The sequence below is a fragment of the Dehalococcoidia bacterium genome (assembly GCA_040902535.1).
Classification (GTDB): domain Bacteria; phylum Chloroflexota; class Dehalococcoidia; order DSTF01; family JACRBR01; genus JBBDXD01.
Map to the genome: position 1 here is coordinate 1 of JBBDXD010000024.1, position 56775 is coordinate 56775.

General features: G+C 66.6%; 56 protein-coding genes (1 of these 56 only partly in view). 40 read left to right on the forward strand and 16 right to left on the reverse strand.

Annotation, left to right across the window (positions count from 1 at the left end; translation table 11 throughout):
* Positions 1-456 precede the first annotated feature (456 nt).
* From lipB to WEB52_13700, 7 genes are all read left to right on the forward strand, one after another.
* Positions 457-1365: a lipoyl(octanoyl) transferase LipB gene (gene lipB, locus WEB52_13670; protein MEX2227486.1), complete on the forward strand. Its 909-nt coding sequence runs from the start codon at positions 457-459 to the stop codon at positions 1363-1365.
* The gene (gene lipA, locus WEB52_13675; GenBank protein ID MEX2227487.1) at positions 1358-2392 is read left to right on the forward strand and encodes a lipoyl synthase; all 1035 of its coding nucleotides are present in this window, start codon (positions 1358-1360) and stop codon (positions 2390-2392) included. The genes lipB and lipA overlap by 8 nt, the downstream gene beginning before the upstream one ends.
* Positions 2385-3776 carry a dihydrolipoyl dehydrogenase gene (gene lpdA, locus WEB52_13680; protein MEX2227488.1) on the forward strand — a complete coding sequence of 464 codons (1392 nt, stop codon included), beginning with the start codon at positions 2385-2387 and terminating at the stop codon, positions 3774-3776. The genes lipA and lpdA overlap by 8 nt, the downstream gene beginning before the upstream one ends.
* A 44-nt stretch (positions 3777-3820) precedes the next feature.
* Positions 3821-4780, forward strand: coding sequence for a pyruvate dehydrogenase (acetyl-transferring) E1 component subunit alpha (gene pdhA, locus WEB52_13685; protein ID MEX2227489.1), 960 nt, complete (start codon positions 3821-3823; stop codon positions 4778-4780).
* On the forward strand, positions 4780-5751 hold the full coding sequence (locus tag WEB52_13690; GenBank protein MEX2227490.1) for an alpha-ketoacid dehydrogenase subunit beta: 972 nt from the start codon (positions 4780-4782) through the stop codon (positions 5749-5751). Before pdhA ends, WEB52_13690 begins: the two co-directional genes overlap by 1 nt.
* 10 nt (positions 5752-5761) lie before the next feature.
* Positions 5762-7126, forward strand: coding sequence for a dihydrolipoamide acetyltransferase family protein (locus WEB52_13695; GenBank protein MEX2227491.1), 1365 nt, complete (start codon positions 5762-5764; stop codon positions 7124-7126).
* Positions 7127-7262: 136 nt separating this feature from the next.
* Positions 7263-8216, forward strand: coding sequence for a hypothetical protein (locus tag WEB52_13700; GenBank protein ID MEX2227492.1), 954 nt, complete (start codon positions 7263-7265; stop codon positions 8214-8216).
* A 175-nt stretch (positions 8217-8391) separates the two neighbouring features.
* Here the strand turns inward: WEB52_13700 and WEB52_13705 are convergent, their stop codons facing one another.
* Both WEB52_13705 and WEB52_13710 read right to left on the reverse strand, forming a co-directional pair.
* Positions 8392-8748 carry a VOC family protein gene (locus tag WEB52_13705; GenBank protein ID MEX2227493.1) on the reverse strand — a complete coding sequence of 119 codons (357 nt, stop codon included), beginning with the start codon at positions 8746-8748 and terminating at the stop codon, positions 8392-8394.
* A gap of 282 nt (positions 8749-9030) precedes the next feature.
* Entirely contained in the window at positions 9031-9462 is a 432-nt protein-coding gene (locus WEB52_13710; protein MEX2227494.1) for a cyclic nucleotide-binding domain-containing protein, read from the reverse strand.
* 359 nt (positions 9463-9821) lie between these two features.
* Here WEB52_13710 and WEB52_13715 point away from each other — a divergent pair, with 359 nt between their 5' ends.
* The 4 genes from WEB52_13715 (at position 9822) to WEB52_13730 (ending at position 14157) form a co-directional block, all read left to right on the forward strand.
* Positions 9822-10298 (forward strand): hypothetical protein, encoded by a 477-nt coding sequence (locus WEB52_13715; GenBank protein ID MEX2227495.1) that lies wholly within the window; start codon positions 9822-9824, stop codon positions 10296-10298.
* Between the two features lie 60 nt (positions 10299-10358).
* Complete coding sequence (locus WEB52_13720) at positions 10359-10868, forward strand: hypothetical protein (protein MEX2227496.1); 510 nt, start codon at positions 10359-10361, stop codon at positions 10866-10868.
* A complete protein-coding gene (locus tag WEB52_13725) occupies positions 10865-11518 on the forward strand; it encodes a copper resistance CopC family protein (GenBank protein ID MEX2227497.1) in 654 nt (217 codons plus the stop codon). The genes WEB52_13720 and WEB52_13725 overlap by 4 nt, the downstream gene beginning before the upstream one ends.
* Positions 11519-11778: 260 nt before the next feature.
* Positions 11779-14157 (forward strand): CopD family protein, encoded by a 2379-nt coding sequence (locus WEB52_13730; protein ID MEX2227498.1) that lies wholly within the window; start codon positions 11779-11781, stop codon positions 14155-14157.
* 93 nt (positions 14158-14250) lie between these two features.
* On the opposite strand, the gene WEB52_13735 is transcribed toward WEB52_13730, so the two are convergent.
* Entirely contained in the window at positions 14251-14463 is a 213-nt protein-coding gene (locus tag WEB52_13735) for a hypothetical protein (protein ID MEX2227499.1), read from the reverse strand.
* A 455-nt stretch (positions 14464-14918) separates the two neighbouring features.
* Here WEB52_13735 and gltA point away from each other — a divergent pair, with 455 nt between their 5' ends.
* A complete protein-coding gene (gene gltA, locus WEB52_13740) occupies positions 14919-16379 on the forward strand; it encodes an NADPH-dependent glutamate synthase (GenBank protein MEX2227500.1) in 1461 nt (486 codons plus the stop codon).
* Between the two features lie 216 nt (positions 16380-16595).
* Positions 16596-17420, forward strand: coding sequence for a hypothetical protein (locus WEB52_13745; protein ID MEX2227501.1), 825 nt, complete (start codon positions 16596-16598; stop codon positions 17418-17420).
* A gap of 416 nt (positions 17421-17836) precedes the next feature.
* On the opposite strand, the gene WEB52_13750 is transcribed toward WEB52_13745, so the two are convergent.
* Genes WEB52_13750 through WEB52_13760 form a run of 3 tightly spaced genes read right to left on the reverse strand, consistent with a single transcriptional unit; the run spans position 17837 to position 21608 of the window.
* A complete protein-coding gene (locus WEB52_13750; protein MEX2227502.1) occupies positions 17837-18610 on the reverse strand; it encodes a phosphatase PAP2 family protein in 774 nt (257 codons plus the stop codon).
* Between the two features lie 56 nt (positions 18611-18666).
* Complete coding sequence (locus WEB52_13755) at positions 18667-20031, reverse strand: aspartate aminotransferase family protein (protein ID MEX2227503.1); 1365 nt, start codon at positions 20029-20031, stop codon at positions 18667-18669.
* Between the two features lie 41 nt (positions 20032-20072).
* Complete coding sequence (locus WEB52_13760; protein ID MEX2227504.1) at positions 20073-21608, reverse strand: UDP-N-acetylmuramoyl-L-alanyl-D-glutamate--2,6-diaminopimelate ligase; 1536 nt, start codon at positions 21606-21608, stop codon at positions 20073-20075.
* 110 nt (positions 21609-21718) lie between these two features.
* Here WEB52_13760 and WEB52_13765 point away from each other — a divergent pair, with 110 nt between their 5' ends.
* The 7 genes from WEB52_13765 (at position 21719) to WEB52_13795 (ending at position 27322) form a co-directional block, all read left to right on the forward strand.
* A complete protein-coding gene (locus WEB52_13765) occupies positions 21719-22249 on the forward strand; it encodes a hypothetical protein (GenBank protein MEX2227505.1) in 531 nt (176 codons plus the stop codon).
* An 834-nt stretch (positions 22250-23083) separates the two neighbouring features.
* A complete protein-coding gene (locus WEB52_13770) occupies positions 23084-24025 on the forward strand; it encodes a malate dehydrogenase (GenBank protein MEX2227506.1) in 942 nt (313 codons plus the stop codon).
* A gap of 20 nt (positions 24026-24045) precedes the next feature.
* The gene (locus WEB52_13775) at positions 24046-24915 is read left to right on the forward strand and encodes a fumarate hydratase (protein ID MEX2227507.1); all 870 of its coding nucleotides are present in this window, start codon (positions 24046-24048) and stop codon (positions 24913-24915) included.
* Positions 24916-25009: 94 nt separating this feature from the next.
* On the forward strand, positions 25010-25549 hold the full coding sequence (locus WEB52_13780; protein MEX2227508.1) for a GNAT family N-acetyltransferase: 540 nt from the start codon (positions 25010-25012) through the stop codon (positions 25547-25549).
* Between the two features lie 91 nt (positions 25550-25640).
* The gene (locus tag WEB52_13785) at positions 25641-26030 is read left to right on the forward strand and encodes a cupin domain-containing protein (GenBank protein ID MEX2227509.1); all 390 of its coding nucleotides are present in this window, start codon (positions 25641-25643) and stop codon (positions 26028-26030) included.
* A gap of 52 nt (positions 26031-26082) precedes the next feature.
* On the forward strand, positions 26083-26703 hold the full coding sequence (locus WEB52_13790; GenBank protein MEX2227510.1) for a Fe-S-containing hydro-lyase: 621 nt from the start codon (positions 26083-26085) through the stop codon (positions 26701-26703).
* A 91-nt stretch (positions 26704-26794) separates the two neighbouring features.
* On the forward strand, positions 26795-27322 hold the full coding sequence (locus WEB52_13795) for a DinB family protein (GenBank protein ID MEX2227511.1): 528 nt from the start codon (positions 26795-26797) through the stop codon (positions 27320-27322).
* 61 nt (positions 27323-27383) lie between these two features.
* Here the strand turns inward: WEB52_13795 and WEB52_13800 are convergent, their stop codons facing one another.
* Positions 27384-27683, reverse strand: coding sequence for a hypothetical protein (locus tag WEB52_13800; protein MEX2227512.1), 300 nt, complete (start codon positions 27681-27683; stop codon positions 27384-27386).
* 80 nt (positions 27684-27763) lie between these two features.
* Here WEB52_13800 and WEB52_13805 point away from each other — a divergent pair, with 80 nt between their 5' ends.
* Positions 27764-30085 (forward strand): diguanylate cyclase, encoded by a 2322-nt coding sequence (locus WEB52_13805; GenBank protein ID MEX2227513.1) that lies wholly within the window; start codon positions 27764-27766, stop codon positions 30083-30085.
* Between the two features lie 54 nt (positions 30086-30139).
* Here WEB52_13805 and WEB52_13810 read toward each other — a convergent pair whose 3' ends face one another.
* Entirely contained in the window at positions 30140-30376 is a 237-nt protein-coding gene (locus WEB52_13810) for a hypothetical protein (GenBank protein MEX2227514.1), read from the reverse strand.
* A gap of 295 nt (positions 30377-30671) precedes the next feature.
* Between WEB52_13810 and WEB52_13815 the strand changes: the two genes are divergently transcribed.
* Genes WEB52_13815 through WEB52_13830 form a run of 4 tightly spaced genes read left to right on the forward strand, consistent with a single transcriptional unit; the run spans position 30672 to position 35053 of the window.
* Positions 30672-32003: an ABC transporter substrate-binding protein gene (locus tag WEB52_13815; protein MEX2227515.1), complete on the forward strand. Its 1332-nt coding sequence runs from the start codon at positions 30672-30674 to the stop codon at positions 32001-32003.
* 60 nt (positions 32004-32063) lie between these two features.
* Positions 32064-32993, forward strand: coding sequence for a sugar ABC transporter permease (locus WEB52_13820; protein MEX2227516.1), 930 nt, complete (start codon positions 32064-32066; stop codon positions 32991-32993).
* Positions 32993-33934 (forward strand): carbohydrate ABC transporter permease, encoded by a 942-nt coding sequence (locus WEB52_13825; GenBank protein MEX2227517.1) that lies wholly within the window; start codon positions 32993-32995, stop codon positions 33932-33934. Before WEB52_13820 ends, WEB52_13825 begins: the two co-directional genes overlap by 1 nt.
* A 9-nt stretch (positions 33935-33943) precedes the next feature.
* Positions 33944-35053, forward strand: a complete 1110-nt coding sequence (locus WEB52_13830) for an ABC transporter ATP-binding protein (GenBank protein MEX2227518.1) — start codon at positions 33944-33946, stop codon at positions 35051-35053.
* Here the strand turns inward: WEB52_13830 and WEB52_13835 are convergent.
* Genes WEB52_13835 through WEB52_13845 form a run of 3 tightly spaced genes read right to left on the reverse strand, consistent with a single transcriptional unit; the run spans position 35050 to position 36550 of the window.
* Positions 35050-35499 carry a type II toxin-antitoxin system HicB family antitoxin gene (locus tag WEB52_13835; GenBank protein MEX2227519.1) on the reverse strand — a complete coding sequence of 150 codons (450 nt, stop codon included), beginning with the start codon at positions 35497-35499 and terminating at the stop codon, positions 35050-35052. The genes WEB52_13830 and WEB52_13835 overlap by 4 nt on opposite strands.
* Before the next feature lie 3 nt (positions 35500-35502).
* A complete protein-coding gene (locus WEB52_13840) occupies positions 35503-35736 on the reverse strand; it encodes a type II toxin-antitoxin system HicA family toxin (GenBank protein ID MEX2227520.1) in 234 nt (77 codons plus the stop codon).
* Positions 35737-35785: 49 nt separating this feature from the next.
* A complete protein-coding gene (locus tag WEB52_13845; protein MEX2227521.1) occupies positions 35786-36550 on the reverse strand; it encodes an SDR family oxidoreductase in 765 nt (254 codons plus the stop codon).
* Between the two features lie 168 nt (positions 36551-36718).
* Between WEB52_13845 and WEB52_13850 the strand changes: the two genes are divergently transcribed.
* Positions 36719-37789: a glucose-1-phosphate thymidylyltransferase gene (locus tag WEB52_13850; protein ID MEX2227522.1), complete on the forward strand. Its 1071-nt coding sequence runs from the start codon at positions 36719-36721 to the stop codon at positions 37787-37789.
* Entirely contained in the window at positions 37789-38829 is a 1041-nt protein-coding gene (gene rfbB, locus WEB52_13855) for a dTDP-glucose 4,6-dehydratase (GenBank protein MEX2227523.1), read from the forward strand. Before WEB52_13850 ends, rfbB begins: the two co-directional genes overlap by 1 nt.
* Before the next feature lie 81 nt (positions 38830-38910).
* Here the strand turns inward: rfbB and WEB52_13860 are convergent, their stop codons facing one another.
* Entirely contained in the window at positions 38911-39762 is an 852-nt protein-coding gene (locus tag WEB52_13860) for a class I SAM-dependent methyltransferase (protein MEX2227524.1), read from the reverse strand.
* Between the two features lie 103 nt (positions 39763-39865).
* Between WEB52_13860 and rfbD the strand changes: the two genes are divergently transcribed.
* Genes rfbD through WEB52_13880 form a run of 4 tightly spaced genes read left to right on the forward strand, consistent with a single transcriptional unit; the run spans position 39866 to position 43644 of the window.
* A complete protein-coding gene (gene rfbD / locus WEB52_13865; protein MEX2227525.1) occupies positions 39866-40732 on the forward strand; it encodes a dTDP-4-dehydrorhamnose reductase in 867 nt (288 codons plus the stop codon).
* Entirely contained in the window at positions 40725-41645 is a 921-nt protein-coding gene (locus WEB52_13870) for a glycosyltransferase family 2 protein (protein MEX2227526.1), read from the forward strand. Before rfbD ends, WEB52_13870 begins: the two co-directional genes overlap by 8 nt.
* Entirely contained in the window at positions 41642-42769 is a 1128-nt protein-coding gene (locus WEB52_13875; protein ID MEX2227527.1) for a glycosyltransferase family 1 protein, read from the forward strand. The genes WEB52_13870 and WEB52_13875 overlap by 4 nt, the downstream gene beginning before the upstream one ends.
* Positions 42766-43644 carry a glycosyltransferase family 2 protein gene (locus WEB52_13880; protein MEX2227528.1) on the forward strand — a complete coding sequence of 293 codons (879 nt, stop codon included), beginning with the start codon at positions 42766-42768 and terminating at the stop codon, positions 43642-43644. The genes WEB52_13875 and WEB52_13880 overlap by 4 nt, the downstream gene beginning before the upstream one ends.
* A gap of 3 nt (positions 43645-43647) precedes the next feature.
* Here WEB52_13880 and WEB52_13885 read toward each other — a convergent pair whose 3' ends face one another.
* Positions 43648-44760 carry an MraY family glycosyltransferase gene (locus tag WEB52_13885; protein ID MEX2227529.1) on the reverse strand — a complete coding sequence of 371 codons (1113 nt, stop codon included), beginning with the start codon at positions 44758-44760 and terminating at the stop codon, positions 43648-43650.
* A gap of 144 nt (positions 44761-44904) precedes the next feature.
* Entirely contained in the window at positions 44905-47148 is a 2244-nt protein-coding gene (locus WEB52_13890) for a hypothetical protein (protein ID MEX2227530.1), read from the reverse strand.
* Positions 47149-47472: 324 nt separating this feature from the next.
* On the opposite strand from WEB52_13890, the gene WEB52_13895 reads away from it, so the two are divergent.
* The 7 genes from WEB52_13895 (at position 47473) to WEB52_13925 (ending at position 53300) form a co-directional block, all read left to right on the forward strand.
* The gene (locus WEB52_13895) at positions 47473-48399 is read left to right on the forward strand and encodes an ROK family protein (protein ID MEX2227531.1); all 927 of its coding nucleotides are present in this window, start codon (positions 47473-47475) and stop codon (positions 48397-48399) included.
* Entirely contained in the window at positions 48396-48815 is a 420-nt protein-coding gene (locus tag WEB52_13900) for a hypothetical protein (protein MEX2227532.1), read from the forward strand. The genes WEB52_13895 and WEB52_13900 overlap by 4 nt, the downstream gene beginning before the upstream one ends.
* Positions 48805-49356: a dCMP deaminase family protein gene (locus WEB52_13905; GenBank protein ID MEX2227533.1), complete on the forward strand. Its 552-nt coding sequence runs from the start codon at positions 48805-48807 to the stop codon at positions 49354-49356. The genes WEB52_13900 and WEB52_13905 overlap by 11 nt, the downstream gene beginning before the upstream one ends.
* Positions 49353-50690 (forward strand): neutral/alkaline non-lysosomal ceramidase N-terminal domain-containing protein, encoded by a 1338-nt coding sequence (locus WEB52_13910; GenBank protein ID MEX2227534.1) that lies wholly within the window; start codon positions 49353-49355, stop codon positions 50688-50690. Before WEB52_13905 ends, WEB52_13910 begins: the two co-directional genes overlap by 4 nt.
* Positions 50691-50790: 100 nt before the next feature.
* Positions 50791-51606: a PIG-L deacetylase family protein gene (locus WEB52_13915; GenBank protein MEX2227535.1), complete on the forward strand. Its 816-nt coding sequence runs from the start codon at positions 50791-50793 to the stop codon at positions 51604-51606.
* Complete coding sequence (locus tag WEB52_13920; protein MEX2227536.1) at positions 51607-52554, forward strand: sugar phosphate isomerase/epimerase family protein; 948 nt, start codon at positions 51607-51609, stop codon at positions 52552-52554.
* A complete protein-coding gene (locus WEB52_13925) occupies positions 52551-53300 on the forward strand; it encodes an HAD family hydrolase (GenBank protein MEX2227537.1) in 750 nt (249 codons plus the stop codon). The genes WEB52_13920 and WEB52_13925 overlap by 4 nt, the downstream gene beginning before the upstream one ends.
* A gap of 34 nt (positions 53301-53334) precedes the next feature.
* On the opposite strand, the gene WEB52_13930 is transcribed toward WEB52_13925, so the two are convergent.
* Positions 53335-54522, reverse strand: a complete 1188-nt coding sequence (locus WEB52_13930; protein MEX2227538.1) for a sensor domain-containing diguanylate cyclase — start codon at positions 54520-54522, stop codon at positions 53335-53337.
* 7 nt (positions 54523-54529) lie between these two features.
* A complete protein-coding gene (locus tag WEB52_13935; GenBank protein ID MEX2227539.1) occupies positions 54530-55765 on the reverse strand; it encodes a hypothetical protein in 1236 nt (411 codons plus the stop codon).
* A 131-nt stretch (positions 55766-55896) separates the two neighbouring features.
* On the opposite strand from WEB52_13935, the gene aroQ reads away from it, so the two are divergent.
* Both aroQ and WEB52_13945 read left to right on the forward strand, forming a co-directional pair.
* Positions 55897-56346: a type II 3-dehydroquinate dehydratase gene (gene aroQ, locus WEB52_13940; GenBank protein MEX2227540.1), complete on the forward strand. Its 450-nt coding sequence runs from the start codon at positions 55897-55899 to the stop codon at positions 56344-56346.
* A 148-nt stretch (positions 56347-56494) separates the two neighbouring features.
* On the forward strand, positions 56495-56775 hold the beginning of the coding sequence (locus tag WEB52_13945) for a Xaa-Pro peptidase family protein (protein MEX2227541.1). Its footprint extends 805 nt past the window's final position; the window shows 281 of its 1086 coding nt (coding positions 1-281); the start codon lies at positions 56495-56497; its stop codon lies off the right edge, out of view.

The window sequence follows — 56775 nt, forward strand, 5'->3', positions numbered from 1 at the left end:
CGTCCCTACGATCCGGTGGTGGCGTTCGGTAGTGTTTGCGATCAGCGTCGCTGGCACGACGTTGCGCGCGGGCGGCCGCGCGCGGACGCGGCTGAAGCTACGTCCCTACGATCCGGTGGTGGCGTTCGGTAGTGTTTGCGATCAGCGTCGCTGGCGCGACGTTGCGCGCGGGCAGCGGCGCGCGGACGCAGCTGAAGCTACGTCCCTACGATCCGGTTGTGACGCTCGGTCGTGTTTGCGATCAGCGTCGCTGGCGCGTCGGGTGGACAGGCGAGGGCGCCTATCCTCCACCTGCGGTGCGCAGACCTCGGTGCGGGTTAACCCTGATCTTCGGGGGTGGGGGAGGAGTGGGGATGCGGCATGTCGCTGTTGCGTGTCCGATATGTCGATGATTCCGGAGGGGCGGAGGGCTTGTGATAAGCTCAATTAACGTCGCCGCTCCGGAAAGATTGGCCGTTGGGAACCCGCTGCACCCTGCTCCGGCCCGGAATCGTCGAGTACCAGGCCGCTTGGCGGCTTCAGCAGCGCATCGTCGACGACGTGCGCGGCGGCGCTGATTCCACTCTCATCCTTCTCGAACATCCACCGACGTACACGCTCGGCGCGCGCGGTAATACGGAGCATCTGCTGCTCGCGCGCGAGGCGTACGCGCGTCGTGGCGCGGCCGTCGTGCAGAGCGACCGCGGCGGCGACGTGACGTTTCACGGACCGGGGCAGATGGTCGGGTACCCGATCATCGATTTGCGGGCTCGGGGCGACGGGCCGCTGCGGTACGTGCAGATGCTGGAAGCGACGCTGATCGACGCGCTGCGCGGCTATGGCATCGACGCGGGACGTCGCGAGGGGGCGCGCGGTGTGTGGGCGGGCGCGTCGAAGATCGCGGCGATCGGCGTGCGGGTGTCGCGCGGCGTGACGATGCACGGGTTCGCGCTGAACGTGAACACGGACCTTTCGTATTTCGCGGACATCGTGCCGTGCGGGATCCGCGATGGCGGCGTGACGTCGATGCGGGAGATCACGGGCGAGACGTTTCACGTCGGCGACGTGATGCGTGATGTGGCGTCGGCGTTCTCGCGGGTGTTTGGGGTCGACTTCGTCGAACAACAGAGAACAGAGAACAGACAACAGAGGGTGGGGAGCGGACAACAGACGACAGAGAACAACAGACAACAGAGGGTGGGGAGCGGACAACAGACGACAGAGAACAACAGACAACAGAGGATCGTTGGCGCGCCTGCGGCGCTTGCGGACGCAGCTGAAGCTACGTCCCTACGATCGGGGGGTGGCGCGCCGGTGCGCGGCGGTGCATTGAGGTCGCGGGCTGAAAGCCCGCGCCACATTCGGGGGGCGGGCGTTGGTGGTTGAGGCGCGGGCGATCGAGCCAAAGCCTTCGTGGTTGAAGGTGCGGTTTCCTGCGGGGGAGCGGTATCAGCATCTGAAGTCGCTGATGCGCGAGCAGAATCTGCACACGGTGTGCGAAGAAGCGAAGTGCCCGAACGTTGGGGAGTGCTGGAACGCGGGCACGGCGACGTTCATGATCCTGGGCGACGTGTGCACGCGATCGTGTGGTTTTTGCGCCGTGACGACGGGGCGGCCGGGCGTCATCGATGCGATGGAGCCGTTCCGGTTGGCGCACACGGTGAAGACGCTCGGCCTGGACTACGTGGTGATCACGTCGGTGAACCGGGACGACATCGAAAACGGCGGCGCCGATATGTTCGCGGCGTGCATCCGGGCGATCCGGCAGAACGATGCGTCGGTGCGCGTCGAGGTGCTGATCCCGGACTTCAAGGGGAACTGGGATGCGCTGGCGACGGTCGTCGAGGCGCGACCGTTCGTGCTGAACCACAACATCGAAACGGCGCCGCGGTTGTATCGATGGGTGCGGCCGCAGGCGCGGTACGAGCGCTCGCTGGAGTTGATCCGGCGCGCGAAGGGCGCAGCTCCGGACATGCTGACGAAGTCAGGCTTCATGGTGGGGCTCGGCGAGAGCGTCGACGAGCTGTTTTGCGTGATGCGGGACTTGCGCGCGCACGGCTGCGACATCGTGACGATCGGGCAGTATCTGCGGCCGACGAAGCAGCATCTGCCGGTCGAGCGGTACTACGACCCGAGCGAGTACGCGCAGTTCGTGGCGTACGGTCGCGAGATCGGGCTGCGGCACGTCGAGGCGGGGCCGCTGGTGCGGTCGTCGTATCACGCGGAGAAGCAGTCGATGGAACCTCACCCCCTGGCCCCCTCTCCGTCAAGCGGAGACGGGGGACGTGGTGTGGTGGGTAGGCACGCGGTTGATGCGCGGTCTCCCGAAGAACGTGGTCCCGGGGGTTATCCGCAGATGGGGCAGATGGGACAGATAGATTTCATTCCGTTGGAGTCGGTTGATCGTGAGTAAGTACGACATCGCGATCATTGGCGGGGGGCCGGGCGGGTACGTCGCGGCGATACGGGCGGCGCAGCTTGGCAAGAAGGTCGTGCTGGTCGAGCGGGAGCGCGTCGGCGGGCTGTGCCTTAACTGGGGCTGCATTCCGAGCAAGGCGCTGTTGTGGAACGCCGAGGTTGTGAACCTTGTGCGCGACGCCGAGACATACGGCATCGCGTTTGAGAACGTGACGTTCGACATGGGCAAGGCGATCGACCGCAGCCGGCAGATCGTCGAGCAGATGGTGAAGGGCGTGGAGTTTTTGCTGGGCAAGAACGGCGTGACGACGATCACGGGCGATGCGTCGTTCGCGGGCGCGAAGCAACTGCGCGTGCGCGGGATGGACGAAGCGATCGATGCTGAGGCCGCGATCATCGCGACGGGGGCGCGGCCGCGGATGCTGCCGGGGCTGGCGACGGACGGCGAGACGATCATCGGCAGCCGCGAGGCGCTGGCGCTGAAGGAACGTCCGGAGAGCGTGGTGATCGTCGGGGGCGGGCCGATCGGGGTGGAGTTCGCGCAGTTCTGGCGCGCGTATGGCGTCGACATCACGATCCTGGAGGCGCTCGACCATCTGCTGCCGCTCGAAGACGAGGAGATCAGCGTGCAACTCGAGCGCGCGTACAAGAAGCAGGGCATCAAGTTCGTGACGGGCGCGCAGGTCGCGGGGGCGACGGCTTCGAACGGGCGCGCGACGGTGCGGTTCACGGCAAAGGGCAAGGAGCAAGAGCTGGACGCGGACAAGGTGCTCGTCGGCATCGGGTTTGAGGCGAACGTCGAGACGCTGGCGCTGGAGCGCGCGGGCGTCGAGACGGAGCGCTCGTGGGTAAAGACGGACGACCGGTTGCAGACGACGGCGGACGGTGTGTACGCGATCGGCGACGTGACGGGCATCATGAACATGGCGCACGTGGCGTCGGCGCAGGGGGTGATGGTCGTCGAGCGGCTGGCGGGCGTCGAGTCGCCGGCGCTGGAGTACCGGAAGCTGCCGCGCGCGACGTTTTCGCAGCCGGAGGTGGGGAGCGCGGGGCTGACGGAGCAGCAGGCGCGCGACGAGGGGTTCGAGATCAAGGTAGGGAAGTTTCCGATGCGCGCGAATGGCCGTGCGAAGGCGATCAACATGCAGGACGGCCTCGTGAAGATCGTCGCGGACGCGCGGACGGGCGAGACGCTGGGCATCCACATCATCGGGCCGCTGGCGTCGGAGATGCTGGGCGAAGCTACGCTGGGCATGACGCTGGAAGCGACGCCGAAAGAACTGGGGTGGACGGTGGCGCAACACCCGACACTTGCCGAAACAGTGAAGGAAGCAGCGCTCGCCGTCGATGGCGAGGCGATCCACTTCTGGACGGAATAGATATGGTACGAACGTCGAACCTGAGGACGATCGAGAGAGCAGGCGTGAAGACCGATCGCGCGAAGCTGCTGCAGACGATGCTGACGATCCGTCGCTTCGAAGAGAAGGCGGCGGAGATGTACGCGCGCGGCAAGATCCACGGATTCCTGCACCTGTACATCGGGCAGGAGGCGGTGGCGACGGGCGCGATCGCGGCGCTGCATGACGACGACTACCTGGTCACGCACTATCGCGAGCACGGACATGCGCTGGCGCGCGGGCTCGACCCGAACCGCGTCATGGCGGAACTGTTCGGGAAGGCGACGGGCGTGACGGGGGGCCGGGGCGGTTCGATGCATCTCTTCGACGTGGCGAAGTCGTTCATGGGCGGCTACGCGATCGTGGCGGGGCACATGCCGCTAGCGTGCGGGCTGGCGCTCGCGGAGCAGTACAAGGGTACGGACCGGATCGCCGTAAACTTCATCGGGGACGGTGCTGTAAACGAAGGCGAGTTCCACGAAGCGCTGAACCTGGCATCGGTATGGAAGTTGCCGGTGCTGTTCATCGTCGAGAACAACCTGTACGGCATGGGCACGGACATACGTCGCGTGTCGGCGGTGACGGAGATCTACAAGCGCGCGGAGGCCTACGCGATGCACGCGGTGCAGGTCGACGGCATGGACGTGAACGCGATGTTTGATGCGACGGCGCGGATCGCGGAGCGCGTGCGGTCGGGCGGCGGACCGGCGTTCCTGGAGGCGATCTGCTATCGCTTCCGCGGCCACTCTATGTCCGACCCCGAGTTCTACCGTCACAAGGATGAAGTGGAGCATTGGCGGCGCCTGGACCCGATCGCGCGGCTGAAGAGCCAGATGCTCTCCGACGGCGCGCTTTCGGACGAGGAGTTCGACCGGATGCAGCAGACCGCGGAGGAGATCGCGAGCGAGGCAGCGCGCTTCGCGGAGGAAAGCCCGGAGCCAGCGCTCGAGACGTTGCACGACCACGTCTACAAGGAGCGCGCGTAATGGCCGTCGTGACGTATCGCGAGGCACTGCGACAGGCGCTGCGCTATCAGCTCCAGAACGACGAGCGCGTGTTCCTGATGGGCGAAGACATCGGCGCGTACGGGGGATCGTATGCCGTCACTAAGGGGTTCTTGGAAGAGTTCGGCGACAAGCGCGTGAAGGACACGCCGATCGCGGAGTCGGTGGTCGTCGGGGCGGGGATCGGCGCGGCGATGGCCGGCCTGAAGCCGATGGTCGAGCTGATGACGATCAACTTCAGCCTGTTGGCGATCGACCAGATCGTGAACAACGCATCGAAGCTGCATTACATGTCGAACGGGCAGGTCAACGTGCCGATCGTGATCCGGATGGCGGGCGGCGCGGGGAGTCAGCTCGGCGCGCAGCACTCGCACAGCCTGGAAAGTTGGTTCGCACACGTGCCGGGGATCAAAGTCGTCGTGCCGGCGACGCCGTACGACGCGAAGGGGCTGCTGATGACGGCGTTCGACGACGAGAATCCCGTCATCTTCATCGAGCATACGGCGCTGTACGCGTCGAAGGGTGAAGTGCCGGAGGAGGCGTACCGCGTGCCGTTCGGGAAGGCGGAGCTGCACCGCGAAGGGCGCGACGTGACGCTGATCGGATATTCGGGAAGCGTACACCAGGCGTCGCGGGCGGCGGAGGACCTGGCGAAGGAGGGCATCGAAGCAGAGGTGTTGAATCTTCGGACGCTGCGCCCGCTCGACGTCGACGGCATTTTGGCGTCGGTGCGGAAGACGCACCGGGCGATCATCGTAGAAGACGACTGGAAATTCGGCGGCTTCGCGGGGGAGATCGCGGCGATCGTGCAGGAGCAGGCGTTCGACGACCTGGACGCGCCAGTGATGCGCTGCTCGGGGCATGACATCCCGATGCCGTACTCAGGGAAGTTGGAGCAGGCGGCGTTGCCGCAGGAACACGAGATCGTCGAGTTGGCGAAGAGCCTGGTGTAGGAGGCCAAGGATGGTTTCCGAAGTCGTCATGCCGCAGATGGGCGCCGATATGACCGAGGGCACGCTGCTGCGCTGGCTCAAGGAAGAGGGCGACAGCGTCGAACGCGGCGAAGTGATCGCCGAGATCGAGACGGACAAGGCAAACATCGAGATCGAGGCGTTCGAGAGCGGCGTCTTCCGCAAGGCGCTCGCGTCCGAAGGCGACGTGGTGCAGGTAGGCGAAGTGATCGCCGTCGTCGCCGGATCAGATGACGACATCTCGAAGTACGACGGCGCAGCGGCGGGCGCGATCAAGCAGCCGATCGCGACGGCATCGGCGGCGGCGGAGCGGCGGCCCGACGGGGCGCTGGCTGCCCCTTCGGAGGCGGCGACGACTTCCGCAGAGATGCCGGAGCGGGCGCCGGAGCCTGCACCGCCGGCAGAGGTACAGCAGCCGCAGCCTTCGGTCAGCGAAGCGGCGCCGCGACCGACGAACGGGCGCGTGAAAGCGTCGCCGCTGGCGAAGCGGATCGCCGACGAGCGGGGCGTGGACCTAGGGAGCGTGCGCGGCACCGGGCCCGGCGGGCGCATCGTGAAGAAGGACGTCGAGCAGGCAACGACCGGCGCGCCGGCACCGGCTCCGCAACCGGCGGCTGCGCAGCCCGCAGCGCGTGCCGTCGAGCGTCCGGCTGCCGCGGCGGCGTCACCCGCAGCGGCGGCGCCCATCGAAATGTCGAAGATGCGGCAGACGATCGCGCGGCGGATGTCGCAGAGCAAGCGGGAAGCGCCGCACTACTACCTGCTCGTCGACATCGACATGACGGACGCGATGGCGCTGCGGAAGCAGATCAACGAATCGACGACCGAAGACGAGCGCGTGAGCGTCAACGACCTGATCGTGCGGGCGTGCGGCATCGCGTTGCAGCGCCATCCGGCGTTCAACGTGACCGTCGACGGCGAGCAATATGTGCGACAACCTCTGCAAAACGTGTGCATCGCGATCGCCCTGGACGACGGGCTGATCGCGCCGGCGATCATCGATGCAGGCAACAAGCGGCTGCCGGCGATCGCGCGCGAGTCGAAGGACCTGGTCGAGCGGACGAAGGGCGGCGCGCTGAAGGTCGAAGAAGTGACGCAGGGGACGTTTTCGATCACGAACCTCGGCGCGTACGGCATCGAGACGCTGGTCGGCATCATTCAGCCGCCGCAGACGGCGATCCTGGGCGTGGGGACGGTGATGGAGCAGCCAGCGGTGCGCGGCGCGCAGGTCGTCGTGCGGCAGATGATGAAGGTGGCGCTGGCGGCGGACCATCGCGTGACGGACGGCGCGCAGGGGGCGCGGTTCCTGGGGGAGATCAAGGGGCTGTTGGAGAAGCCGGTTTCGCTTATCGTCTGACGGTTAGGTGCGAGTGTTCAGTTCGGGGTCGCTGCCCAGCTAGAGCAGTGGTTTCCTAAGGGGCACGGGCAATGCGTTGTGCGCCTGACTCGCGCCTGGCACCGTACTCGCACAAGTTATCCTGTCGACACGTACCATGGACATTGTTAACCCCGGCGAGAACAGGCTACCCGAGGGGATGACCGAGGCCGACCTCCGCGATGCGGTGGTCCGTTCCGGGTTTCCATTGCAGTCTCGTCTCGCGAATGCGCTTCGAACGTCGACAGAGAACTTTTTCGTGCAAGACGAATACGGTTACATCGATGCCGATCTCGGCGCACCAACCATACGCACGATCGATTTACTGGTCGACCTCGACCTCCACCCCGGCAGCCACGGGCCCGAAGTGCACCCGGAACTCGCTATGCTCATTGAATGTAAGCGCTCCACCCTGCCGTTCGTCTTTTTCGCGGCAGATGAGAAACTCTGGATTCCCAACTTTCCTATCATCGCGGGCCTTCCGTATCCCTTCTTCGACCTACGGACGCCCGAGGGCCACACGCCTGTGCGGCCTGCACAAGCATTGCGCATAGACCAGCACCCATTTGCCGGCCATGTGCCAGCCAACGCTTACTCTTTCAGTCGCGCGGCGCGATCATCGAAACTTGAACTCACCGGTGCGGATGCGTACCAATCAGTCACGCTTCCACTCCTCAAGGCGGCGGACTACTTCGTTACGTGCGAGCGACCTAATCGGCCCCCCTACACGCTAACCATAGTTCTCCCCGTGGCCGTGCTGGACGCACCGATGCTTGTTTTCCAGTCCACAAACGACGAAGAGCGCCTCTTCGCGTGCCCATGGGTCCGAGTCGCGCGTCACTCTCCCGCAGCGCCGAACGTACTCCATAGGTCGCAACTGTATGCCATTGACGTTGTTCACTATGCGTTCTTCGACACCTACCTTTACCGTCATGTGCTCCCATTCGCGCGCCACGCGGCAGATCTCACTCTGCAACATCAAGCTGAGTTGCTCGCCGGGCGTGGCGCGATCGACGTGCCCATCGATCGTGGTCACATTGCCGCGCACGCCAAGCTACGACCAGTGCCCTAGAGGCCTGCGCTCGCCGCTGGGCAAGAAGGTCGCTGATCCTCTTCGAGTCCATCGACCTTTCGGTCGTCGAGCTTGAGCGCGAGTACCCGCGTGTCAAGGGGCAATCGCAACGGCACGACGTGCGCCCGCGGTGGCGGAGCTAAAGCTACGCAGCTACACCCCTACTCGCCACCACTCACTGCTGCACGAGCGTAACGGGGTTGCCTTCGGGATCGGTGATGCCGGCGATCGTGGGGCCGCCGGGGACGTCGAAGGGTTCCTGGGTGACAGCGCCGCCGAGTTCCTTCGCGCGATCCATCGATGCGCGGAGGTCGAGCACCTGGATGTAGAGCGAGAACCCGGATGTTTCGCGCGCCATGATGTGGCCGGTGAATCCTTCAGGGTCGGGGGCGCCGACGCCGGCGGGGATGCTCATGATCGGGCCGTCGCCGATGTTCCAGTTGAACATTTTCGCGTAGAAGTCGCGTTGCTGGTCGGGGTTCTTCGCGCGGATCTCCCAGTGAACGACGGGTCGCGCCCAGTCTTCTGCCATGTGGTCGCTCCTCTCTTGTCTCGTTGTTCATGGTACGGCACGCACGGGTGGGGCGGGTGGTCAGCGGTCAGCGGTCAGCGGTCAGCGGTCAGCGGTCAGCGGTCAGCGGCGAGAGTATCGCGCCGGTACGCGTGCCTGTTCGAGCGGCTAGTGCGCGGCGCCGCGCGGGCTTTCAGCCCGCGCTCGATCATGGGAAACCTCCTCGGTCGAGGGAGTCGCGCTCCGCGGTGCGTTGCTCGGCGGGATGCTTCGCTGCGGTCAGAATGACGTGATGCGCGAAGGTTACATGCTTTCGAGCTTGGCGTTGGCCTGGCGGAGGCGGCGGCTGAGGATCGGCAGCATGGCGACGGCGATGTGGGGGTTGGTGCGCAACTCGGCGACGAAGTCCCAGCGCGACAGCACGAGACATTCGGTGTCGTCGATGGCTTTGACGGTGGCATCGCGCGGGAGGCCATCGAGGAGCGCCATTTCGCCGAAGACGTTGCCGGCGCCGAACTCCGCAAGCGCCTTGCCGTTTTTGCTCTTGCCGGCGCGAGAGACGGCGACGCGGCCCTTGCTGATCATGAAGAACGCGACGGCCTGCTCACCCTCCTTGACGATGGTTTCGCCCTTCTTGTACTTCCGCTCGACGACGGCGCGGCCGAGGCGGGCGAGATCCTTGCGGCTCAGGGTTTCAAACAGCGGCACCTTGCCGAGCGCATCTTCGTGAGGCATGTAATCACTCCTCCTCATGAGGGCGACTTCCGACCGGGGCGGAAGGATGGGCCAATTCTACGTTTGAGGCTCCCCGGCGGCAAGATGGCTGACGCTTCCGTGCTTCTCGTAGTGCCTCATCCAGCGCAACCGCTGTTTCGCCTTCTTGCCCAGCTCCGGGCTAAGCCGGCTCGGGGCCGTCGTCCCGCGGGCCCAGTTCGTGGCACCGTTTCGCATGCCCACCATGACCACCTCCCGGGGGCGTTGTACGCCACCGCTCGGTGTAACGCAGGTATCTGAACTTCTTCAGATGGGGACCATTCGGCTGGTAAGCCGCGCGGCGCCCGGCGGATATACTCGGGGCGAGGAGATGGCGTCTTATGCCGGCCTACCTGCCGCTGCTGCACGTCGCGGAGACCGTCGTACGGGTGACGGTGCTGGATGGACGCTTCCTCGCGGCGGGCGCGCTGATGCTGGCGCTGGCGATCGCGCTGATCTGGTCACCGCGGCGTGGGGACCACATCTCGCTACGGCGCCGCGATGCCCGCGCGGCAGGGCGGGCGGCGATCGTGGTGCTCGTGTTCCTGGCCGTATTGCCATCGGTCGTGCCGTACGACCACCTGCTGGTGCCGGCGAACGCAGGCCATGAAGACGTACACGCGACGCATTGCCACGGCGCTCCGGGTGAATGCGCGGACGCGCCGATCCCGGCGGGCCCGGGGCAGATGTTCGGGAGCGTGCCGCTAATCGCCGTGCCGGCGATGTTGTCGCTGCTGCTGTTGATCGCCGTCGTACCGCTCGTCGGGACCACGCGACGGCCGGAACTACGCCCGCCTCTTCGCGTCGCATCGATCTAGCCCAACGATCGACAGATTTGCGATGCGCGGGAGGACCTCACTTTGTCACGGATAAGGAACGTGCTGCTTGCGGCCGCGCTGATCGGCGCGCTCGGCCTGTTCGCGGCGGCATGCGACGATGACGCAGAGACGCAGAACAACGCACAGCAGTCAGACGTAGATACGCTGACAGCGCGCATCCAGCGCAACGAGATGCGGGAGGCGGTGCTCACGCTGGGGACGTTGAACCTGCACGGCATGGACACGGCACTCAACGAGACCAGCAAGATCGACGCGTCGTATTCGCGGAATACGACGACGGCGCTGCGCGTGCTCGCGACGACCTATTGGGGCCCGCACCAGGAGGATGCCGAGGCGGTGCGCGAGGCGGGCATCGACCTGCTGGCGGCGCTGCACGATGAGGACGCCGACGCGGCGAAGCCGGCAGCGACGGCGTTGCACGATACGGAGCACGATCTGAGTACGGCGGTATGGGCCGAACTCCTCGGCGACTTGCCGCCGGAAGAAGGCGGCGTCGAAGAGCACAGTGACGAGGGCGGCGAAACGCCGGCAGCCGGAGCGACGCCGTGAGGACGCCTCTCGCGATCGCGGCTGTTGTGCTCGCAGTTGTTGCCGTGCTGTCGCATGGCGGCGGTGTCGCGGGTGCGCATGCGCGGCTCGATGAGTCAACGCCGGCGGTGGGCGAGGTCGTAGAGACGTCTCCGTCCAGCGTTTCGATCACGTTCACGCAGGATGTACAGAAGATCGGCGGCACGTATGGCATCGACGTATCCGATGGCGGGGGTGCCGAGGTGACGGTCGCGGACGCGTTGCTGAGCGACGACGACCGCCGGATCTTGACGGTCGAATTGCCGGCGAGCCTGCCGGTCGGGCGCTACGTCGTCGAGTACAAGAACGTTTCGGACGCCGACGGCGATCCGTGGGACGGCGCGTACGCGTTTTACGTCGGGCGGGAGCCGACGGCGGAGGAGCTGGCGGCGGACGAGGCGCTGATCGGCGAGGAAGAGAATGCGACGGCGACCGCCGAGGCGGCGAGCACGCCGGACGTGGACGGGACGGCGACGCGCGAGGCTGACCCGACGACGGGCGTCCCGATCGACCAAGATTTCGACGATGACAACGGCGGCGCGATCACGCTGGTGCTGGTGATCGGGGCGATCGTGCTGATCGCGGTGCTGGTGACGGTTGGGTTTTTCGTGTACTCGCGGCGGACGACGTAGGGCTGGTGGTTGGTTGCTGGTCGTTGGTTACTGGTGGGTGGTTGTCGGTGTTCGTAGTGCGGGCGTGTTAATGACGGGATTCTTCGCTGCGCTCAGCGTGACGGGTGGCGTTGCATGACTCGGGTGCGTTGCACGGCGAGATTCTTCGCTGCGCTCAGAATGACGCGTTTGCGCGGCGTGACGGGGCGGTTGTGCGGTTTATGACGGGATTCTTCGCTTTGCTCAGAATGACGCGTTTGCGGCCGCTCGGGATGACGCGTATGCGCGGGCTGACGCGCGTCACGGCGATTACGCTTGCCGGGATGGTCGTGGCGGCGGCGTTTTTGCCGTTGCTGGCGCGGGAAGCATCGGCGCATGCGGCGCTGGTGCGGGCGAACCCGGCGAATAACGAGAGTGTGCGGCGGGCGCCGACGCGCGTCGTGCTGAACTTCAGTGAGCCACTCGAGCGCGAACTGACGGAGATCAAGGTCTTCAGCCAGGACGGCGAGCAGGTCGACGACGGCGAGACCGCGTTCGACGACAACGATCGAGCGTTCGCATCGGTCGGGTTGGAACCGCTGGATCCGGGGTTGTACTCGGTGGAGTGGAGCAACGTCTCGACCGTCGACGGGCACAACCTGACGGGGCGGTACCCGTTCATCGTGCTCAATCCGGACGGCAGCACGCCGGAGGGGGCGTCGTTCGACGATTACCAGGGCGGGACGACGGGCGGCGAGCTGCTGCCGAAGAACATCGATTCCGCGCTGAAGTGGATCGCGATGTTGTCGCTGGCGGTGGTGGCGGGCGCGGCGTTTTTCCTCGTCGCCGTGCTGCGGCCGGCGGCGTCGTTTCTGGAGAGTGACGCCTACGAGCGCCTGAACGACGCGGGTGAGCGCTGGGTCGTGACGCTCGCGCACGTGCTGTTGCCGGCGTCGTTCATCGCGTCGGCGTTCCTGGTGTTGCTGACGTGGAACCGGCTGAACACCGATACGGGCCTGTGGACGTACCTGACGAGCGTGCGCACGGGCGAGTACCGGCTTGCGGGGTTGGTCCTGGTGCTGGTGGCGCTTGCGGGCGCGGACCTGCTGTACCTGGGCGGATCGACGAAGAAGCGGCTGGCCGGCGTCGGCGTGCTGGTCGTCGCGTGTTTGTGCGCGATGCTGACGTACTCGATGGTGAGCCACAGCGCGACGGGCACGGGGAAGTTCTGGTCGGCGTCGTCGGACTTCGTACACTTTGCGGCATCGGCAGCGTGGTTGGGCGCGCTGGTGATGCTGCCGCCGTTGCTGCGCTGGCGCCGGCGCCAGATGCCGGAGCAAGAAGGCTTTCTGTACCTGGCGAACGCGTTCGACCGCTTCTCCGTGGTGGCGGGGCTGAGCGTGGCGGCGGTGCTTTCGACGGGGCTGTTCAACGGCCTGACGGAACTGCCGCGATGGAGCGCATTCGTCGATACGACGTACGGGCGCGTGCTGCTCGCGAAGCTGATCCTTGTCGCGCCGGTGCTGGCGATCGCCGGGCTGAACGCGTACGTGCTGAAGCCGCGGCTCGTCGCGACGATCGACGGGTTGTACCAGCAGGGCGGCGAGCGCGCGGACGACGACCGTTCGACGTGGCGGCGACATCTATCGTGGCTGCAGCGCTGGCTGCCGCGCACGATCGCCGTCGAGATCGCGCTGATCGTGGCGGTGTTCGCTTCGGTGGCGGTGCTGACGCAGACATCGACGGCGCGCGGCCAGTTGGCGGCGGAGGCGGCGGCCGATGCGACGAGCCAGGCGTTCGAGCAGACATCGAACGTCGCGGACGGGCTGCAGATGACGCTCGAGGTGACGCCGAACCGCGTCGGGCTGAACGAATACACGCTGACGGTCAGCGACGAGCAGGGGACGCCCGTCGACACGATCACGCAGGCGCGGCTGCGCTTCCAGTACGAAGATCTGCCGGACGCGATCGCGCCATCGGAGTTGGCGCTCACCGAGTTCGCGCCGGGGAGCTTCCAGGGCAATGGCGCGTACTTCACGCAGCCGGGCAATTGGCGCGTCGAAGCGGGGCTGCGGCGCAGCGACGGCGACGACATCGCGCGGAGTTACGTGCTGCCGGTGCTGCGCGCGGACGCGCTGCCGAACGTGGACGATGGCGGGGCGTTCGACCTGCCGTTCACGTCGTTCACGTGGAACGAGGTGGGCGGCGCGTTCCTCATCCTGTTCGGGCTGCTGGTGTTCATGTATCGCAAGCAATTGCAGATGCTGGCGCAGCCGGCGTACCGAGCGAGCCTGACGCTCGGCGCGGTGATGCTCGTCGCGGGCGGCGTGCTGGCGTTCGGGGTACACACGCATTCGGAGGCGCAGGACGCGCGCGCGGGGAATCCGATCGCGCCGACGGAGGAGTCGGTGGGGCGCGGGCGCGAGCTGTTCCAGCAGAACTGCATCGTCTGCCATGGCGTCGACGGGCGCGGCGACGGGCCGCAGGCGGCGGACCTCAACCCGGCGCCGACGGACTTCCGGCTGCACCTGCCGTTGCACACGGATCCGCAGTTCTACGCGTTCATCGCAGACGGCTATCGGGGCTCGGCGATGCCGGCGTTCGGGGAGGCGTTTTCGGAGGAGGACATCTGGAATTTGGTGAATTTCCTGCGGACGTTTGGGGAGACTGCTTCGCAGTAGTTGCCAGTTTTCAGTTTTAAGTTTTAAGTTGGGTTTGTGGTTGTCAACCGGCTGTCGGCTGCGGGGCGTAAGCCGGCGTCTCTAGCCGGTCGCTCACTCCGGGTACCGGCGTAGGTGCTCCAGGACGGCGAGGAACGTCGCTTCATCGATCAGCGAGTTCGGCTGCGCAGCCGTCGGAGTCAGCGGGATCACCGCACCGGTACGCGCCTCTACGACCGTGCCGCCATAATCGATGATCAGAAACTGCGAAGAAATCGGGTGGAACGAGCCGTGGTAGGTGCGCAATTCAGCGCGACGCCCACCCACGACTACTGTCTTCGACTCGACTGGTGGATCTGAACCGGCTGCACGCTTGCTTTCAATGAGGTCCCATGCCCCTCGGCTGTACATGACGATCTTCAGACCAACGCAACAGAACCCCCGTTCGGCTAGGTAGTCCACCCCAAGTCCGCCACCCTCCACATCATCCCCAAAGCGGGCGACGCTCGGACCGAGAAACCTCACACCATCGACGCCGAACTCACGCCCCAACCAGTAGATGTCGTAGTTACGGTCGGAGGCAACAGCCGTCTAAAAATTGTCTAAGCCTTCGCCTTCTACTGATTCTTCGGGAGTGGGCGTAGTCGCGCAGGCATCGTGGGAGGCGGAGCTGGCGGCCATTTACACCGGCTATGGCTGCCGCCTACACTTTCAATACCTCTGGCTCACGTCGGAGTCGCCCCGGGCAGGGTGGCGTATCGGGACGAGCAGAAGGGACGGCGATGCCGAAAGACGCCGACGCCGAGGTCCAGCGCAGGCTGGCGATCTCGCGCGTGCCGATCAACAAGCAGGACGCCGAGGTCCGCACGAAGAACTGGGACGAGGTCTTTCTGGGCTTCGACCTGGACGCGGCGAAGACCGAGGCGATGCGGTGCATCCAGTGTCCGACGGCGCCGTGCCAGCAGGCGTGCCCGGTCGGCAACGACATCCCCGGCGCATTCAAACTGCTCGAGATCGGCGACGTCAACGCGGCCGCCGAGAAATTCCGCGAGACGAGCAACCTGCCGGAGCTGTGCGGCCGTCTCTGCCCGCAGGAGCGCCTGTGCGAGGGCGAGTGCGTCGTGGCGTTCGCGATCCGGCCGGACATGCACCAGGAGCCGCCGGTGTCGATCGGCAAGCTCGAGGCGTTCGTGACAGACTACCAGCGCGAGCACTTCGGCGTGCCGCTGCCGGTGTTGCCGGAGCCGAGCGGCTTCCGCGTGGCGATCGTCGGGGCGGGGCCGGCGGGGCTGGCCGTCGCGGAAGAACTGGCGAAGAAGGGGCACGACTGCACGCTGTACGACGCATGGCCGGAGCCGGGGGGCATCCTGCTGTACGGCATCCCGAACTTCAAGCTGAGCAAGAACGTGCTGACGTACAAGCTCGCGTACCTGGAGAAGCTGGGCGTGAAGTTCGTCGGCAACACGTGGGTCGGCAAAGACGTGACGATCGACAACCTGTTCGACCGCGGGTTCGACTCGGTGTTCGTCGGGACGGGGGCGGGGCTCGGCGGGCGGCTGGCGATCCCGGGCGAAGAGATGTCGGGGATTTTCGCGGCGACGGAGTACCTGGTAAAGGGCAACCTGTTGCCGGACCAGTTGCCGGAGAGCATGCGCGAGCCGCTGCCGCCGGCGAAGGACGTCGTTGTGATCGGCGGCGGCGATACGTCGATGGACTGCGTGCGGACGGCGGTGCGGCTGGGGGCGGAGCACGTCGTGTGCGTGTACCGTCGCACGGAGTCGGAGATGCTCGGCCGCACGGAAGAGCGCGAGCACGCCAAGCAGGAGGGCGTCGACTTCCAGTTCCTGACGATCCCGCTGCGATTCATCGGCGACGACGAGGGGCGGGTGACGGGTCTGGAGTGCCAGCGGATGGCGCTCGGCGAGCCGGACGAGTCGGGGCGGCGGAGGCCGATCCCGATCCCGCACTCGGAGTTTGTGTTGCGCGCCGACACGTGCGCGATCGCGATCGGCTATAACGCCGACCCGATCATCAACGACGCGGCGCCGGGTGTGAAGACAAACCGCTGGAACCTGGTCGAGGTGGACCGCGAGACGCACATGACGACGCGCGACGGTGTATTCGCGGGCGGCGACAACGTCAACGGCGCGGACCTCGTCGTGACGGCGCTTGCGGACGGGCGGCGGGCGGCGACGGCGATCGATGAGTATTTGGGGTCGTTGTTGCCGAAGCGGCGGCGCTAGTGGCTGGTCGCTGGTGGTTGGCTCGCCGTTAAACCGCGCAGGCCTTTCCATCCCGTAGGTCCTCTGACTCCAACGAACTCGGGTACGTGCGTCGCGCGCGGCGCGCGGTTGACACCGCACCGGGCGCGGGCCTACGCTCGCGGTCTTACATACACGCGAGTCACTGGAGGGTGATCGATGGTTACGACCAGCCGTGGATCCACGCGTCGATCATACATGGCGTCGCAGCGATCGCGTCGCCGGGCGGGCAGCGATGGGCAGCGAATCGCATCGCGGAAACGCATTCCGGCGGGCACGCGGTTCGTCGCGGATCGCGGCACGGGGCTTGTCCACGACCTTTCGCGCGAGCGGCCGTACTGCGGACTCGAGCAGGCGTTTTCGAGCGGCACCGCGGAGACCTTCCTGCGGCCGTTGTCGAAGGCGAAGGCGTCGGGGCTGCGGATGGACGATGTGTGCATCGGCGCCCGTCCGAGCGACACCTTCGACGGAACGAAGACGGTGTTGCTCCAGATGTATACGCCGCCGCGCAAAGCGGACGTTGGGCTCGATCTCAACGAGCGGCTCGACTTTCACCTGCGGCTGGTGGTGGGGTTCGAACGCAACCGCGACCGTGCGCTGATGCACGAGCGACTGGCGCGGCTGAGGGTACCTTCCGTGTTCTACCAGGCGATGCGCATCCCCGAAGGACAGGAGGACGGCGCCGCGTGGGGTGAGCCGTCGACGACGATCGCGTTGCAGCCGGACTTCGGTGCGCCGGCAGACGACGTGCGGGCGGACCTCTTCATCCCGCGCTCAATCGAGGATGACGAACGGAGCGTCGACCGGTTCACCGGGCGGGTGATGGCCGCGCTGTTCGGGGTCAAGACGGTAAAGACGGCGTTCGCAAAGCACTTCGCGCGGCACGGCTACCGGGACCTGCAAGTGTACGGTCACCTGTGCGACACCGTGGATGACCGTATCCTGCCGCGGGCCCATGCGGACTGCAGCCAGGACACGGGCGGATCAGGCGGCGGTGGGGGAGGCGGTCAGAACTGCTACTGACGGTTGGTGGCTAGTGATTGGTAATTGGTCGCGGTAAGCCAGCACTTTTGGGATAGCAAGAGGCCCGGTCGTTCGACCGGGCCTCTCTTCAGTCTGTTGCCAGGCCTGGTGCCTAGCTTTCCGCCCCCGAAGGCTAGGAAACCGCCTCCGAGGTGCTGCGGACGCTGCTCGGCACGCAGGCCTTACAACTACTGTGATCCATCCGCATCACCTCCTTTCCTGAGGGGAGGATAGCAGGGAGGGTGGGAGGAGATCAATCTTGGGCGGCGCGTGGATGGGCGAGGTCGGATGTCGGAAGTCAGAGGTCGGACGGGGGGACAAACAGACGACAGACAACAGAGGTTTCGGAGCTTGCAGGCGTCACCAACCCACTGAGGACTACTGACGACTGACGACTGACGACTGATGACTGCCAACTACGTCAGGAACGAGAAGAAGCGGTCGCGGGGGACGATGCGGCGCAGTGCCAGGGCGAAGCAGACGGCGGCGGCAGCGACTACAGCCCCGGCAAAGGCATCGAGGAAGTAGTGGTTGGCGGTGAGCACGATGCCGCCGAGCGTGAGGAACGGCATGAACGCGGCAAAGATGCGGACGCCGCGCGAGCTGGTCTGCGTGAAGATCGCGAACGCGACGAGCAGGTCCCAGCCGAAATGCAGGCTGGGCATGGCAGCGTACTGGTTGACGATCTTCGGGTTCTGGAACACGTAGTACGACTGCGCGTGGACGATCGTATCGACGAAGCCGAACTCCGGCATGTAGCGCGGCGGCGCGAGCGGCACGGCGGTGAAACCGATGAGCGCGATGAGGCCGCTGATCATGAACGCGTTGCGGAAAAACGCGTAGTTGTGGCGATGCCACGCGTACAGCCAGAACGCGACGCCGATGATGATCGGCAGGTGGCCCCAGACATAGATGTAGTTGAAGAGGTCAACCATCCAGTCCTTCGGGAGGATTAACTGCTGGAGAAACGCCTCGTGGAAGATGCCGAGTTGCTTCTCCATGTGGATGACGCGGGAAGCATTATCGAACGCGGTGCCGGCCTGGCCGCCGACGTTGCCGCGGACGAGTTGATACGCGGCGTAGGCGGGGATGATGAAGAGTATCTCGGCGAATAGCCGCCAGTACTTCTCCGCGAACGCGGGCGATCGGCGTGACTGCGGTCGCGCGACGGCGACGGCGGGGGAAGTCATAGTATCGAAGCCTGCTCCTCTTGATGTCACTACAGTATAGCGAGTGTCTCGCGCCCTCATACGCCCGCCATGCCCCCCGTGACGGCGTCGATGGCTTCGGCGGTGACGTTCACAATCGTGTCGATTTGATCTTCGGTGACGATGAGGGGCGGGGCGAGGAGGATGCTTTCGCCTTTGACGCGCGTGACGACGCCCCGGTCGCGCATGGCCTTCGCGAGCTGCGGGCCGACGGCTTGCGCCGGCGCATAGGGCGCCCGCGACGCCTTATCGGCGACGACTTCGACGGCGGCCATAAGGCCGAAGCCGCGGACGTCGCCGACGTGCGGCGTCTCGATGAGGCCCGCCAGGCCGTCGTTGAGGCGGCGGCCCATTTTCTCGGCGCGTTCGACGAGGCGCTCATCCTCGATGATCTGCAGGTTGCCGATGGCGACGGCGCAGGCCGTCGGGTGGGCGGAGTTGGTGCAGCCGAGCATGAACTTCGTGTCGGCGGGAGCTTCGAGGATCGCCTGATGAACGCGCTGCGAGACGATGAAGCCGGACAGCGGCACGTAGGCGCTCGTCACGGCCTTGGCGAAGGTAAGAATGTCGGGCTGGACGTCCCAGTGCTCGAGCGCGAACCAGCGGCCGGTCCGGCCGAAGCCCGTGATGACTTCGTCGGCGATGAGCAGCACGTCGTAGCGGTCGCAGATCTGGCGCAGGCGTGGCCAGTAGCCGGGATCGGGCGGGATGACGCCGCCGGCGCCGTGCACCGGCTCGGCGATGACCGCGGCGACGGTGTCGGGGCCCTCGCGCTCGATCGTCGCGGCGATGTTGTCGGCGCATTCGAGCGTGCAGGCAGACTTCGAGGCGCACCACTGACATCGATACGGGTAGCAGGTCGGCGCCTGCACGAAGCCCGGCGGTTCGGGTCCGAAGCCCTTGTGGAACGGCGCCATGCCGGTGATGGCGGTCGCGGCCATGGTGCCACCGTGATAGGACTCCTGGCGCGAGATGATCTTCATCCTCTCCGGCTTGCCGGAGGCGAACCAGAAGTAGCGCGCGGCCTTGATGGCGAAGTCGTTGGCCTCGGAGCCGCTGTTGGCGTAGAAGACGCCGCTCATGTTGGGGTACACGCGTTCGAGCAGTTTTTCGGTGAGGCGGATCGACGGCACGTTTGCGTAGCCGGTATAGGCGTTGGAGAACGCGAGGGTGCGCATCTGCGCGGCGGCGGCATCGGCGAGTTCGGCGCGACCGTGGCCGACGGCGACGTTCCAGAGGGATGACAGCCCATCGATGAACTGGTTGCCGCGCACGTCGGTGAGGACGGCGCCTTCGCCGCGCTCGTAGATGATGGCGTCCTGGTGGTCGGAGACGTGGAACTGGGGGTGGATGATGTGGCTGAGGTCGTAGCCGGCGAGACGCTGGATGTCGGATTCGTCCAATTGCTTACTCGTTTGAACGCCGCTTCCTGTCCTGCGAGCGATTATACGTCAAGCGAGTCACGCAGCAACTCCCGGGCGATGCGCCGTTCGTCCCAGGGCCAGTGCGTATTCCCGATGACGATGGACGGCTCCGTGCCCTTGCCGGCGAGCAGGACGGTGTCGTCGCGCTCCGCCCGCTTAAAGGCGAGGCCGATCGCCTGGCGCCGGTCAAGCTCGCGGACGAACTTGCGTCCCTCTGTCCAACCCTTCGCCTTGAGCGAGGAGGCGATCTCATCGACGATGATCTCCGGATCTTCGGTGCGGGGGTCTTCGTTCGTGATGACGGCGAACTCGGCGACCTCGGCGACGGCGCGGGCGATACCACGGCGACGCGCGGGGTCGCGCTCGCCGGCGGCGCCAAAGACGACGACGATACGTCCACTCGTGAGTTCGGCGAGCATGCGCAGCACGTTGCGCATCGCCTGCTCCGTCGAGGCGATGTCGACGACGACGCGGAACGGCTGCCCTTCATCGATCAGCTCCATGCGGCCGGGCACGCCGACGAAGCTCTGGAGCGCGTAGACAGCATCGGTGAAGGCGACGTTCTGGGAGACGGCGGCGGCAACGGCGGCGAGGCCGTTCGCGACGTTGTACTCGCCGAGGAGCCGCATGTACCCCTCGACCGCTTCGCCGAACATGCGCGCGGTGAAGCGCGTACCCCAGCCGTCGCGTGTTATGTCATGTGCAGTGAGGTTTGCCCGCCTGTCGAGCCCATAGGTGATCACGGGCACGGTCGTGACCCTCGCGATCTCCTCGGACGCCGGGTCATCGGCGTTGAGAATCGCGGCTCTGCCCACGCCCTTCTCGACGGACTCGCCGAGCATGCGGAAGAGCAACGCCTTCGCGTCTCGATAGGCGCCCATGCTGCCGTGATAGTCCAGATGGTCCGGCGCCAGGTTCGTGAAGACGCCGACATCGAACTCGCACTGGTCCACACGGTGGAGGTCGAGGCCGATCGACGACGCTTCGACGACGGCATAGCGGCCGGAGGCATCGCGGATTCGCGCGAGGTGGCGCTGGACTTCGGTCGCCTCGAGGGTCGTCATGTGCGACGCATTCAGCTCGGCATGGCCGCCGACGCCGAACTCGACGCTGCTGAGGTAGCCAGCGCGCTGGCCGGCGGCGTTGAGCACGTGCGCCGCGAGGTGGGTGGTGGTGGTCTTGCCATCGGTGCCGGTGACGCCGATCACGCCCATCGACCGGGCGGGGTGGCCGTAGAAGCCGGCGGCGGCCTGAGCGAGCGCGATCCGGGCGTCTGGCACGGCGACGAAGGCGACGTCCTCGTTCACGTAGGGTTGCCAGACGTCGCGCAGGTTTTCCTGCACGACCACGAATCGTGCGCCTCGGGCGATGGCGGCGGGAATGAACGTGTTGCCATCGGCGGTGAGGCCGGGGATGGCGACGAAGACCGCGGATTCGGTGACGGTGCGGCTATCGTGATGGACGCCGCTGGCATCGGCGGGGGCGCCGGACACGAGGCGAGCTTCGTGGAGGCCTTCGAACCAGGCTGGCAGTTCGGACGAAGTGCGGGTCGTCACGAGAGCGATTGTAGCGGATTCGAGTCTGGTTCAGAGGCCGCCGGAGGAGGCCGATGATCTCCTTAGAAGAGAGTGGCCGGGTGGCACTGTGCCTTTGAGGGGAATCGCCGATGGTGGCTCTTCCGTCCGTATTCGGGCGCGACGAGGACGACCGCGCCGCCGAGCCGCCGTTGCCGAAACCGAACCCGGCGGACTGGTTGCCGCTGCAGCAGGGTGCGTGCGAGCTCAACGTTTCGATCAGTACGGCGCGCCGGATGATCCGCAAGGGCAAACTGCGGAACCGCATCGTGCCGCGGCCGGGCGGGTTTGCGTACCTCGTGTACCTGCCGAACTCCCGGCATGCGAACGGCCTGGGCGGACATGCGTGCAGGCAGCTTTCGCCGGCGCCGGACGATGCGCGCGAGCCTCGTGACCTGGGCGCCTGCCGGCAATCGCGCAACGGGGCGGCGGACGGCGCATCGGACGCGAAGGTGCGCCTGCTGGAGCAGCAGGTCGAGCATCTGTCAGAGGCGCTGGCGCGCGCGTTGAAGACGAAGCAGCGTGCGCTGCCAGAGGGCATGGGCCAGCCGACGTTGAATCCGGGCGATCCGTACGCTCGCTATCGATGGCTGGCGCGGCGGAAGCGCTGGTGGCCGCTTTGACGCGCTTTCGCGCGTAGTTTTCAGTTTTCGGTTGTCAGTTTTCAGTTGGGTAGCGCTCCGCGCGAGTCGTCGGGGAAGTCGGCGCCAGGACGGCCGATTGCGGTTTTCGCATCGTGGTTGGCAGTCCCGCCGAGTGACGCGGCGTGCGATGATCGGTGCATGGATGGGTTGACGACGCGCTTCCGCGCGTAGTTATTAGTTTTCAGTTGTCAGTTTTCAGCAGGGTTGGCGTTTCGCGCGAGGTCGTCGGTCGTCAGGACGGTCGGATTTGCGGCTTTCGCATCGTGGTTGGCAGTCCCGCGGAGTGACGCGGCGTGCGATGATCGGCGCATGGATGGTATGACGACGCGCTTTCGCGCGTAGTTATTAGTTTTCAGTTGTCAGTTTTCAGTAGGGGCGCTTGGCGCGTGGTCGTCCGGGCGTCTAGGTTGCGTTTTTCTTAGCGTGATTCGCGCCGCAGAGTGACGCGGCGTGCGATGATCGGCGCATGGATGGGTTGACGATCCGGCGCGCGACGAAGGCGGACTGCGACCGCATTGCGGCGATCATCGATGATCCGCCTTCGCGACAGGCGGTGCGATTACGGGGGATGCGGAGCGGGCGCGGGCGGCGGGGCGGAGGATCGGATCCAACGCGGGAGAGCGTAACGAGCGACGGGCAGGCCCGCAAATGCACTGTTCGCGGCTAAGTTCGAGGGTGCTTAGAATGATGGTACAGACCTCGCGCGGTCCAGCGCGCACGGATGTGATGCTCAGTAACGAGGCCAGCGGGCGAATCTGACGAGCGGGCGGCCCCGCTGCTACATCTCGATGCCCCTGTATAACGGAGGATTGGATGGCAGGACGGAAGAAAGTGACGGTCGTCGGCGGCGGCATGACGGGCGGTGCGATCGCCCAACGGATCGTCGAGCGGAACATCGCCGACGTGGTGATCCAGGACGACCCGCAGTACGCGCAGACGCTGCATCACGGCAAAGCGCTCGACGAGACGCAGGCGGCATCGTGGTTGGGGTTCGAGGCGAAGATCACAGGCGCGGACGGCTGGGACGAGACCGCGGGCTCCGACGTCGTCGTCATCACGGCCGGGGCGCCGCGCAAGCCGGGGATGACGCGCGAAGAGTTGCTGAACGGCAACGCCGACATCGTGCGCGAGAAGGCGAAGCAGGCGGCGAAGGCTTCGCCGAACGCCGCGATGATCATCTTTTCGAACCCGATGGACGCGATGTGCCACGTGGCGCTGGAAGCCTCGGGGTTCCCGCGCGAGCGCGTGATCGGCCAGGGCGGCGCGCTCGACACTGCGCGCTATCGCGCGTTTCTGTCGATGGAGACAGGCGTGTCGGTGCGCGACGTACACGCGTACGTACTGGGCGGCCACACAGACACGACGATGGTGCCGGTCGTGTCGCAGGCGCGCATCGGCGGGCTGCCGCTGACATCGCTGCTGTCGCAGGACCAGATCGACGCGATCGTCGCGCGGACGATGCGTGGCGGCGCCGAGATCGGCGAGCTGATGAAGGTGTCGAGCGCGTACTACGCGCCATCGGCGGCGACGGTCACGATGGTCGAAGCGATCCTGCTCGACGAGGAGCGGCTGATCCCGTCGGCGGTGCTCTGCAAGGGCGAATACGGCATTCGCGACATCGTCTGCGGCGTGATGTGCCGGCTGGGCGCCGGAGGCATCAAGCACACGTACGAGACGCCGGTGAGCGACGACGAAGCGTCGAAGATCCGGAAGGCGGCGGACGCGACGAAGGAACTGATCGCGCTGTTGAACTAGCGGCAGGAATGAGGAAGCACATGGCCACCGATACGAGCACGCGCGTGCGCGACCTCCACGTCGACGAGATCACGCGGACGGTCGCCGAGCTATGCCAGAGGGCGACGCACGAACTGCCGGACGACGTCGTCGCGGGGCTGAAGAAAGCGCAGACGACCGAGAAGTCGCCGCTGGCGCAGCAGGTGCTGATCGACATCGTCGAGAACGTGGAGCTGGCGAAGCGCGACATGATCCCGCTGTGCCAGGACACGGGCACGACCGTCGTCATGGTGGACATCGGCCAGGACGTACACATCGTCGGCGGGTCGCTGCAGGACGCGATCAATGCCGGCGTGTCGAAGGGGTACACCGAGGGCTACCTGCGCGCATCGATGGTGGCGCACCCGTTTTCGTCGCGGGTCAATACGAAAGACAACACGCCGGCGGTGATTCACACGGAGATCGTCCCGGGCGACGGGTTCGGCATCACGGTGGTGCCGAAGGGCGGCGGCTGCGAGAACATGAGCCGGCTGCAGATCATGCTGCCCTCGCGCGGCAAGGACGGCATCACGGAGTTCGTGTTGCGGACGATCGAGGAGTCGGGCGGCAATCCATGTCCGCCGCTGGTCGTCGGGGTGGGCGTCGGGGGGTCGGCGGAGTACTGCATGCTGCTGGCGAAGAAGGCGATCACGCGCCCGGTGGGGCAGCCGAGCGACGACCCGGAGACGGCGGAGTTCGAGCGGGAGTTGTTGGAGAAGGTGAATGCGCTGGGCGTCGGGCCGCAGGCGGTGGGCGGCACGAACACGGCGATGGCGGTGAACATCGAGACGTATCCGACGCACATCACGTCGCTGCCGGTGGCGGTGAACCTGCAGTGTCACAGCGCGCGGTCGAAGCGTGCGGAGCTGTGAGACGACGGCAAACGGCAAACAGCGAACGGCAAAGGCCGCAACAGACAACAGTCAACAGACAACAGAGGGAGAGCGTGAGCAAGGGCCTGAGCTTGTGAGTACGGACGCCGCGGCGAAGGAGCCTCGCGCGCAGAGTGCGGATGGCGCGCCGCTGCCTGCCCTCACCATGCGCGCCGCGACGGCCGAGGACGTGGATGGGCTGGTGGCGCTGGTGAACGCGGCGTATCGCAAGACGGAAGGCCACGTCTTTCCCGGCACGACGCGCACGGAGCGCGGTGACCTGCTCGAGCAGGTCGACCGAATCATCGTCGCGGAGGCGGACGGGCGGCCTGTCGGCTGCATGTACTTCGCGATCGAGGGCGAGCGCGGGCACTTCGGCATTCTGGCGGCGGATGTGAGCATGCATGGGCGCGGCATTGGTTCGGCGCTGATCGCGCACGCGGAGACGCTGGCGCGGGCGGCGAGCTGCCGGACGATGCACATGGAGGCGGTGAAGGAAGCGAACCTGATCCCGTACTACGAACGTCGCGGCTATCACGTCGTGCGCGAGACGCTGGGGAGTGAATGGAACGACGGCGCGGACTGGGGCGCGGCGATCGCGTGGCACATGGTGGATATGGCGAAGACGTTGTGAGCTGGTGGCTCGTCGCTGGTGGCTGGTCGCGGGTAGTTGGTGACTGGAGGCTGGAGGCTGGACGCAGGAGTGAGCGCCGGAGCATCGCGGGATGAATGACGTGGTGATCGTGCGGCCGGCCGAGCGTGACGCGTCGACGGCGCAGACCGCGGGGATGTCGCGGGTGGCCGGGGTGGCGGCGAGCACGTGCGGCGCTTCCGGGGTGTGGATGGGCGAGGTGGTAACGGAGCCGGGGTTCCAGTCGGGCGCGCACCATCACGGCGATGTCGAGAGCGCGATCTACGTCGTGAGCGGTACGATCCGCTTTCGCTGGGGCGCGCGTCTCGAGCACAGCGCCGACGGCCTGGCGGGAGACTTCATCTTCGTGCCGGCGAACGTCGTGCATACGGAGGCGAACACGTCGGAGCGGGAGCCGCTGGTGTTGATCGTGGCGCGGGGCGGGCAGGAGAACGTGGTGGTGAACGTCGATCTGGTCGGTTAGTCGCTGGTCACTGGTCGCTAGTTGGCTGACCTGGAAGGGATTGGAGGAATGGATGGCGATTGTGCGGGAGAACGGCGAGATCAAGGCGTACCCGCCGTTCACGGAGGATGACGTCGCGCAGTTGCGGGCGGGCGAGCATGTGAAGTTCTACGGCACGATCTACACGGCGCGCGATGCGGCGCATCGGCGCATGATCCAGGGTCTCGACGAGGGCAAGCCGCTGCCGATGGACATCACGGGACAGGTCATCTACTACGTCGGGCCGTCGCCGGCGCGCCCGGGGCGTGTCATCGGTTCGGCGGGGCCGACGACGTCGATGCGGCTCGATCCGTTCACGCCGCGACTGCTGCAAGAAGGCTTGAAGGTGATCATCGGCAAGGGCGGCCGCGGGTCGGTGGTGAAGCAGGCGTTGCAGGACAACAAGGCGGTGTATCTGCTCGCGATCGGCGGCGCGGGGGCGCTGCTGTCGAAGACGATCAAGAGCATGGACGTGATCGCGTACGAGGACCTTGGCACGGAGTCGATCAAGAAGCTCGAGGTCGATGGGTTTCCGGCGATCGTGTGCTGCGACATGTACGGCGGCGACCTGCTGCTGGCGGGCAAGGAGCAGTATCGCGACCAGGCGGTGCTGGGGAGCTACGAGTCGGTGCCGCCGGCGGAGAAGGCAGGGTGAGCTTCCCGGAGGCCAGGGTCCGGATATCGGGCACTGGAGGCTGGAGGCTGGACGCTAGACGGCAGAGGTCGGATGTCGGAGGTCAGATGGCGTGAGTGAGTTGGTGAAGTACCTGGCGGGGGAGGTCCGGGCGATGCACGGGCTGTACGACCGTGTGCTCGTTGATGTGACCGACGAGCAAGCGAACGCGGTACCGGAGGGCGGGCATCAGAACCTGGCGTTTTCGTTGTGGCATTACGTGCGCACCGAGGACAACATCGTGCAGTTCGTGATCCAGCGGCAGCCGACGGTGTGGATGCGCGACGGCTGGCACGGCAAGTTCGGGCTGGACGCGAAGTCGCAGGGCACGGGGTTCAGCGATGACGAAGCGCGGGCACTGCGCATCAACGGCATGGCGGAGTTTCGCCAGTACACGAGCGACGTGTTCCGCGCGACCGAGGCGTACATCGCTGCGCTGAGCGATGACGAGAGCGCGCGCAAGATCGTCGTGAAGCCGCTGGGCGAGATGACGATCCTGCAGTGCATGAGCGGGATGGTGATGACGCACGGATACCGGCACCTGGGCGAGATCGAGTTCGCGAAGGGGCTGGTGGCGGCGAAGGGCGGGGCGACGATCTAGTCGCGGTCTGGTCGACTGGTCGCTGGTCGTTGGTCGCTGGTTGGCCGCGGGCTGACGACAGTCAGTCAGTCGGGGTGGCGGCGGCGCGGTTGGCGAGCTTTTCGGCGAATTGCATGCCGTAGTAGCAGGGGATCGCCAGCAGGATGATCGGGATGCCGATCAGCACGCCCTCGAGGCCGACGAGCATGATGAAGAGGCCGAAGCTGATGCAGAGTCCCATCCCCAACACCGAAATGATGCGAATGACGGCGATCAGCGAGGAGACCTGGGGCACCGGTTCGGCCGGCTCGCCCATCGTGTCGTAGGGGAAGGTTTCCTCGGGTTCCTGCGAGTCTGTGAGGGCGGCAGTGCTCGATTCCACGTACCGATCTTAGCAGGGAACGAGCGGGCGAACACGGGCGTCTGCCCTATGACCGCAGCGACCGCTGCCGATACTCCCTTGTGACTAATTCATCTGCACCGAAGCTCGCGGGGCGCTTGCCGGCGGGCGCGGCAATCGACCGCGACCTGGCGAACGAGCGCCTGATCGACCGCATGATGCTGATGCTGGCATCGGGCGTACTGACGCTCGTGCTGCTGACGAGCATCGGGTTCCAGATCGGCGGCGGCGTGGACTTTGCGCCGCTGTTCTACGTGACGACGGCGAGCTACCTCCTCGTGACGATCGCCTGCGCGTGGCTGGCGCCGCGACTGACGACGATGCGCGACCTGGAGCGCATGCGCTGGACGGCGCTGGTGCTGACCACGGCGGCGATGCTCTCGATGAGCTATTTCCTGGGCGGCGCGAATTGGATGGGCGCTCAGCCGCTCTTCTTCCTGGTGTTCGGATGCGCGTTTACACCGAACCACTGGCGCGCTTCGATCATTGCGGCGACGGGCATCGCGGGGTTTGCGGTGATCGCGACGTTGGAGGGCACGGGCGCGCTGCCGGCGCAGGACCCGCTGCACGGGGCCGTCGAGCCGCTGCGCGGCGCTCAGCTCGCCGCGACGGTGGCGTATACGGCGCTGGCGCTGTCGCTGTTCTTCATGATGTCGGCGGTGATCGCGTTCTTCCTGACGCTGCAGCGCGACGCGCTTTCGACGATGACGCGGGAGCTCGAGGAGTCGAAGGACGCGCTGGAGGAACTCAACGCGGCGCTTGAAGAGCGCGTCTCGGAGAAGACGCGTGAGCTGGAGGACCGGTATCGCGAGCAGCACGTGATGGCGGAGATCGGCAAGATCGTCACCGCGAGCCTGGACATCGACCGGGTGTACCTCGAGTTCATGGATGAGGTGCGCAAGCTGGTGCCGTTCGACCAGGCGTCGATCGCGGTGATCAGCGGCGACCCGACGCGGATCCGCTTGCTGCGCGGGCTGATTGAACACGGGACGGTCACGGGCACGAGTTTCGAGTTGGACGCAGCGCGGGCGCTTTCGGTCGCGCGGCCGGCGCGGATCTTCGAAGACTTCGAGACGCAGGACGCGGGCTGGATCGAACGCGATTACCTGTTGAACAGCGGCGTGGCGTGCGGCGCAAGCGTCCCGATCATGTCGCACGGCGTGCAGGTCGGGTCGTTCAACGTCGTCTCGAACACGGCGGGCACGTACGCGGCGGCGCACCTCGCGCTGATGGAGCGCATCGTCGAGCCGCTGGCGCTGGCGATGGAGAACGCGCGGCTCTACGCCGAAATGCGCGCCATCGCCGACACGGACGGGCTCACGGGACTGCCGAACCGGCGCTCGCTGGAGCGGACGCTGGAGCATGAGATCGCGCGGGCGGTGCGAAACGTCGGCCACTGCAGCGTGCTCGTGATGGACATCGACAACTTCAAGACGTTCAACGACACGCTGGGCCACCAGGCGGGCGACGATCTGCTCGTGCAATTCGCGGAGTTACTGCGCGAGACCTGCCGCGACATCGATGTCGTCGGGCGGCAGTCGGGCGATGAGTTCACCGTCGTGTTGCCGGAAACGCGTTCGGAGGAGGCGTTCGCGCTGGCGCAGCGCATCCACGACGGCATCCGCGGCGCCGACTGGAAGTATCCCGGCGAACGCGGCACCGGCGTCACGACGAGCATCGGCGTGGCGACCTATCCGTACGACGGCGAAGGCGGCGAGGCGATGCTGAGCCGCGCCGACTCGGCGATGTACGTCGCGAAGGCGGCAGGCGGCGGCCAGACGCGGCTGTCGTCGGACATCGTCGATGACGCGCCGGTGAGCGGACGCCGCCAGGTGCGGTTCGGGCTCGTCGAGGCGCTCGCGGGCGCGGCGGCGGACCGGATGAGCGGCGGCGACACGCGGACGCGGACGCTGGCGGAATTCACCGCGCGGGCCGCGATTCAGATCGCCGAACAACTGCAGCTCGGAGACGCCGAGCAGCGCGCATTGCGCGTCGCGGCGATGTCACACGCGCTGGGCATCTTTCCGCGCGAGGATCCGTACGGCGAAGCGACCACATGGGGACTCGACCCGGAACTGGACGACATGTACCTGAAGCTTGGACGGCTCTTCGTAGCGGCGTCGCCGGGGCTGGATGAAACGCTGCACGCCGTGCATTATCACCATCGGCGCGCGTCCGAGATCGTGGGGACGCCGGAGATGACGCTCGCGCGCGTACTCGCCACTGCCGAAGCGTATGCGCGGCTGACGATGCCGGGCGTCGAGCAGCAGCTTACGCCCGCGGCGGCGATCGAGGTGCTGCGGCAAGATGACGGACTCGATCAGACGATCGTGGCGCATCTCGTCGCGGCGGTTGACATCGACGCTGCGGGACGGGCGGCTTAGGTGACGGCCCTGCGGGGATCGATCAGCGAATCCTCAGCGCCTCGGTTGCACTAACTAACCTTCTTGGGCCTCGGCGGCCTTGCGGGGCCGCTTCAGCAAGAAGTAGCTGCTCTCGGGACGCATCAGGGGGAGTACGCCGGTCATTTCCCAGCCATCCTCGCCCAGTTTGTCGAGGTAGCCGCGGACGAACCCGGTGCGGTGTTCACCGCTTTGTCGAATGTACTCCGCCCCTTCCGTTGAAATCCTTCCCCTGAAGTCGACGTAGACGACCTTGTATTCCCATCCGTTCATGACATCTCCTTGACGGTGGCGCTGAACGGAACGCCGGCGAATCCAGCCGCAGGGCCAGCACAAGTCTGACATGGATGCGCTTTGATGGTAAGCCGGGCGTTGCGCTAATCGCAGCGGCGCCGGTACGGTCATTGTGGATCGACGCACAAAGTTGATCTCAACGAGCGATCGTGCTGGCATGATCATCGACGGCATACCTTCGTCACGCCGTTCTCGTCCGTTGATCCGGTGCGTTGACGGTTTTGCAATGCGATGGGATTCAAGCTGCGAGTCAGGGGAATGAAAGGAGTTCATCATGCTCAGGGATAGGGCACTCCGCCTCGCGATGGTCGCGTGTATCGTCGGCGCTGCGGGATTGGCGGCGTGCGGCGATGATGACGACGACGGCGACGGTAATGGAGGCGACACGACGCCGTCCACGGACGCGACGGCCGGCGGCGGTGACGGCGGCGACCAGGGCACGGTCAGTGTCCTGGGTATCTGGGGCGACGAGGAGTTGACCTCGTTCGAGGCGATGGTCGAAGGCTGGGGCGGTGAGATGGACTTCACCGGCACACGCGACATCACGGCGATCCTGACGACGCGCGTCGAGGGCGGCAACGCGCCGGACGTCGCGATCCCGGCGGAGATCGGGCTCTTCCAGCAGTTTGCGAGCGAAGGGCAACTGACGCCGCTTTCGGAGTGCGAGGGCCTGGAGGAGACGATCCGGGACAACTACCCGCAATCGTTCATCGACCTCGGCACGGTTGACGGAGTGCTGTACGGGTTCTTCATGAAGGCCGACAGCAAGGGGACGATTTTCTACAACCCGACGTTCTTCACGGAGAATAGCCTGGAGCCGCTCGACGAGTCGGCGACGTTCGAGGACCTGATCGCGCTGTCGGACCAGATCCTGGCGACTGGCACACCGCCGTGGACGATGGGCCAAGAAGCAGGCGGCGGGTCGGGCTTCCCGGGCAGCGACACGATCCAGCAGATCTTCATCAACGAAGCCGGCGCCGATGCGTACGACCAGATCGTCACCGGCGACATGCCGTATACGGATCCGGCGATGCGCGATGCGTGGGAAAAGTTCGGCCAGATCGCCCTGACGGAGGGCTACACGGTGCAGGGTGGCGGCGCGGGGATCAACGCTACGCCGTTTATGGACTCGTCGTATCCACCGTTCGAGACGCCACCGACGGCGGGCATGTTGCACCTGGTGAGCGCAGCGGGCGGCTTCATCGCGACCCAGTTCCCGGATGCAGTCCCGGTTACCGATTACGACTTCTTCCCGTGGCCGGGTGGCGCCGTGACAGGCGGAGCGAACATCGCGTACGCGTTCAACAGCGATCCGGCGACGTGCTCATTCCTGACCCACATCGCGAGCGCGGAAGCGCAGCAGGTATGGGTCGAGCTCGGCGGCTTCACGTCGCTGAACAGCGGGGTCGACATCGATGCGTACCCGGACGAGGTTGCGCAGCACGTGGCGGAACAGTTGCTGGAGTCCGAGACCTTCCGGTTCGACCAGGATGATGCGATCGGCGGCGCCGGTCAGCAGGCGATCTTCGCAGGCGTCATCCAGTACCTCACCGATCCGGCGAGTCTGGACAGCATCCTCGAGAGCGTCGAGGCGGCGCGACAGTAGCACGAATCGTGCCGGGGCGGGATATCACTCCCGCCCCGGTTGCTGATCGGGAGATGGGCGTTGGTCGGTCGCAAATGGTGGACGCCATGGCTGTGGCTCTCTCCGGCGTTAATCCTGCTGAGCGTCTTCCTGGTGTATCCGACGCTGGACACGATCCGGCGGAGCTTCCAGGACCAGCGGTCCGACAACTGGGTCGGATTCGATAACTATCGCTTCATCATCGACAATCCGCAGCCGCTGGTCGCCGACACGCATTCGGCGTTGCTGAACAACGTGCTCTGGTTGACGCTGTTTCCGGTCGTGACGGTGGCGATTGGGCTGCTGATCGCTGTGCTGGCGGTGCGCGTGCGATACGAGGCGGCGGCGAAGTCGGCGATCTTCATCCCGATGGCGATCTCGTTTGTCGCGGCTTCGGTGATCTGGCGCTTCATGTTCGAGTTCGACACGGACATCGGCACGGTGAACGCGTTCGTGACGCAGATCGACGGCCAGCAAACGGCGTGGCTGCAGAATACGAACTCGCCACAGACGTGGCTGACGGACTACGGCCCGGATGAGTTGCCGAAGCCGTTTCAGCTCAACAACTTCTCCCTGATCGGTGTGGGCGTGTGGATGTGGACGGGGTTCGCGGTCGTGGTGCTGTCGGCGGGCCTCAAGGGCATCTCGACGGAGGTGCTGGAAGCGGCGCGCGTGGACGGTGCGAACGAGTGGCAGGTCTTCTGGCGGATCATCGTGCCGATTTTGTCGCCGACGATCGTGGTCGTGCTGACGACGCTGGTGATCCAGGCGCTGAAGAACTTCGACCTGATCTACGTGATGACAGGCGGCCGATTCAAAACGGACGTCGTGGCGACGCTGTTCTTCAAGGAGGCGTTCGTCGTCCGCGACTTCGGCGTGGGCGCGGCGCTGGCGGTCGTGCTGCTGCTGTGGATCGTGCCGATCATGCTGATCAGCATCCGGCGCTTCCAGTTCCAGGAGGAGACACGCTGATGGCGGCGGAGAACGTCGGCGAGCGGCGCATGCAGCAGGCGGACGAAGCGCGCGGGGAGTTCGCGCTGCCGCGATTCTCGCTGCCCCACCTGCCCCTGCACATCATCATCCTGCTGATCATGGTGCTGTGGAGCATCCCGACGATCGCGCTGCTCGTGAGTTCGTTCCGCGATCCGACGGCGATCGCATCGTCCGGGTGGTGGACTTCGATCAAGGACTGGGACTTCACGCTGGACAACTACGACTCAGTGCTCAACAGCCGCGGCATGGCGCGGGCGTTCTTCAACAGTCTGATCATCACGGTGCCCAGCACGGTGCTGGTGATCCTTGTGGCCTCGGCTGCTGCCTATGCGTTCGCGTGGATGAACTTTCCCGCGCGCAACGTGCTGTTCCTGGCGATCGTGGCAATGCTCGTCGTGCCGCTGCAAATGACGCTGATCCCGGTGCTGCGGTTGTACACGCACGTGACGATCGACGGCGAAGTGCCGATTATCGGCGGGCGGTGGTTCGGGACGAACAGCTACGCCGGCCTGTGGCTGGCTCACACGGCGTACGGGCTTCCGTTCGCGGTGTTCCTGCTGCGCAACTTCTTCGGGGCGTTGCCCCGCGACCTCTTCGAGTCGGCGTACCTCGACGGCGCATCGGACTTCATGGTGTTCCGGCGCATTGTGCTGCCGCTGTCGATGCCGGCGATCGCGGCGCTGGCGATCTTCCAGTTCCTCTGGGTGTGGAACGACCTCCTGATCGCGCTGATCTTTTTGGGCGATCCATCGCTCTTTCCGATGACGGTGCAGATTCAGAGCCTGGTGAGTTCGTTCGGGTCGAATTACCAGGTACTGACGGCGGCGGCCTTCGTCTCGATGGCGCTGCCGTTGGTGGTGTTCTTCGCGCTGCAGCGCTATTTCGTGCAGGGCGTGCTCGCCGGCGCGGTCAAGGGTTAGGCGTTCCGCATGGCAGACGTCGTCTTCGAAGATGTGAGCAAACGTTTTGACGGCGTCTATGCCGTGAAGGACCTCAACCTGACGATCCCGGACGGCGAATTCGTCGTACTGGTCGGGCCGTCGGGATCGGGCAAGTCAACGACGCTGCGGATGCTCGCCGGACTCGACGACATCACGTCGGGGAGGCTGTACATCGGCGAGCGCATCGTGAACAACGTGGCGCCGAAGGACCGCGACATCGCGATGGTGTTCCAGTCATACGCGCTGTATCCGCACATGTCGCTGTATGACAACATGGCGTTCGGGCTGACGCTCAAGAAGGTGCCGAAGGGCGAGATCCGCAGGCGCGTGAACGAGGCCGCGAGCATCCTGGGGATCCAGGAATTGCTCGACCGCAAGCCGAGGCAACTTTCGGGCGGGCAGCGCCAGCGCGTCGCGCTGGGGCGCGCGATCGTGCGCGACCCGGAGGTGTTTCTGCTCGATGAGCCGCTATCCAATCTCGATGCGAAGCTGCGCGTGCAGACGCGCGCCGAGATCAGCAAGTTGCACCAGCGTCTCGGCACAACGTTCGTCTACGTGACGCACGACCAGACCGAGGCGATGACGATGGCGACGCGCATCGCAGTGCTGGACAACGGAGAACTGCAGCAGGTGGGGACGCCCGAGGAACTGTACGGGCACCCGGCAAACGCGTTCGTGGCGGGGTTCATCGGCAGCCCCGCGGTCAACTTCTTCGAGGGCACGGTGCGGGAGCAACAGGGCGGATTGATCTTCGAGTCAGGGTCGCTGCGATTGCCGATACCGCCCGACAACGCCGGCTCGCTCCGGACGTACGCCGGCAAGAAGATCCTGTTCGGGATACGGCCGGAGAACGTACACGACCCGGCGTTCCGCCCTTCCGACATCGTGGCGGCGACGGTGAACGCGAAGGTCGACGTAACGGAGTTGATGGGCAACGAGGTGTTCCTGCACATGCTGGTCGACGACCGGCGGCTCCTCGCGCGCGTCGACCCGAGGACGGCGGCGCGCCCGGGCCACGACGTGCAGGTCGTGTTCGACATGGGACGCCTGTACGCGTTCGATCCGGAGACGAGCGAGGCGATTATACGCGGCGCTTAGCGCCTTGCGGCCTTTCGTCGATCTGGTGTTTTTCTACCAGAGGAAGCGACATTCAGCCGCCGCCTCGCGGACACCGGGGTGGCAGTGGTATCGAGACCGCTCGTTGAGAGGAGTGTGACGACGTATTGATTCAGGCTCACTCCCTCCCGTTCCGCCTCTTCTACCAGTTTTCGGTGAAGGGTCTTGGGAATTCGTGCGTTGAACTTGCCGCTATACGGCTGCGGGTAGGTCGGTGATGGGATATCTTCGCCGGCCTCGTACTCTGATTCGATCCAGAGACGCCGCGCGTCCTCAGCCATCGGGCCGATGTCATCGACCGCATCCACCTGTGTCATGCAACCAGGGAGATCAGGAAAGGTGACGACGAACCCGCCATCAGGGTCGGCAATCGCGTGAAATGGGTACTGCAGCTTGAGGTAGTGCTTCAACGGTTTACGCATGTCCATCCGTCACAATCCAAGTCGCTCGATGATGATATCGAGGTACACGCGTTTTACCTTGCGGCCCTTCATAACCGGAATGACGATCGTTCCTTCGCCCTTCCCTTTTCGAAAGGCGACGTGGCTTCCCGACTTGCGCCCCTCAACCCAACCATGCAGTTCCAGTACGCGTCTCACGTCTTCAAAGGCGGCTTCCGGAGGCCGCGCTTTGATCCGCTCGATGAGCTTATCGGACTTGCTCATCGCGCAGCTAATAGTACCATATGCGGTACTACCGTGAGTTGCCACTCCATCAGGCGATTCCGACGCCGCCATCGATGACGATGGTCTGGCCGGTGACCATGTCAGCGCCCTCGATGAGGCTGAGGATGAGTTGCGAGACGGACTCCGGCGTGCAGACGTCTTTGAGCGGCGCCCTGTTCGACTCGCTCTTCCTGGCGGCCTCGAAGATCTGGTCGCCGAGGCCGGCACGCAACCAGCGCGTGTCGATGAAGCCGGGCGCGACGCAGTTGACGCGCACATCGGGGCCGAGCACGCGCGCGAGGGCGACCGTCATGTTGATGACGGCTGCCTTCGATGCGGCGTAGGCGATCGAACTGCCGATGGCCCGGACGCCCGCGACGGACGCGACGTTCACGATCGCACCGCCGCCGTTCTTTTGGATCTCGGGTGCTGCCGCGCGGGCGCAGAAGAACGTGCCCTTCACGTTGACGGCGTAGATGTCGTCCCAGTACTCCTCCTTCATGCCCTCGAGGTCGTTGAACGCGACGAAATGGGTGATCGCCGCGTTGTTGACGAGGATGTGGAGGCCCCCGAAGCGCTCGACCGTCTGCGCAACCATCGAGCGCACCTGGTCGTCCTTCGAGACGTCGGCCTTGACCAGCAGCGCCTGTCCGCCTTCGCTCTCGACGAGACGGACGGCCTCGCGGGCATCGTCCTCGGAGCGAGAGTAGTTGATGACGACGTTGGCGCCGCGCCGCGCGAGATCGAGCGCCGTCGCGCGCCCCACGCCGACCGCTGAGCCGGTGACGATCGCCGTCTTGCCTCTGAGGTCCATGCTGCCTCCCATCATGTCGCACTGGCTGGATGAGCGGATATTGCCAGCCGAGCAGGTGTGGAGCCAGACTCGGCGGCCAGATGCGAGAAGCGGGGCTGCGCGCGTCGCCACGCATCGCATCGTGGCGACGCGCGGGAGGCGGCCCGGCACGGTGTACACTTGCGTTCGATGAAGGGATTGATTCTGAGCGGCGGCAAGGGCAACCGCATGCGCCCGCTTACGTACACGGGCGCGAAGCAACTCGTCCCGATCGCGAACAAGCCTGTCCTGTTCTACGCCATCGAAGAGTTGGTCGAGGCCGGCATCACGGACATCTCGATCATCGTGTCGATCGAGACGGGCGACCAAGTGCGACGGGAGTGCGGCGACGGGCAGCGCTTCGGCGCGCGGATCGGCTACATCGAGCAGCCGGAGCCGGGCGGGATCGCGCAGGCGATCGGACTGGGCAGCGAAGCGATGGGCGGCGAACCGTTCGTGACGTTTCTCGGCGACAACTTCGTCACGCGCGGAATCGTCGAGCATGTGCGCGAGTTCGAGGCTTCGAGCGCGGACGCGGGCATCCTACTCAAGCAGGTCGACAATCCTGCCGAACTCGGTGTTGCCGTATTCGAGGGCGAGCGCCTCGTGCGACTCGTCGAGAAGCCGAAGGAGTCGGTCAGCGACCTGGCCGTGATTGGCATCTACCTGTTGCGGCCGCGCGTGTTCGAGGCGATCGCGGACATCAAGCCTTCAGCGCGCGGGGAGTTGGAGATCACCGACGCCCTGCAGTGGCTGCTCGACCACGGCAGCGAGGTGCGCGCGGACGTGGTTGACGGCGAGTGGATCGACACGGGCAAGCACGACGACCTGCTGGCGGCGAACCGCATCATCCTCGAGACGCTGCAGCCTGACACGAGCGGCGGCGCCGTCGACCAGCAATCCAAACTGCATGGCAAGGTCGTGCTGCAGGCCGGCTGCGAGATCGTCAACAGCATCATCAGCGGGCCGGCGATCATCGGCGAACGGACGCGCATCGAGAACGCGTACGTGGGGCCGTTCACGTCGATCGGGCACGACTGCCGGATCGTCGAGAGCGAGATCGCGGGCAGCGTAGTGATGGAAGGCACGACGATCGAGCACCTGGGGCATCGCGTCGAGGAGAGCCTGATCGGGCGCAACGTGGAGTTGCGGGCGGACGGACGCAAGCCGCGCGGCTTTCAGATGGTGCTCGGCGACTTCAGCAAGATCCGGGTGCCTTAGTGCGACGCGTGCTCGTCGCGGGCGGCGCCGGGTTCATCGGCAGCAACTTCATCCGGCACCTGCTGCGGGAGCGCCCGGACGTCAGCGTCGTGAACTTCGACGCGCTGACGTATGCTGGCAACCCGGACAATCTGCGGGACGTTGCGAGCGATCCGCGATACAGCTTCATGCACGGCAGCGTGACCGACGCGGCCGCGCTGGCAGGCCCGATGCGCGGCTGCGACGCCGTCGTGAACTTTGCGGCGGAGACGCATGTCGACCGCTCGATCGACGATGCGGCGGACTTCATCGACACGAACGTGCGCGGCGCGTACAACGTGCTTGTGGCGGCGCGTGACGCCGGCGTCGAGCGTGTGCTGCACATCTCTACCGACGAGGTGTACGGGCCGGCCACGGCGGACGACCCCCGGCGCGAGGACGATGCGTTTCGGCCGCGCAGCCCGTACGCGGCCAGCAAGGCGGCGGGCGACCTGATGTGCGGCGCCTTCGCGGAGACGTACGGTGTGCAGGTGGTCGTCGCGCGACCGGCGAACAACGTCGGGCCGTACCAGTATCCGGAGAAGGCAGTGCCGCTCTTCGTCACGAACGCGCTCGAAGGGCAGCCGATCCCCGTGTACGGCGACGGACTGCAGCAGCGCGACCGCCTGTACGTCGAGGACGCCGTGGGCGCGCTGTTGTTGCTGCTCGAGCGAGGCGAGAGCGGCGAGGCGTACAACGTGCAGGCCGATAACCACCGCACGAACATCGACGTTGCGCGGGCGATATTGGATCTGCTCGACAAGCCGTACGACCTGATCCAGTTCGTCGAGGACCGGGCAGGGCACGATGCGTGCTACTGGATGGACTGGTCGAAGCTCGGGGCGCTGGGGTGGCGACCGCGGCACGACTTCGACGCGGCGCTGGAGCGCACGGTGCGCTGGTACGCAGACAATCGCCAGTGGTGGGAGAAGATCAGATCCGGCGACTTCCGGCGGTACTACGAGCGGCAATACGGCGAGCGGCTGGAACACGCGCGGCCGTATGGAGGCGCATCGAGATAACCACGCGGCTACGTATCGTCACGGCGCCGCTTGGTCGGACCCTTCTGCCGCCTGATGAGGCTGCCTCAGGCGCGGTGATGGCTACTGTCCGACGCGAATCGCGGCCGCCACCCCGGCGCCGGCTTCATCGAACTGCCAGGAGCGGTAGCGGCCGTCATCGTGGGTGTAGAAGCGCCAGACGTCGGCCAGCCACGGCGCGCTGCTGATGTCGTCGAAGACGACGACGCCGCCGACCTTGAGGCGCGGCAGCGTGTTGGCGAGGTCCTTCGCGGCGCCGGCCACGGAATGATCGCCGTCGATGTTGATCAGGTCGAAGTAGAGTTCGGGGCGCTCCGCCAGGAACGCCGGCACCGTGCGGCTGCTGTCGCCGGAGATCAGCGTCACGTCACCGCGGTGCCCGGCCGCCGCAAGCTCCTGGCGTACGAAGTCGGGCCCCGGGTTCGCGTCCTGCGCGAGGAGGCCGCCATATTCCGCGAGCCACAGGTCAAAGCCGTAGATCGCGCAGTCGGGCGCGGCAGCGGCGACCATCGCGGCGCTACGGCCGCGACGGACGCCGATTTCCAGGTACGCGCGCGGGTGGAGCAGGGTCGCCGCCGCGCTGAGCGTCGTCGTGATATCGGCGTAGCGCCAGTGGGCGCCGAAACGCCCCTGCGCCCACAGGTAGAACAGTTCCTGGCCGCGCGTATCGTCGGTGGGCGTGAGTTTCTTCAGTTGGGCGATGACGCGCGCCGCCGTCTCCGGCGAGCGCGCGGCTTCGGCGAGTGTCGAGATCGTCGGCGGGAAGTACGACTCGAGCGGCGTTCCGCCGCGGGTGTCGGGCGTATCGGCGAGATAGCGCGGGAGCGGCAGCGGCCGCAGTTGGCGCAGCCCTCGACGCACGCCGCGGGCCATCGCCCGGGCGGCCGGCACGCGGCGGATGAAATCGAACGCCATCAGTCCTCCCGGTCAGCCCGGCGATTATATACATGGATGCGTGGACGGCCGGCAGAAGCGAGCGCCGTCCGCATGCCAGCGCTCGCGATACACTGGCGCTCGTATGCGGATCCTGATCACCGGCGGCGCAGGGCAGCTCGGGCGCGACGTGCAGCGCGCCTGCTCGTCGCATGTCGTCGCGGCGCCCGGCCATGCGGAACTTGATGTCGCGGACGCATCGGCGGTCAGCGCGGCGTTCGAGGCGCAGCGCCCCGACGCGGTCGTGCACTGCGCGGCGCTCACCGACACGACCCGATGCGAGCGCGAACCGGCGTTAGCGCGGGCGATTAACTGCGCCGGCACCGAAAACGTCGCGGCGGCATCGGCGCGGACCGGCGCGATGCTGATCGCCGTGAGCACGAACGAGGTGTTCGACGGCGCCAAGCGCGAGCCGTACTTGGAGTCGGACCGCACCGGCGCCGTCAACGCCTACGGCGCGTCGAAGCGGGACGGTGAAGTGCGCGCGATGCTCGTCGATCCGAACGTGCGCATCGTGCGGACCTCGTGGCTGTTCGGCGAGGGCGGAGACAATTTCGTCGAGAAGGTGCTGGCGGCGGCGCGCGCAGGCCGTGAACTGCGATTCGTGACCGACGAGGTCGCGACGCCAACGGCGACGTTCGAACTGGCGCGCGCGATCGGCGCATTGATCGAGCGCGAGGCGCCGGCGGGCATCTACCACCTTTCGAACGAAGGCGCGGCGTCGCGATACGAGTGGGCGCGGGAAATCGTGCGGCTGGGTGGCTTCGCGGAGGCGGCGGTCGAGGGCGTAACCACGGCCGAACTCCGTGCCAGTGGCTACGCCGGGCCGCAGAAGCCGGGCTGTTCCGCGCTGGCGAACGTGCGGGCGCGCGCGCTGGGCGTCGTGATGCCGGCGTGGCGCGAGGCGCTGGCGGCGTACTTCGAGCGCGCGAAGGTCGCCGCGGATGGCTGATACGCCGTCGGTGGGCGTGGTCGTGGTGAACTACAACAGCGCCGCATTCATCGACGAGTTCTGCGAGTCGCTCGCTGCGGTCGAGTATCCAAACTGGCGATTGATCGCGGTCGATTCGGCATCGGAGGACGGGTCGCTGGCGGCGATTGAGCGGTCTTTCCCCGATGCGACGATCGTGCGGTGCGAAGACAACGTCGGATTCGCCGCGGGCGCAAACACCGGCGTGCGCGATGTGATGGCGCACGGCGACGCCTACGTACTCTTCCTGAACGAGGACGTCGCGCTGACGCCCGATTTCCTCAGCGGGCTCATCGCTGCTGCGGATGACAGGACGATCGTCGTGCCGAAGATCCTGTATTACTACGACCGCCGCCTGATCAGCACGCACGCCGGCGGCTTCGACTGGACGTTGGGGCTGTTTCGCAAGACGTACGGCGGCAAGCCGGACGGCCCGGCGACGAGCGTGCGGCGCGACGGGATGGCGACGGCGAGCTTCTGCTGTGCATTGGTGCCGGCAGCGGCGTTTCGTGATGCCGGGATGCTGGACGAGCGATTTTTCATGTACTACGAAGAGACCGACTTCATCCGGCGCGCGCAGGCGTGCGGCTACCGCTTGCGGTACGAGCCATCGAGCGTGATTTATCACCGCGAGAGCGGCGCCAGCGGCGGCGGCTGGATGACGCCGTTCAAACAGTATTACGCGACGCGCAACCGCATCTACCTGGTGCGCAAACACGCGCGTTCGCGCGTCGCATATGCCTGGTTTACGGCGTACTTCTGGGCGACGCGCGTGGGGACGGCGGGGCGGATGGCTTTGCGCCGCGAATGGCGGCTGCTACGGGCGATGATGCGGGGCGCGATCGACTACTATCGGGGCCGCATGGGGCGCACGGTACAGGTACGAGACCTGTGAGAATCGCGATCGACGCGACGTCGATCCCGGCGAAGCCCGCCGGCGCTGGCGTGTACGCCATAGAACTCGTGCGGGCGATGATGCGGCGCGACCGGCGCGACGGCTACGCGCTCTTTACGTGCGGCAGCATGTTCGACGAGGAAGCGGCGGGTCGCAAGAACTGGCGCATCGAGCGGGTAGGCGCGGGATCGCGGGAAGCGCGGCTGGCGTGGGAGCAGGTGCGGCTGCCGGGCCGGGTGAGCGCGCTCGGGATCGACGTGCTGCACTCGACGCACCACACGTTGCCGCTGCGGCCGATGCGCGCCAAGCGCGCCGTGACCGTACACGACGTCACGTTCTTTCGCATGCCGGAGCGGTACCCGGCTGCGCGACGGCTGTACATGCAGACGACGACACGTGCGTCGGTGAAGGTCGCGGACGCGGTCGTCGTGCCATCACAGACGGTGCGGGCGGATGTGATCGCCGCGCTGGGCGTCGATGCGCGGAAGCTGCACGTCGTGTACGAAGCGGCGGCGGAGATCTGCGCGCCCGTGCAGCGAGAAGCGGCGCTCGCGGTGGCGAAGCGCTATGGGCTCGAGCCGCCGTTCGTGCTGAGCGTCGGCAGTCTGGAGCCGGGCAAGAACCGGACGCGGCTGATCCGGGCGATGCGCGAACTGCGGGACGATGGCGTCGACGCGCGACTGGCGATCGTCGGGCAGAAGGCGTGGCGATACGAGGCAGACTTTCGGCTGATCGAAGACATCGGGATGACAGACCGGATCCGGTACCTGGGCTATGTGCCTGAGGCCGACCTCCCCGCCCTGCACAGCGCGGCGACGGCCTTCGTGTTCCCGTCGCTGTACGAGGGGTTTGGGCTGCCCGTGCTCGAGGCGATGGCATGCGGCGCGCCCGTGCTGACGTCGAACGTGTCGGCGACGGCGGAGATCGCCGGGGACGCGGCGCTGCTCGTTGACCCGCTGTCGCAGGACGACATACGCGAGGGGCTGCGCAGACTGCTCACGGACGCGCACCTGCGCACCGAACTGGGCCAGCGCGGCAGGGAACGGGCCGCCGAGTTTAGCTGGCGGCGCGCAGCCGACGAGACGCACGCCGTCTACGAACGCGTGCTAGGCGGCGACGGATGAGCGTCGACGTGTCCGTGGTCATCGTGACGTACAACTCGCGCGACGATATCGATGCGTGCCTGACGGCGGTCCGCGAGACGACGAGCGGCATCGCGTACGAGGCGATCGTCGTCGACAACGCGTCGCGCGACGGTACGACGCAGATCGTGCGCGACGCACATCCCTGGGCGCGGGTCATTCCGCGGACGATCAACATCGGACTGTCCGGCGCGATCAACGAGGGCGTCGCCGCGTCGAGCGGGCGGCACGTGATGGCGCTCAATCCGGACGCGCGCCTGTGCGACGATGTGCTGGCGACGCTGGCGGCGTACCTCGACGATCACGCCGATACGGGCGTAGTGGCGCCGAAGATCCTCGATGACGACGGCACCCTCCAACTGAGCTGTCGCGCGTTTCCGTCGCACGCGACGGCGATCTTCAGCCGGTATTCTCTGGCGACGCGGCTGTTTCCGGGCAATCGCTACTCACGCGACTACCTGATGTCCGATTTCGGCCACGATCAGGTGCGCGACGTCGACTGGGTGAGCGGCGCGGCGATGATGTTCCCGCGCTCGGTGTTCGACCGGCTGGGAGGCTGGGACGCGGGCTTCTTCATGTTCAACGAAGACGTCGACTTCTGCCGGCGCGTTCACGACGCGGGATTCCGCGTCGTCTATAACCCGGCGGTGGCGGTGTACCACCGGATCGGCGTCAGCAAGCGGGCGCCTGCGCGCATCGTCATCGAGCGGCACAAGAGCATGTGGCGCTACTATCGCAAGCACATGCGCGGCAACCGGCTCGTCGATGCGGCGACGGCGGCTGGTATTGCGGTGCGTTGCGGGTCCGTGCTGGCGTCAGGCGTGGTACGCGGGGTGGCTACGCGCGTGCGCGGGTGACGTTCAGTCGCCGATCCGACGGCTTTCGACCGCGACGACGCGCTGGCGGAGCCAGACGACGCTGTGGCTATTCCAAATCGTGACGATATAGCCGAGTTTCAGCAGCGTGCCGCCGATCACGACGACAAGTCCGGCCAGCACCGCCGCCTCGATCGCCGTGCTGCTCACGTAGTGCAACGTGATCGCGCCAAGTGAGAAGATCGCCGCGAGCGCGTAGATGATCACGAGCAGCCCGCGGGGGCCGGCGCCGGCAAGTTCGAGCCGGTGATGGATGTGATCCTCATCGCCGATCAAGGGATGGCGGCGATCGAGCAGGCGCCGCGTGAACGCGAGGCCGATGTCGAGGATCGGAAAGCCGAGCGCGATGATCGGCACGGCGACGAATACTTCGTCCGTCGGGCCGGTGGCGGCGCGGATCGACAGCGCGCCGATGACGAAGCCGAGCACGTAGGCGCCCGAGTCGCCGATGTACGCCGACGCCGGCGGCAGGTTCCACGGCAGGTAGCCCAGGCCGGCGCCGGCGAGCGCGACGAGCAGCAGCGCGACCGCCGGGTGGGACGAATGTCCGGCAACGACGGCCATGGTGATCGCAGCGAAGATAGCGACACCGAGCGCGACGCCGGCGCGGCCATCGACGATGTTGATGGCATTCGTCGTCAGCCAGATCCAGGCGAGCGTGACGAAGAACCCCGCCCAGCCGAAGTTCATGCTCTGTCCCCAGGGCAGGCCGACGTCGTCGACGCGGTAGCCGGCGGCGTAGACCGCTGCGGCCGCCGTGAGGAAGACGAACGTCCGCAGGCCGGGGCTCGTCAGTTTCACGTCATCGATGAAGCCGACGATGAAGACGAGCGACACCGCGGCCAGGAAGCCGAGAAAGTCGCCGGACTTTGGCGTGAAGAACTCGCTTGCGTGCGGGGAAATGGCGGAAGCGACGTACGGCGTCAGGGCGAACGTCGCGAGGAACACGGCGCCGCCCCACCGCGGCTTCTCGAGCGTCCCGCGGACGTGAAAGAGCGCGAGAAAGCGCTCGGTGCGAGAGATCGCGAGCAGCATCAGCGTCGCGGCGACGCCGATGACGATCGAGACGGCGAGGGTGATGAGGTAAACGTCGACCATACGCGGTCCTGGCTTCGCCCAGAATCGTGACTAATCTACCACACCGGTCGAACGCGGGACGCGCGGTCCACGAGTCTGCATTCCAGAAAGCCGAGGAGCACCGGCCTATGACCGGCGCTCCTCGTTATGTCGCTCGTCCGTCGGTCAGTTACCGATGGGCGGCGCCAGCGGGACGCGCGGCGTACCGCCGCCGCCGATGCTGCCGGCGCTGTTGTTGTCCACGACGTGCAGCATCTGGAAGAGGCGTTGCATGTCGCTGTGGAAGCTGCCGCCATCGCCGAACTCGGCGTTCACATCGAGGTCGATGGCGTGGACGTCCCAGTACGTGTCATCGACGACGTAGGCGCCGTAGTCCTGGAAGGCGTGGCAGAGCTTGCGGGCGTGGCGAGAACTGACGACGGTTTCGCAGTTCACGGACGGGAGCATGGCGAGCAGCGATCCCATGCGCGTCGCCGTGATATCGCCGCCGTAGGAGCCGCAGTCCATGTAGGCGTCGGCGCGGTACGCGGGCCAGCGGTAGCCGCTGCTGGTGCACGAGAGGAAGCGCTGCGCGAAGACGTTGACCTTCAGCGCGTGGCGTACGGGGTCGGGGCCGTTGAGTTCGCCCGGGCGCAGGCTGCCGCCGGCGCCGGAGAGTGCCGACGCGCCGTGGCATCCGTGCCGGCCATCGCCGTAGAGGCTGACGCCGTTGGTGTAGTCGTACTGCCAGGACGGATCGCCGCCCTCGGAGAGCCGCAACGGCTGTCCGGCGGCGAGATGCTCGCCGTCCTCCATGAGGAAGGTTGCGCAGCCGTTCCACGAGCCATCGTGCTCGAGCGACGGTGGTACGTGCACCATGTCGCCCGTGTTGAGCCGCTTGAGCGGATCGTTCGGGTTGAGGCCGATGTACTCGTCATCGCGGGTGATCTGGCCGTTCCAGGCGCCGGCGGTTTGCAGTCCCGCAGGCACGTATCGGGCCTCGGATCCGATCGGCATGTTCCAGATCGAGGTGCTGGAGAACGGCCAAAGGTACTTGTTGCGCGTCCCTGGCATGGTCTGCGTGACAGGCGTCTGCGTCGGCGTGGGCGGCACGAGCGTCGCGGTGCGCGTCGGCGTCGGTGACACGGGAGTCGGCGTGCGCGTCGGCGTCGGCGGCACGGGAGTGGGCGTGCGAGTGGGTGTTGCCGTCGCCGGCGGCTGCGTCGACGTGCGCGTGGGCGTCGGCGCCGAGGCGACGGATGTGTTGGTCGGCGTCGGCGTAATCGTCGCCGAAGGAGCGGGCGTGTTTGTGCGCGTGGCGGTCGGCACGACAGGCGTGTTCGTCGGCGTCGCCTGCGCCGTGTTCGTGGGGACGGGCTGTCCGCCGGGTGCGCCAAATGCAGGCGCCAGCGGCTTGCGCGGCGTGCCGCCACCGCCGATCGACGCAGCGGCGTTGTTATCGACGACGTGCAGCATGCCAAAGAGCTTCTGCATGTCATCGACGAACGAGCCGCCATCGCCGAATTCGGCATCGGATGCGACGTTGACGGCGTGGACATCGGCGGACGCGTCGTTGACGACGTAGGCGCCGTAGTCCTGCATGGCGTGGCACATGTTGCGCGCGTGCGCCGATGCGAGTTCGGCATCGCAACTCACGGAGGGGAGCACGGCGAGTAGCGCGCCAAGCCGAACGGCCGGCACGGCGCCGCCGAACGTCTGGCAGTTCATGAAGCCGTGGGCCCAGATCGCCGGCCAGCGGCTGCCGCCTTGCTGGCACGACACGAAGCGGCTGACGTTGAGGTTCACCTTGAGCGCGTGGCGGATCTGCGCCTCGCCATCGAGTTCGCCGGCGCGGATCGTGCCGCCGATGCCGGAGAGCCCGGAGCCGCCGTGACAGCCGATGCGGCCATCGCCGGTGATGTCGGCCGACGGGTAGTTGTAGGCCCAACGCGGGTCGCCGCCGGCCGCGAGGTCGAGTGGCTGGCCCTGTAGGACCGTTTGACCGTCTTCGGCGAGGAACGCAGCGCAGCCGGTCCAGGCGCCATCGTGCGCCATATCGGGCGGGACGTGGACGTTCGTCTGCCCGTTCAATGGCCGCAGAGGAGCGTCGGGACTCAGGCCGAGGAAGACGTCCTCGCGGACGATGCCGCCGCCGGGTCCGTTCGTGCGTTCGAGCTGCGCATCGACGTACTGGGCGCCGGAGCCGATCGGCATGTTCCAGATCGAGTTAGCCGCGAAGGGCCAGTCGAGCGGGTCGCGGGTCTCGACGACGGCTGTCGGCGTCGGTGCGACGCTCGTTGCGGTGGCGGTGGGCTGCGGCGTGCAGTCACGACCGCGGCAACGATGTGAAGCCAGAGCATCGCTCGCCTGCGCGGCGACGAAGGCCATTGCGGCGAGCGCTATGGGGAGGAGCGGAAGGTAACGTCTCATTGCACCTGCTATCCAGTTCCCGCGTGGCATTGAAAGACCCGTCCATGCAGGGCATGGAGTTCCGCGGGCGCGCTACATTGCCGGTTCACGTGCAAAGTCGGAAGGGCGCCGGCGATCTGACGACCTCGTTACGTCGAGTGCCCTGCCGACCGCAGGAAAGCACTGCGGTTACGAGCTGAATGTGAAGCTGGCGAGACGGATATACCGCCGGCTCTCTCAAAGTTCTCTCCGGCGCCAGAGCGACCCAGTCCGCAGCCTTCGCATCAGCGATGTTGAGCGCCGATCGGCCGCTTCGTACACTCAGCCGGCGACGAAGGGGACGCGATGCAGCAGAAGTTCATCGCCGGGGTCGACATGGGCGCGACGAACGTGCGCGTGGCCATTGCCAACGCGGACGGCGAGATCGAGGCGCGCCGCGCGATCGCCTACCCGGGCGGGGAGCCCGAAGCCGTGCTGAGGACGGTCGGCCGGGCGATCGACGACCTGGTGCGCGGCGTCTGGACGAGCGCGACCGTATCGGCGATCGGCATGGCGCTGCCCGGCATGGTCGACCCGGCGCGGGGCACGGTGGCCTCGGCGGCGAATCTGCCGGAATGGGGCGACGTCGACATCGGCGCGTTGCTGGCGAAGCCGCGCGGCGTGCCATTCGCGGCGGAAAACGACGCCAATGCCGCCGCCGTGGGCGAGCAATGGCTGGGGGCTGCGAAGGGTATGCGCGACTTCGTGTTCGTGGCGCTGGGCACGGGCATCGGCAGCGGCGTCGTGATCGACGGCAAGCTGCACCACGGCGCGCACCTGCTCGCTGGCGAGGTGGCGTTCTTTCCGATGGAGCAGGACCACATCCGCAACCCTGGCTGGCAGCATTGCCTGGAAGGCGTAGCCGGAGGGCGGGCGGCGGCCGACAAGGCGCAAGAGTTGTTCGGCGAGCGCGCGAAGGCTGGGGAGCTATTCGAAGCCGCAAGCAGCGGTCATGCGGAAGCGAGCGGCTGGCTGCGACAGACGCAGGAGGTCCTGGCGATGGCGCTGGCTGACATCGCCTCCCTGCTCGACCCGGAAGCGATCATCGTTGGCGGCGGTGTGGCGGCGGCGCAGGGTGAGCCGTTCCTGGCGCCGATCCGTGACCTGGTGCACGGCTCTACGCCGGTGAAGACGTCGATCGTGCTATCGACGCTGGGCGAAGACGCACAGATCGTAGGCGCAGTCCGGCTCGCGCTTGACCGTGTCGACGCCGGGGAGCAGGTGCAGGCATGATCCGACTCACTGCCGTCGCGCTCGTTATGTCACTCGTCGTCGTGGCGTCTGGTTGCAGCATCGGGCGCGACCGCGATTCCGACTCGAATGGCGACGGAGCGGTGCTGGAGAGCGGCGAATCACTGGGTTCGATTGAGCGGTTACCGGGAGGGACGCCGGCCGCGTCGGACGTGCGGACGCTGCTGAGTGCGCAGTGCGCCGACGGCGTCTTGACGCTGCGCACGAATCGAGAGGAGATCGCGTCGCCGATGGACTGCGGGCAAATGCTGCCGGAGGGCGTTATCGCCCGCTTCATTGGGCAGCCCGTGGCAATCCGTGCGCAAGAAGGGCGCCTGATCGTCGAGAATCCAACCGCCGGCACAATGGATTTTCCAGCGGCGGAACCGCGGGTCACGGAGATCGCCAGTGCGCCCTGAACCCGACGCGTACTTCATGGGCATCGCGCTGGCGGTGCGAGCGCGCGCCAACTGCACGGGACGCCGCGTCGGCGCGATCATCGTGCGGGACTATCGCATTCTGAGCACCGGCTACAACGGCACACCATCGAAGATGCGTAACTGCGAAGACGGCGGCTGTCATCGCTGCGCGCACCCCGGCGACTATCCTTCGGGCGAAGGCTACGACCTGTGCATCTGCGTCCACGCCGAACAGAACGCGCTGCTGGCGGCGGCGCGCTTCGGCGTGGCGATCGAAGATTGCACGATCTACACGACGCTGCAGCCGTGCTTCGGCTGCCTGAAGGAGTTGCTGCAGGCGAACGTGCGGGAGGTGTGCTTCCTGAAGCCCTGGGAGTCGCGATTCGCGGAGCAGTACGCCGCGCTCGTCGACCGTCTCGGGCGCGATCGCTTCCGCAAAGTGGACGTCGACGATCCGGATGCGCAATGGGCCCTGGGGCGCGCCGGTGACGCCGGCGAGCGCACGCAGGGGCACGAATTGCTGATCGAGGGGCAACGATGACGTTCCGGGCCGGCGCTGCCGAAGTCGTCATCACGCCGCCCGTCGGGACGTTTCTAGACGGGTACAGCGCGCGGTCGACGGGCAGCGTGGGCGTGCACGACGACTTGCACGCGCGCGCGATCGCGTTCGACGACGGGACGACGCAGGCGGCGATCGTCGGCTGCGACCTAATCGGCATCGACCGGCGGTTGGCGCGCGCGGTGCGGCAGATCGTCCACGAGGCGATCGGTATCCCGCGCGAGCACATCATGGTGAGCGCGACGCACACGCACGCGGGGCCGGCGGGGCTGCGGGCTGACATGAACGCCGAACTGACCGACATCACGACGCGGCTGATCGCCGGCGCGATCATCTCGGCGCACGCGAAGCTGCGGCCCGCCGTCGTGAAGGCGGGTCGCGGGAGCGTGGACAGCGTCAGTCAGAACCGACGCCATCCCGACTGGCCGATCGAAGACGCGCTGCACATGCTCCTGTTCGACTCGCCGGACCCGCGCGGCGGCGTGATTGCATCGATCGTGAACTTCGCGTGCCACGCGACAGTGATGTTTTCGAGCAACATGGAGATCTCGGCGGACTACCCCGGCTACGCGGCGGCGACGGTGAAGAAGGTGCTCGGCGACGCGCCCGTGGTCTTCCTGAACGGCGCGTGCGGCGACGTCAACCCATCGTGGATCGAGCAGCGGTTCGAAGAAGCGGAGCGCGTCGGTTCGATCGTGGGCGCGGAGGCGGCGCGACGGCTGCAGGAGCTGCGGCCGCTCGGGTTGCAGCAGAAGACGTGGAACATCCGCTGGGACGAGTTGACCGACAAGCCCGTGACGAGCGGAAGCCTGATCGCTGAGCCGCGCATCCGCGTGGCGGCTTCGGTCGTGGACGTGCCGATGCGGCAACTCGAACCCCCAGCGACGTACGAGGCACGCATCGCGGAGGCGCGGCGCGAAGTCGATGTGCTGGCGGCGTCAGACGTCGAGCAGCGGCGACGACTGATGGAGCAGATCACGCGGCTGAGCGGCGAGCGGGGCGTCGCTTCGCGGCAGCGGCCCGGCGGACCACACTCCTTGCACCCCGAGGTGCAGGCGATCTCTCTGGGTCCGGGACAGGCGATCCTGGGGCTGCCGGGGGAGTTCTTCGCGGAGACGGCGCTGCGTCTGCGGGCCGACGCGGGCATCGAGCACCTGGCGATCGCGTGTTATACGAACCACCACGTCTTTTATGTCGTGCCGCATCACGCGTTCGATGAAGGCGGCTACGAGCCCGGGGTGGCTGTGCTGGATGACACCGCGGAGGCGACGTTCAGAGACACGGCGCTGAAGTTGATTGCGGCGGTGGCACGATAGGGGACGTCGGACGTCAGGAGTCGGAGGTAGGGGCCGGAGTGGCCGTCTCCCGACGACTCCCGCCTATCTATCAGCGTCCTGATCCGTAGAATGGGTGGCGATGAAGCGGGTGCTTGTCTTCGAGGCGCACGGCGACGACATGGAGTTCTTCGCGGGGGGGACGATCGCGAAGTTCGCCGAGGCGGGGCACGCCGTCACGCTGGTCTGCGCGACGGACAACGACAAGGGCTCGTTCGAGCTGAGCGCCGATGAATTGCGCGCCGTGCGCGACCGCGAGTTGCGGGGCGCGGCGGACGTGCTGGGCGTCGGGAAGGTGATCCCGCTGGGCTACTCGGACGGCGACCTGGCGTATGACGTGCCATCGCGTGACCTGCGGGGTCAATTCATGCGGATCATCCGCGAGGAGCGGCCGGACATCGTCTTCACGTGGGATCCGTTCACCCCATACGAGGGGCACCCGGACCATCGCGCCGTGGCGACGGCGGCGAGCGAAGCGGCGAACTTCGCGCACTTTCCGAACTTTCACCCGGAGCACATGGAGGACGGGCTGGAGCCGCATTACGTCGGCGAGCAGTGGTACTTCGCCAAGTCGCCGCGCGACCAGAACAAGTTCGTCGACATCGATGGCACGATCGACAAGAAGATCGCGGCGCTCCACGCACACGAGGCGCAGATGGTGCTCACAGTGGCGAGCATGCAGTTCGAGCTGCGTGCATCGGGGCTGGACGTGCCGTGGCTCGCCGAACTGGACGCGCACGACTATCACGCCGCGATCGACAAGCAGATGCGTGCGGCGGGGAAGGCGGTCGCGAAGCGCAGCGGACTGCCCTGTACCTATGCCGAGGGCTTCCGCCGCACGCGGTTCGGCGGCATCGAATCGCTGGCGAAGGGCCAGACGATCGCGGAGGACGTGTAAGTGAAGCTCGGCTGCAGTTCGTGGTCGTACCAGGCGGCGTTTCGCGACGGACGCATTGACCTGCGCGAATGGGTGCGGATCTGCGCCGAGGAGTTGGAGCTGGACGGCGTCGAGCTGGTCGATGTGCACTTCCCGACGACCGATGCCGTGTATCTTCGCGACCTGAAGAAGTTGTGTACCGACCTGCAGCTCACGATCGCCGGCGTGGCCGTCACCAACGACTTCGGGCCGTCGGAGAAGCGGGCGCTGGAGACGCAGCACGTGAAGCAGTGGTGTGACGTCGCGGCGTACCTGGGAGCGCCGGTCGTGCGCGTGTTCGCCGGCTGGGTGCCGCCGCAACGGCTGGAGCAGGATCCGGGGCGGATCGTCGGGTTCGTGCGCAAGGTGCTCGGGACGAAGGCGCCGAACACGCGCCGGCTCTGGTCGGACATCACGTGGGCGCTGCGGCAGTGCGCGGATTACGCGGGGGAGCGTGGCGTCGTGCTGGCGATTCAGAATAACCGCGCCGACGGCGTCGTCGGCTCGGCTCAACAACTGGAGCAGTGTGTACACGACGTGGGGTCGCCGTGGCTGCGCATCTGTCTCGATCCGGCGGATCTCGCCGACCGCGCGGGCGTCGAGGCGGCGATGGGGCGCGTCGTGCAGACGCACGCGAAGCTCCGCGACGTGCGCGACGACGGCAGCGACGCGAGCATCCACTGGCCCGAACTTCTGCGCATGCTGAGGCTGGGGCGATACCGCGGATTCGTGCTCCTGGACTACGAGGGCGGGGAGGATCCGGAGACGGCGGTGCCGCGCGCCTCGCGGTACATCCGCGGCATCCTGCACCTGCTGCAACGACAGCAACTGCTCGCCGCCGGTGGCGCCGACGGCGCCTCGCGCGACAACGGGGCCGTGCTGGTCGAGACGGAACTCGTCGCGCCGGTCGAGATCCGCGCCGCACGTTGACCATCCGGGCAGTCATCTTCGACCTGGGGCACACGCTGTGGGACATCGGCCACCCGGGCACATCGCTCGAGCGCGCCTACGCAGACATGCGCTCGACGCTGTGCGCACGCCTCGAACGCGACGATCTGCCCGAGGCAGCGGCGTTCCAGCGGGCGGTCTACGACGTGCTGGTCGCATCTTCGAAGACGTATTTCTCCGACGGTCCGAATCTCGATCAGCCGCCGTCGCACGTGTGGATCGACCGCGGTTGCCGCGCGATCGGCGTCGAACTGGAAGAGGCGCTGTTGCGGGAGATCACGCCGCCGCTGTTCGCGACGGAGCGCGACAGCCTGATCTGCGGCGACGGCACGCTGGACGCGGTACAGGCGCTCAGTGATGCCGGTTACGCGATCGGCTGCGTGACGAATACGCTCGCCGATACGGCGACGATCCGCGCGATGCTGCGCAAGCATGGCTTCGAGGACGTGATGCGGAGCGTCGTGGTGTCCGCGGACGAAGGCTGGCGGAAGCCGCACGCGTCGCTGTTCGAGAAGGCGCTGCGCGAGACCGGCGTGGCGGCGCAGGAGGCGGTGTTCGTCGGCGACAGCCCGTTGCACGACATCGGCGGCGCGAAGGCTGTTGGGATGTGGGCGGTGCTGACGCGGCAGTACGTCGCGCGGCCGTACGAGGGGTTTGAGCCGCAGCCGGATGCGGTGATCGATCACGTGCGGGAGTTGGGGGACGTGCTCCAGCGCCTCGGGACGTAGCTTCACCGACGCGAGAGGCGGGGTGCGACTACGCCTAGCCGCGCAGGCGGTCGCTGGAGGCGCGGGCGAGCGGGTTGACGGGGCGTGCGGCCTGGATCTTCGCTTGCTGTTCGCGCTCGACCTTCGCCTGTGCGAGGTCGGTCATCGCATTGTCGAGCAGGTCCCTGGCCGAGGTGCCGTCTTCCGGGAAGCAGACGATCGCCACCGATGCTTTCATTGGCTCCGGCGATCCATCGTCGCCGAACACAGATACCTGCGACAGGCTGGCGAGCAGTCGCGTCGTGACAGAGACGGCGGCGGCGCGGTTCGTTTCGGGCAGCAGCACGGCGAACTCATCGTCCTTCAACCGCGCGACGACTTCCGGCGGCGAGATCGCTTCCGCGAGGCTGACGGCGGCGCTGCGGAGCAGGCGGTCGCCCAGGGACTGGCCGTACTGCGCGTTAAAGGCGCCGAAGTCGTCGAGGTCGATGATGACGACCGAGAGGGCCTTCGCGTAGCGGCCGCAGCGGATCAGTTCGGCCTCGATCGCGTCGTTGATGTAGCGCTTGTTGTAGACCCAGGTGACGGGATCGATGTCGTTGAAGCGCGCCGTGTCCTCCTGCGTCGCGATGTCTCGCAGCGACAGCGTGAAGTGGCCGACGAGCAACTCCACGATCTCGGCGTCGAGGTCCGGCTTATCGAAGGCGAAGCCGACGACGCCGTAGGGCTCGCCTTCGACGAGCATCGGGACGAGCGCGACCTTCTTGATGCCCAGCTTGCGCTCGGCCTCCTGCCACACTTCAGCATCGATGACTCCGTCGAACAGCTCTGACATCGATTCGCGGAGCACGACTTCACCCTGTTCGATGATCAGGCGCCGGACGTGGTTGACCGGCATGTCCAATTCGAGCGCGGTCAAGTCTTCCTGCACGGCTTCCATCATGCGTTCGAGGCGCGGCTCGACGATGCCCTCCAGGGCGCTGGCGGTGAGCACGTCGCGCTTCTTATCGAGCAGCAGCGGGAAGACGAAGACAGCCTCGGTGACCTCAGGCGCGCGTTCGATGAAGGCGCCCAGCATCTCGTTCTGGCTGCCGGCGCTGTGCAGGAACAGCGAGAGGATCACGAGGTCGAAGAGGCGACCCTCGCGGCCTTCCGGGCGGGAGGTAACAAGCGACTCGATGCCGATGAACGGCTCGGGCTCGTGATCGTTCTTGAGGTCCTTCTTGTGGGGTAGCCAGCGCATGAGCGGCCTAATCCTCTGCCAGCTTCACCACGAAGGTGTGCTCATTGTGCTGCTCTACCTTCGCCTCCCGCGACATGGCGCGGCCGACGAACGTACCCAGTGCATCGCCATCGAGGTCGCCGTTGGTCTCGAGCGAGACGATGGCGACGCCGTTGTTGTAGCTGAGGAGCGACATATCCCTGACGCCGTCCATGCTGAGCAGCGCCCGGTGCAGCGGCACCAGGTCGACGCCTCGGCGCTTATCTTCGACGGTGATCCGGTATGTGCGCGGCAGGAGGTCGAGACCGCGCCGCGGCTCCACGTGGATGGGCGGCAGGGGCTCCGGCAGCGGCCGCGTATCGATCACTTCCGGCGCCGGGATCCGTTCAGCCAGTGCGGTGCGAGGCGCCGGCACGGCATCGCGGAGGATGGCGGGGCGGGGCGGGGCGGGCTGCCGCACTTCGGCGGGAACGTTTTCACGCACAGGGAGCGCCGAGATCTGCGCCCGCTGCTGCTGCTGTGTCGCCGCGTGCTCGAGCGCATCGACGCGCGTGGTGAGTGCTGCGAGCGCGTGGTGTGCGTCGCGCAGGCTGCGTTCGAGACGCGCGATCGCGTCGTCGTTGGCGCTGACTTCCGAGACCGGCTCGAACGTGGCGATGTCGTCGCCATGTTCGGCCGCGACCGAAGCAACGACCGGACTCTCTTCGACAGACGACCGCTCGTCGGTGACGGCGTCTTGCCGGTAGTCGTCATCGTCGTCGTAGCGGAGTTCCTGCGCGGCTTTCTGCGCTTGCACGCGGCGGATCGTCGCGGCGATGGCGTCTTCGTCCGGGGCTTCGGGTAGTCGCACTGCCTGGATCGTGTCCGCGACGGCGTCCGCGGCGGCCTTCTGCGCCTGGACGCGTGCGATCGTGGCTGCGATGGCATCCTCGTCGGGGCCTGCCGGGCGGTGATCGTCCACGTCGTCTTCGACCATGGCATCGGCGTGCGGCGCTGCGTCATCGTGTGGCGTTGCTTCAACGGCGGCCTTCGCCTCGGCGACACGGCGAATCGTCGCCTGGATCAGGTCTTCGTGCGCGGCGTTCTCGGCGGACGGCGCAACGGCATCGCTGTCGGCGCCCGCGAAGGTCTGCAGGGGCGGCTCGCCGGTCTCTTCGGCGTCGTCGGGCGCGCCGGAGGCGTCCGTCTCATTTCGGGCGGCCTTAGCCTCGGCGACGCGGCGGATCGTCGCTTCGATGAGGTCCTCGTCGACGTTGTCTGGCATGCGCGCGCTCCCCTTCGATCCGGGCGGGACCGGATACCCTCACAGTAGGTTTTCGGCACAAAACGCGGGTAGCAACACTGCCGGACGGCCGGCGGCCCGATTTGGCACAGATTGGGGAGCGCTCGGTTACAATGGCGCCGATGCGCATCCTGCTGCTGAACGGGCCGAACCTGAACACGCTGGGCTCCCGCGAACCCGAGATCTACGGCACAGCCACCCTCTCAGACATCGAGCGTTCGGTGACGGATCGGGCGGCGGCGCTGGGCGCGGACGTGCGGGCGTTCCAGGCCAACAGCGAGGGCGACCTCATCGACTGGTTGCAGCGCGAGGCGCCTGAGGGCGATGCCCTGATCATCAATGCGGGCGCATATACGCATACGAGCGTGGCGCTCAGGGATGCCGTCGCGGCGTGCGCACTTCCCGTCATCGAGGTGCACCTTTCGAACGTCTGGAGGCGCGAGGAGTTCCGGCACGAGTCGCTGCTGTCGCCGCTCGCATCGGGGATCATCGTCGGGCTGGGGCCGCAGGGCTACGTGCTCGCGGTCGATGCGCTCGGCCGCATGCTCAAGGGCACGGAGTGACCTCGGCGCACGACGGCGCATCGATCATTATGCGTAGCGGACGCTTGCGCATCAGACGGACGACGCCGTCGAATTGACGGTGAGAGGAAGGCCGAAGCCCGCGCGTGGATCTCCACCATCTTCGACGCGGCGTAGCAAGGACGGGCACATGAAGACACGCGTGGAGCGATTGCGCGGCGCGCTGACCAGGCACGAGCTGGATGCGGCGCTGATCTCGAACGGGCAGAACCGCCGTTATCTCAGCGGCTTCACCGGATCGGCGGGTTACTTGCTGATTGCGGCGGACGACGCCGTGATCGCGACGGACTTTCGTTACTACGAACAAAGCGCGCAACAGTCGCCGGACTTCCGGCTGCACAAGACCATCGGCGGCTTCGACGGTTGGGTGCCGCCGCTGCTGGAGGGTCTCGGCGGCAAGAAGATCGCGTT

Excerpts from the sequence above, each read along its gene's own strand:
- WEB52_13690 (MEX2227490.1), top strand. The coding sequence starts at position 4,780 with ATGGCCGTCGTGACGTATCGCGAGGCACTGCGACAGGCGCTGCGCTAT.
- WEB52_13695 (MEX2227491.1), top strand. The coding sequence starts at position 5,762 with ATGGTTTCCGAAGTCGTCATGCCGCAGATGGGCGCCGATATGACCGAG.
- WEB52_13700 (MEX2227492.1), top strand. The coding sequence starts at position 7,263 with ATGGACATTGTTAACCCCGGCGAGAACAGGCTACCCGAGGGGATGACC.
- WEB52_13705 (MEX2227493.1), bottom strand. The coding sequence starts at position 8,748 with ATGGCAGAAGACTGGGCGCGACCCGTCGTTCACTGGGAGATCCGCGCG.
- WEB52_13710 (MEX2227494.1), bottom strand. The coding sequence starts at position 9,462 with ATGCCTCACGAAGATGCGCTCGGCAAGGTGCCGCTGTTTGAAACCCTG.
- WEB52_13715 (MEX2227495.1), top strand. The coding sequence starts at position 9,822 with ATGCCGGCCTACCTGCCGCTGCTGCACGTCGCGGAGACCGTCGTACGG.
- WEB52_13730 (MEX2227498.1), top strand. The coding sequence starts at position 11,779 with ATGCGCGGGCTGACGCGCGTCACGGCGATTACGCTTGCCGGGATGGTC.
- gltA (MEX2227500.1), top strand. The coding sequence starts at position 14,919 with ATGCCGAAAGACGCCGACGCCGAGGTCCAGCGCAGGCTGGCGATCTCG.
- WEB52_13745 (MEX2227501.1), top strand. The coding sequence starts at position 16,596 with ATGGCGTCGCAGCGATCGCGTCGCCGGGCGGGCAGCGATGGGCAGCGA.
- WEB52_13750 (MEX2227502.1), bottom strand. The coding sequence starts at position 18,610 with ATGACTTCCCCCGCCGTCGCCGTCGCGCGACCGCAGTCACGCCGATCG.
- WEB52_13765 (MEX2227505.1), top strand. The coding sequence starts at position 21,719 with ATGGTGGCTCTTCCGTCCGTATTCGGGCGCGACGAGGACGACCGCGCC.
- WEB52_13770 (MEX2227506.1), top strand. The coding sequence starts at position 23,084 with ATGGCAGGACGGAAGAAAGTGACGGTCGTCGGCGGCGGCATGACGGGC.
- WEB52_13775 (MEX2227507.1), top strand. The coding sequence starts at position 24,046 with ATGGCCACCGATACGAGCACGCGCGTGCGCGACCTCCACGTCGACGAG.
- WEB52_13785 (MEX2227509.1), top strand. The coding sequence starts at position 25,641 with ATGAATGACGTGGTGATCGTGCGGCCGGCCGAGCGTGACGCGTCGACG.
- WEB52_13790 (MEX2227510.1), top strand. The coding sequence starts at position 26,083 with ATGGCGATTGTGCGGGAGAACGGCGAGATCAAGGCGTACCCGCCGTTC.
- WEB52_13810 (MEX2227514.1), bottom strand. The coding sequence starts at position 30,376 with ATGAACGGATGGGAATACAAGGTCGTCTACGTCGACTTCAGGGGAAGG.
- WEB52_13815 (MEX2227515.1), top strand. The coding sequence starts at position 30,672 with ATGCTCAGGGATAGGGCACTCCGCCTCGCGATGGTCGCGTGTATCGTC.
- WEB52_13825 (MEX2227517.1), top strand. The coding sequence starts at position 32,993 with ATGGCGGCGGAGAACGTCGGCGAGCGGCGCATGCAGCAGGCGGACGAA.
- WEB52_13830 (MEX2227518.1), top strand. The coding sequence starts at position 33,944 with ATGGCAGACGTCGTCTTCGAAGATGTGAGCAAACGTTTTGACGGCGTC.
- WEB52_13835 (MEX2227519.1), bottom strand. The coding sequence starts at position 35,499 with ATGGACATGCGTAAACCGTTGAAGCACTACCTCAAGCTGCAGTACCCA.
- WEB52_13840 (MEX2227520.1), bottom strand. The coding sequence starts at position 35,736 with ATGAGCAAGTCCGATAAGCTCATCGAGCGGATCAAAGCGCGGCCTCCG.
- WEB52_13845 (MEX2227521.1), bottom strand. The coding sequence starts at position 36,550 with ATGGACCTCAGAGGCAAGACGGCGATCGTCACCGGCTCAGCGGTCGGC.
- WEB52_13850 (MEX2227522.1), top strand. The coding sequence starts at position 36,719 with ATGAAGGGATTGATTCTGAGCGGCGGCAAGGGCAACCGCATGCGCCCG.
- WEB52_13860 (MEX2227524.1), bottom strand. The coding sequence starts at position 39,762 with ATGGCGTTCGATTTCATCCGCCGCGTGCCGGCCGCCCGGGCGATGGCC.
- rfbD (MEX2227525.1), top strand. The coding sequence starts at position 39,866 with ATGCGGATCCTGATCACCGGCGGCGCAGGGCAGCTCGGGCGCGACGTG.
- WEB52_13870 (MEX2227526.1), top strand. The coding sequence starts at position 40,725 with ATGGCTGATACGCCGTCGGTGGGCGTGGTCGTGGTGAACTACAACAGC.
- WEB52_13880 (MEX2227528.1), top strand. The coding sequence starts at position 42,766 with ATGAGCGTCGACGTGTCCGTGGTCATCGTGACGTACAACTCGCGCGAC.
- WEB52_13885 (MEX2227529.1), bottom strand. The coding sequence starts at position 44,760 with ATGGTCGACGTTTACCTCATCACCCTCGCCGTCTCGATCGTCATCGGC.
- WEB52_13890 (MEX2227530.1), bottom strand. The coding sequence starts at position 47,148 with ATGAGACGTTACCTTCCGCTCCTCCCCATAGCGCTCGCCGCAATGGCC.
- WEB52_13895 (MEX2227531.1), top strand. The coding sequence starts at position 47,473 with ATGCAGCAGAAGTTCATCGCCGGGGTCGACATGGGCGCGACGAACGTG.
- WEB52_13900 (MEX2227532.1), top strand. The coding sequence starts at position 48,396 with ATGATCCGACTCACTGCCGTCGCGCTCGTTATGTCACTCGTCGTCGTG.
- WEB52_13910 (MEX2227534.1), top strand. The coding sequence starts at position 49,353 with ATGACGTTCCGGGCCGGCGCTGCCGAAGTCGTCATCACGCCGCCCGTC.
- WEB52_13915 (MEX2227535.1), top strand. The coding sequence starts at position 50,791 with ATGAAGCGGGTGCTTGTCTTCGAGGCGCACGGCGACGACATGGAGTTC.
- WEB52_13930 (MEX2227538.1), bottom strand. The coding sequence starts at position 54,522 with ATGCGCTGGCTACCCCACAAGAAGGACCTCAAGAACGATCACGAGCCC.
- WEB52_13935 (MEX2227539.1), bottom strand. The coding sequence starts at position 55,765 with ATGCCAGACAACGTCGACGAGGACCTCATCGAAGCGACGATCCGCCGC.
- aroQ (MEX2227540.1), top strand. The coding sequence starts at position 55,897 with ATGGCGCCGATGCGCATCCTGCTGCTGAACGGGCCGAACCTGAACACG.